Origin of the sequence: Janthinobacterium sp. FW305-128 (assembly GCF_020858135.1) — a bacterium.
In the GTDB taxonomy this organism is placed as follows: domain Bacteria; phylum Pseudomonadota; class Gammaproteobacteria; order Burkholderiales; family Burkholderiaceae_D; genus Janthinobacterium.
The window spans coordinates 114,155-171,825 of record NZ_JACYMK010000010.1; the positions used below are offsets into that span (position 1 = coordinate 114,155).

A 57,671-nucleotide genomic window follows, 5' to 3' on the forward strand; every position below is an offset into this window, starting at 1 on the left:
ACGGCGGCGGCGAACCAGATATCGAGGCGCGGCAGCAATTGCCACCAGTCGAACTTCACTTCGATGACGGACCAGATCAGGGTGGCGAACAGCAGCAGCGCGAGAAACAGCTGGGCGCTGCGCCGCCCCTTCCACACGAGCGCGCCCGCGACGAGCATGCCGATGCCGGCCACCACGTAATACCAGGAACCGCCGAGGCTGACGAGCCAGGCGCCGCCGCCGGCAAGCGCCAGGCCCAGCAAGATGAAGATGACTGCGGTGATGACAAGCAAGGGTCCAGGCCGGGCAGAGGCAGTCATGATGCTCCTTTACAAGAGTCAGTCGGCGGCACGCGCCTGCGCACCGTATTTGATTGCAATCAAGCAAATCCCATTTTTTCACCAATCGGCAAAGCGTGCCACACGCGAGAACGCGCGCCGCGTGCCGTGTGGCTTTTTATACACGAGCTGACCGTCGAGCCAGCCACAGCAGTACGATTTTGATGAAAATCATTGAATAAAATAAATTAACAACAAATTTCTCGAATAAAACGAATTTTTATCGTAAAATGAAAAAAACACTGAAACCAACCACTTTTTCTTGCATTTCACTTCACTGGAGCGGCGCCCATCATGACCATCGCTAAACGGCTGTACGCATTGATTCTTTCCGTCGTCCTCGGACTGGCCGCTCTGGCGGGTTTTGGCATTTACCAGATGGACCGCGTGTACACGGCGGCCAGCTATGCCACCGTCAACACAGTGCCCAGCCTGCTGACCTTGAACCAGGCTTTCGTGCCGTTCGCGCAGATGCGCACGGCCGTCTGGCAGCACATGGCCAGCAAGGATGCGGCCGGGCGCGACAAGCTCGAAGCGGGCATCAGGGAAGCGCGCGCGGCGGTGGGCAAGGCGCTCGACCAGTATGAAAAAGACGATGTCACCGACGAGCAGGACCGCGCGCTGCTGGCCGCCGACCGTGCCGTGCTGGCGCGCTACGACACGGTGCGCGACAAGGTGCTGGCGCTGTCGAAGGCGGGCGAAGTGGACGCGGCACGCGACTTGCTGATGGAAAACCAGCCCATCATCAAGGAACTGGTCGACGCCCTCGCCGCCCACCACCGCTACAACGAAAACGTGTCCGCCAAGGGCGCGGCCGATGGCGCCGCCGCCGCCGCCAACGCGCGCTGGATTTCCATCGGCCTGGCCCTGGCCGTGACGGCGCTGGTGGCCGGCATGGGTCTGCTGCTGGCGCGGCGCATCGCCGCTTCGCTGGCCGGCGCCATCGACGTGGCCCGCACCATCGCGGGCGGCGACCTCAGCGTGCAAGTGAACACCGCGTCAAACGACGAGGTGGGCCAGCTGATGAAGGCCATGGCGGACATGAGCGCGAGCCTGGTACGCATCGTGGCCGAAGTGCGTTCCGGCACGGACAGCATCAGCACGGCATCGGGCCAGATCGCGGCCGGCAACCTGGACCTGTCGGCGCGCACGGAGCAGCAGGCCGGCTCGCTGGAAGAAACAGCCTCGGCCATGGAAGAACTGACGGCCACCGTGCGGCAAAACGCGGACAACGCCCGCCAGGCCAAGCAAATGGCCGTCAGCGCCTCGGACAAGGCGCAGCGGGGCGGAGCAGTCATGGACGACGTGATACGCACCATGGAAGCGATCGACAGCTCGTCCAACAAGATCGCCGACATCATCAGCGTCATCGACGGCATCGCCTTCCAGACCAATATCCTGGCCCTGAATGCGGCCGTGGAAGCGGCACGCGCCGGGGAACAGGGGCGCGGCTTTGCCGTCGTGGCCACGGAAGTGCGCAACCTGGCGCACCGTTCGGCGGCCGCCGCCAAGGAAATCAAGGTACTGATCGGCGATTCCGTGGAACAGGTCGAACAAGGCGGCAAGCTGGTGCGGCAGGCCGGCGCGGCCATGACGGAAGTGGTCGACACGGCACGCGGCGTGACCGACATCGTCAGCGAAATCTCGGCCGCCAGCGCGGAACAAAGCACGGGCATCGAGGAAATCAACCGCGCCGTCACGCAGATGGATGAAGCCACGCAGCAGAATGCGGCCCTGGTCGAGGAAGCGGCGGCCGCATCGCAATCGCTGCAGGAGCAGGCGGCCAGGCTCGCCGGCGTGGTGGGCGCCTTCAAGCTGGCGCCAGGACAGGCCGGCCCGGCGCCGCAAGCGCCAGCCGCGCGGCGGCCCGCACAGCACAAGGCGGCGCTCAAGCTGGTCGCCACGCGGCCCGCAGGCCAGGCCAGAGCCGCGGCACCGGCCACCGCCGATGCGGGCGACTGGGACGTCTTTTAGGCCCGCCATCCCGCAGCATCACTTGCCTAGATAGCATTCATTGGAGCACGGTCATGAACACCCTCTTCACCATTCACCCCTTCCTTCGCTGCGAAGACCTGTCGCTGATGCGCACGGCGCTGGCCCTGGCCGGCCTGGTGTTGCTGCTGGCCGCCCTGCTCTGGCGCCGTACCCGCGGGCGTCAGGCCGGCCGCGCGGCACCGGCCGATCTGCATGCACTGTTGCAGATGCGCAAAATGGTCCCGCCGGCCAAGGTGGCGGACAGCACACCGCCACCACCAGCGTCCAGGGCGCCGGACACGCCGCCGTTCGACGCGGCCCGGCTGGACGCCATGTTCGGCTACGACCGGCGCCTGCAGGGCGAGATTCTGGCCCTGTTCGTGGCCGAGACGCGCGACCGCCTGGCCGGCATCGCCCATGCGCTGCGCTGCGAACGGACCGCGCCGGCGCGCGTGCTGGCGCAGGAAATCCTCGACGGCAGCCAGTCCATGGGCCTGCTCCCGCTGCAGGCGCTGGCGCGCCAGGCCGTGCACGCGGGCTTTTCCAACGATATCGGCGCGCTGCGCCGCCTGCATGCGGAACTGCTGATGGCGCTCGACGCGCTGTCGCAGGCCGTCACGGTCCTGCAGACGGCGGGCGCGGCACAAGCCGATGACCGCAGCGGCGTCGGGAGCCGGCCATGAGCGCGCATATCGACCTGGCGCACCTGCCCGGCGGCGCCATCCTGCCTTCGCCCGCCGGGCGTTGCCACTGGCTGGCAAACTTGTGCGAGCAGCAGGTATCGCTCGATGAGCTGGCGGAACAACTGGGCTGCGATCCTGCCCTGACGGGCAAGGTCATCGGCCTGGCGAATGCGGGCGTACCGCCGGGCGAGCGCACGCATGCGGCGGTCAGCGCGGCGATGCTGGCCGCGATCGGCCTGCCCTCCCTGCGCCAGGCATTCGCCGCGCCGGCCCTGCCGGCGGCCACGTGCGCGCACTTCGACGCGCAGCGCTACTGGTCGCACGCGCTGGCCATGGCGTGCGCCGCCCGCGTGGCCGGCGACGCGCTGCAGCTGGCGCCGGCCGATGAGCTGTACAGTTGCGGCTTGCTGGCCAACTGCGGCCAGCTGGCCCTGGCCACCTGGCATCCGCAGGAGTATGGAGAACTGCTGGGCCAGTACGGCAATGGCGCCAGGGCCCGGCTGCTGTGCGCGGAGTCGCAGCGCTTCGGCCGCCACCAGTTGGCGCTGTCGGCCATGCTCATGCAGGGCTGGGGCATGCCGGACATCCTGTGCGACGCCGTGCGCTGCCATGCCGCGCCGCCCGGCTTCGGGCGGGCCGGGCGCATGACGGACCTGGCCTGGCTGCTGAAGCTGGCCAGCGGCTTCGCCGACCTGATATTGCGCAACGGCGCGGGGCCGCGCGGACCGGTCCTGGCCGCCGCGCGGGTACTGGGCCTGGACAGAAACGACATGGAAACCCTGCTGCGCCACAGCAGCGCCGAGTGCAGCGAACGGCGCGATCTCCTGGAACCGCAGACGCATATTGCCCCCGGCCGCACGCGCACGCGAGTCCGGCCCGCCGCACGCGAGGTTTTTAGTGAATTCATATAATTCGTTGAAATTGATTTTTTGAGCCCGATTGCGTATCATTCCCTTCAACTATATCCGCGACCATAAAGCCCATCATGCACACTGCAGACGTTTGCACTACCCAAAAGGCCGCTGAAATCCTCGGCATCTCGGTCACCTCGGTGCAACAACTGGTCGAGGCCGGCGTGATCGAAGCCTGGAAGACCAAGGGCGGCCACCGGCGCATTCCCCTCGCGGCCGTCGAAGCCTACAAGGGCAATCCCGGCCAGCCGGGCCAGGACCAGCGCGCGGCACGGGCCAACCGTCCCGTGCCATCGGGCCGTCCACCGTCCATCCTCGTGATCGAGGACAATCCCATCGAACGCGCGCTGTATGAAAAACAGATCGGTTCATGGGGCTTGCAGGCGGACTTGCGCTTTTGCGAGAACGGCTACCAGGCGCTGATGGAAATCGCCCGCGATCAGCCCGACATCCTGCTGGCCGACATCGTCATGGAAGGCATCGACGGCTACGAAGTGATCCGTACCATCCTGGCCGACCCGCTGCTGGCGGACATGCACATCGCCATGCTGTCGAGCCTGACGCAGGAAGAGCTGGAAGAACGGGGCGGCGTGCCGCCCGGCGTGGTGTTCTTTGCCAAGCCCGTCAATTACGACGAACTGCGCGGCTATCTGCGCGCCTGCTGCGCCGGCCATGCGCGGCGCAACAGCCTGGCCGCCTAGCGCGTCACCTTCCCGCCACCGCTTTCCCCTCGCCACGGAGCCGCCATGCCAGCCTATCGCCACATCGATCCTGCCGTGCTGTTCCACGCCACCGGCCACGACCTGGAGATGTTCCGCGCCCTGTCGCAGACCTACCTCGACACGTCGCCGGCCATGTTTGCGCGCGTCGAGCAGGCCGTGCGCGGCGGTGCGGCGCAAGCCATCGTGCATAGCTGCCATACCTTGCGCGGCACCGTGGCCCTGCTGGGAGCCGGTGCCCTGGTGGCGCGCCTGGCGGCACTCGAGCAGCTGGTGCGCCATCAAGGTGCGGCGGCAGCGGACTGGCTGACCGAAACGGCGGCGCTGCTCGGCGCGGTGGAGCAGGAGGTTCGCCGCAGCATGCTTGAATACACGGGCGCGCAGGAATGAACGCGCGCCAGGCCGTCCTGCGCCTGGTGCACCGCTACCGGCCGCGCACCATGACGACCGTCGTGGGCCTGGTGCTGGTGGGCCTGCTGGCGCTGCGCATCGCCGTCTCCGGCGTGCTGCTGCACCGCGAAGCCGTCGATGACTGGAAACAGGACCTGTCGAACCTGTCGCTGCTGCTGGCGGAAAACACGGCGCAGAGCATGACGGCGGCCCGTTTGGTGCTCGACAGCGTCAGCAACGAGATCGAGGCCGCCGCCCCTGCGGACGTGCAGGCGCTGGCCGCCGCCGTCGGTACCCAGGCCATGCACCAGACGCTGCGGCACAAGATCGGCGGCGTGCCGCAAGTGGACGTCGTATCGATCGTCGGCAGCGACGCCAGCGTGCTGGCCTTCAGCCGCGCCTTTCCCGCGCCGTCCATCCGCCTCGGCGAGCGCGATTACTTCGAGTATCACCGGCGCCACCCGAACGGCGGCATGCACGTCAGCGCGCCCGTGCAAAACAAGGGCAATGGCGCCTGGACCTTCTATATCAGCCGGCGCATCAGCGGACCGGACGGCCGCTTCCTGGGCGTGGTGCTGGTCGGCCTGTCATGCGACTTCTTCAGCAAATTCTTCCAGAGCACCAGCATCGGCGAACACACGGCCTTTTCCCTGTACCGCAGCGACTACACGCTGCTGGCCCGCTGGCCGGCCGTGCCCGAGATGATGGGCAAGCGCAACCTGACGGGCAGCACCTACCGCCTGCTGGAACAGGGCAAGAGCGATGGCGTGCTGCAGGTGGACACGCCGCGCGCGGCCGAACAGGGACGCACGGTCGACCGTCTGGCCGGCATCCGGCTGGTGCGCGACTATCCGCTGGCCGTCAACGTGACCGTCACGGACGCGGTGTATCTGGCGGCCTGGCGGCGCATGCTGCGCACCATGGGCGGGGCGGCCGTGGTCAGCCTGCTCGTGCTGGCCGGGGCCATCGCGCTGATCCTGGCCCTGCTGCGGCGCCAGGAGCGCGACGCGGCCATGGCGCTGGCGCTGCAAACGCGCGCGGAAGCGGCGAATGCCGCCAAGTCGCGCTTCCTGGCCGTCATGAGCCACGAGATCCGCACGCCGATGGCCGGCATCGCCGGCATGGCCGAACTGCTGCAGGACACCGCGCTCGATGCGTCGCAGCGGCAGCATGCGCAGCGCATCGGCGATGGCGTGCAGCACCTGATGCGCATCCTGAACGATATCCTCGACCTGTCCAAGGTCGAGGCAGGCCAGATGGGCATCGAGCTGCGCGACTTCGACCCGCGCCTGCTGCTCGACGACGTGCTGGCGCTGCACCGCCCGCAGGCCGATAGCAAACAGCTGTTCCTGGTCAGCGAAATCGGCAACAGCGTGCCGCCGCTGATCTGCTCGGACCGCACGCGCCTCGCGCAAATCCTCGGCAACCTGCTCAGCAATGCCATCAAGTTCACGCCCTCCGGCACGGTGACCGTGCGCCTGCACCTGGAACCGGCCACGCCGGACGGCGCCAGCGCCTGCCTCGTCGCCATGGTCAGCGACCAGGGCATCGGCATGACGGGGCAGCAGCTGAGCCGCATCTTCGAGCCGTTTTGCCAGGCCGACGACAGCATCAGCGGCGCCTATGGCGGCACGGGGCTGGGCCTGACCATCTGCAAGCACCTGGTGGCACTGCTGGGCGGCGAGATTTTCTGCAGCAGCGCGCCCGGCGCCGGTTCCCGCTTCACCGTGCGCATCCCCTGCATGCCGGCGCAGGCGCCGGAGCCGGAGCCGGAACCAGCGCTAGTGCCGCCATCGGAACCGGCCGCCCCGCCCGCCACAGCCTCGGAAGGGGGCGCGCGCATCCTGCTGGTCGAGGACACGGCGCTGAACCGCCAGCTGGTGTGCCTGCAGCTGGGCGCGCGCGGCTACCGCATCGACACGGCGGAAAACGGCGAGCTGGGCTTGCAGGCGCTGGCCGAGCAGCAGTACGACCTGGTCCTGATGGACTGCATGATGCCCGTCATGGACGGCTATCAGGCGTGCCGGGCCCTGCGCGCCCGCGAAGCGGCCAGCGGCGCGCCGCGCCTGCCCGTCATCGCCCTCACGGCCGGCGTCACCGAGGACGACCGTCAGCGCTGCATGGCGGCCGGCATGGACGATTATCTGTCCAAGCCGTTTACGGCCGCCCAGCTGCGCGAAATGGTCGACCGCTGGCTGACGCGCCAGGCGGCGATACGCGAAGTAACCCCCAATAAATTATTGTAATTTCTGACTTCCATAACCGGCGCTGTGCTGTGTTGCCCGCAGCTAGCAGTGCTCGCACTGCGTCACTGCAGGCGCCTTGCACAGCATCCGGTTCTGTTCGTCATAAATTCACAATAATTTCCCGAGGATTACTTAGCCGCCCGGGCCGCGCACAAAACAACACTTTTCCTCGATAAATCATTTTAATCGTTAAAATCAATTATATTCGCTATAATTGATAAAACGACGCGCCAGCGACGCCGGGCATCCTCGCACAACGGCACAACTGGCAGACCTTGCGGAGGCGGCATGCGGCAGCACAGATACTGGAAGGCCATGGCCTGGGAGCGTTGGGAGCGTTGGGATACGCGTACCCTGCTGTCGCTCTTCATGGCCGTGCTGCTGGCGGGCTTGTGGGGCATCACCATGCTGCAACTGCGGCACGCCTACGACGCCGCCGTCGCCGGCGCCGGGCGCGATGCGCGCAGCATGGCGCGCGTCTTTGACGAACACGCAATCCGCACGATCGAGGCGGCGGATCAGGCGGTCACGTATTTGCGCAGCCGCTACCAGGCGCTGGGCAGCCGCCTCGACATCGTGACCGATCTGCGGCAAGGCCTCAATCCCGGCCCCCTGTACAACCTGTTTACCATCGTCGACGAACAGGGCGACATGGTGCTGTCGAGCCGCCCTTTCCAGCCCACCAACCTGGCCGACCGAGAGCACATCCGGGTACACATGCAGCGCGACAGCGGCGAACTGTATATCAGCAAGCCGGTGCTGGGCCGCGTGTCGAAAAAATGGTCGATCCAGATGACGCGCCGCATCAACCATGCCGATGGCCGCTTCAAGGGCGTGGTGGTGGTCTCGATGGACCCGTATTACTTTACCCGCCTGTACGACGAAGTCGACCTGGGCGACAACAGCTCCACCGAACTGGTCGGCAACGACGGCGTGGTGCGCGCGCGCCGGGTCGGCGCCGTCGACACCATCGGCCAGGATATCGGCGGCAGCAAGGTATTTTCTCTGATGCAAGGTAAAACGCGGGGCGGCTTCACCGAACGCAGTCCCGTCGACGGTGTCCTGCGCTTTTACGCGTTCGAAAAACTGGCCGGCTACCCGCTGTACATGCTGGTCGGGCTGGACCGCGACACGGTATTGGCCGACTACGTCTCGCGCCGCGACCAGGCCTTGCTGATGGCGGCCATCACGAGCGCGCTGATCGTGCTGTCGTGGGCCGCGCTGGTGCTGCTGATCGGCCGCCTGGTCGACAGCCGCGCCAGGGCTATCGCCGCCAGCGAGGCGAAGTCGCGCTTCCTGTCGAACATGTCGCATGAATTGCGCACGCCCCTGAACGGCATCCTCGGCTTTTCCGAGCTGCTGCTGGAGCAGCTGCGCCAGCCGGAACAGGCCGCCTACGCGCAAACGATACAGGACAGCGGCCGCCAGTTGCTGGCCATGGTCGAGGCGGCGATGGAATTGAGCGCGCTCGAACAAGACCAGGTAAGGCTGCAGTCCAGCGCCGCGCCATTGGACCAGCTGCTGGAACTGGCGCTGGCGCCGCACCGGCCGCGCGCGGCCCGCAAGGGCTTGCAGCTGGCCGCGTACGTGGCGCCCGCCACGCCGCCGAGCATCGATTGCGACCGCGTGCGCCTCGTGCGCGTGCTCGATATCCTGCTCGATAACGCCATCCGCTACACGGCTGCCGGGCGGGTCGACGTGCACGTCATGCACAGCGGCGCGGACCTGCAGATCGAAGTACGCGATACGGGTATCGGCATCGCGCAGGCGCAGCAGGGCGTCATCTTCGACAAATTCTCGCAGGCGGACGACTCGCCGAGCCGCGCCCATGACGGCGCAGGCATGGGCCTGGCCATCGCGCGCCAGCTCGCCGTGCTGATGGGCGGCAGCATCGGCGTGGCATCCGCGCCGGGCCAGGGCGCCGTCTTCCGCCTGCACCTGCCCCTGTCCCTTGGGGGCAAATTGGCCACACTATCACATGCATAGTTGTGCGCAAAAGTTGTTCTCAATCCATATCGGGTATAGCATCGCCACATGACCTATCACACAGATGCGGCGGCGGCGCGCAGACAATGGATCGAATGGCTGTTCTTGCTCCTCGGGCTGCTCATCGTCGCTGCCGCCCTCGCCTATGCGCATCTGGCCGAGGCGGCGCGCCACGACGCGGCCGAACGCGAGCGCCTGAGCGTGCTGACGGCGCTGCTGGCAAAAAATATCGAAGTCGACCTGGAGGCAACCAACCTGGTGCTGGGCGGCGTGATCCGCGACTATCTGGCCGCCGGCACGGCACCGGACGCCGGGCAAGCGCTGCCCCGGCGCCTGGCCGCGCTGGTCGACGCCATGCCTGGCGTGCGCACCATGCTGGTCATCGATGCGCAAGGCAAGCCGGTCGCCACCAACATCGCGGAACTGGCGGACCAGGATTTTTCGCGCCGCGGCTACTTCCAGACGGCGCGCGACGCCCCCGATGCGCGCATGCTGTACATCTCGGCGCCCTTCCATACCTTCAAGGGCGACCTGGTCATCACGGCGTCGCGCATGGTGCAGGACAAGCAAGGCCGCTTTGCCGGCGTGGTGGTGGCCACCTTCGCCCCCGAATACTTCACGGCCAAGTTCCGCACCGCCATGTACGCGCCCGACGTCTGGGCCGTGGTGCTGCATGGCGACGGCCGGCAGTTCCTGAATTACCCGGCCAGGACTGCCAATGGCGCCAACATGGACGTCCCCGGCAGCTTCCTGCGGCGCTTTCGCGACAGCGGCTATCAGGCGGGCGTCCTGAGCGGCGTCGACATTGCCGGCGCCCCCGCCGCCCCCCGCGTCATGGCCATGGCGACCATCGCCCCGCCGGCCCTGCACATGGACCGCGCCCTCATCATCGGCCTGAGCCGCGAAGAAGCGGCCATCGCCGCCCCGCTGCAACGCCAGGCGCTCGGCTACGTCCTTTCCTTTGCCGTGCTGGCGCTGGCCGCGGCCAGCCTGCTGTTCTGGAGCCAGCGGCGGCGCCGGCAGCAGGCCGCCTGGCATGCGGAGCAGGAAACGGAGCGCCAGGCCATGCAAGCCGTGTCCGACAGCGAAACGCGCTTTCGCACCCTGATCGAAGACGCGCCCGTGGCCATCGCCATCCTGCGCCACGGCCGCTTCATCTACTCGAATCCCCGCTACCGCAGGCTGCACGGCTACACGGCGGATGACAATCTGAACGGCCTGCCCTGGTCCGCCATGATTTCCGCGCCATCGCTGGCGGCGCTGGCCGCCAATGAAGCGCTGATCGAGGCGGATTCGCCCAGCGAACAGGTGTTCGAGGCCGTGGGCCTGGGCAAGCAGGGCCTGCCCGTGCCCATGTACAAGACCACCACGCGCGTGGTGCTCAAGGATGGACCGGCGACCCTGATCTTTGCCCAGGATATTTCCACGCAAAAGCAGGCCGAAGAGGCCATGCTGCTGGCGCGCGACGCGGCCGAATCGGCCAACCGCAGCAAGGCGGAATTCCTCGCCAACATGAGCCATGAAATCCGCTCGCCGCTCAACGCCATCCTCGGCATGGCCTGGCTGCTGGAACGCGACGGCCTCGATGGCGAAGCGCTGCTCATGGCGCGCAAGATCCGCGCCGCCGGCCAGTCCCTGCTGGGCATCATCAACGACGTGCTGGACGTATCGAAAATCGAGGCGGGCCACATGACCATCGAACGGGCGCCGTTCCGCCTGGCCGACGTGATCGAAAAGATCGCCGCCAGCATGGGCGTGGCCGCGCATGACAAGCCGATCGAAGTGCGCATCGGGCCACTGCCCGATGGCGTCGAGCAGGTGATGGGCGACGCGCTGCGGCTGGAACAGGTGCTGGTCAACCTGACCAGCAACGCCATCAAGTTCACCGCGCAAGGCGCGGTCGAGCTGACGAGCACGCTGGAGAGCCGCGACGGCGACGCCGCGGTGCTGTGTTTCAGCGTGCGCGACACGGGCATCGGCATCGCGCCCGAGGTGCAGGAGGCGATCTTTTCCGCCTTCGCCCAGGCCGACAGCTCCACCACGCGCCGCTTCGGCGGCACGGGCCTGGGCCTGACCATCTGCCGCCAGCTGGTGCGCCTGATGGGCGGCGCCATGCGCCTGACAAGCGTCATGGGCCAGGGCAGCACATTCAGTTTCACGGTGCCGCTAGAGCTGATGCCCGCCAGCGCCCCGTCCTCGCCCGACATGCAGGGCTTGCGCGTCTTGCTGGCCGACGGCAAGGCCGACTCGCGCGCCGCCGTGGCCGCCGTCGCGCAGGGCCTGGGCTGGCGCGTGCATGCCGTCTCCGGCGGCCAGGCGGCGCTCGAGCATGCGCTGGCCTGCGCCGAGGACGCGCGGCCCGGCGTCATCGTGCTGGCCGCGCGCATGCCGGACATGGACGGGGAAGCCACGGCGCGCGCCCTGCGCGAGCACCTGCCGCCGCAGGATTGCCCCATCGTGATCCTGGCGGCCAGCGGCGCACCGGCGACAGCGCCCGCGCGCCGCCATACGGACCCGGCCAATCCGGCCGATGCCATCCTCAACGAACCGGTGACGGCTTCCAGCCTGTACAACGCGACGATGGAAGCGCGCCAGCGGCGTGCTGAAGCGGCCGGCCTGGACACGGGCCACGCAGCGCTGGGGGCACGCGTGCTGGCCGGCGTGCGCGTGCTGGTGGTCGACGACAGCGACATCAACCGCGACGTGGTCAACCATATCCTGTGCGACCAGGGCGCCCTGCCCTCGTTCGCCTGCGATGGCCAGCAGGCGCTGGACTGGCTGCTGGCCCACCCGTCCGACGTCGACATCGTGCTGATGGATGTGCAGATGCCCGTCATGGATGGCTTGCAGGCGACGCGCGCGCTGCGCCAGCTGCCGCAGTTCCAGGACTTGCCCGTGGTGGCCCTGACGGCCGGGGCGTTCCGGACACAGCGCACGGCGGCGCTGGAAGCGGGCGTGAACCATTTCATCAGCAAACCGTTCGACGTGCCGCAGACCATCGCCCTGATCGCGAGCGCGCACCGGCGCCATGCGCAAGGGCTGCCGGCCCTGCCGCCGGCAGCGACCGAAGCGGCGACGCCCTCGCGGGCAGGCGGCGCGGCGCCCGTGATCGACCTGGCGCAAGGGATGGCGCAGTGGCTCGACGAAGCGCCCTACCGCCAGCATCTGTCGCACTTCGGCAACACTTACCGCAATACGGTGGGCGCCATGCGCGCGCTGCTGGCGGCCAATGCACGCGGCGACGCCGCCGCGCTGGCGCACAAGCTGGCCGGCGTGGCAGGCAGCCTGGCCCTGCCCGCCACCCTGCAAGCCGCCCAGCAAGCCGAACAGCTGCTGCACGCGGGCGGCGATGCGTCGGCCGCGCTCGATGCCCTGGAACAGGCGCTGGCGCACGCCATCGATGCCGTCGCCGCATTCACGGCACAGACGCCGGCGCCCGGCCAGCCGGTCATGCCAGAAACACAACATGGCAGCGCATGCCAATGATAGACTTGCCAATATAAAAATTTAGGAGACACCATGATCTGGTGCAGGGATTTGCTGTTGAGAGCCTTCATGCTGGGCATGCTGCTATTTGTCGTGGGCGAATCGCTGTCCTACTGGGCGCCGGAAATCAAGAAACTGCTGGCCTGGCGCCCGTTCTGACGCCAGGCTAGCCTTCGCGGCCATCCACCCTGGCACGCCACAAATAAGGCGCATACACGCACGCATACAGGCCAAAGGCCAGCGACCAGCACGCGCCGGCCGCCAGCAGCAGCGGCATGGACAGCGCGGCGGGACCGACGGCAGCCAGCAGGCGCGCCAGCGCGCCAAGCTGGATCAGCCAGTACATCGCCGCTTCCGCCCTGCCGCCCTTGAGCGCACGTCCCGTGTGGCCCAGGGTGGTGCGCGTCATCATGCCGATGATCAGGCCCGCCATCGATCCCACCGTCAGCGCGTGCAAGGCGGCGCTGGCCGGCAGCAGACCCAGGCTGGCGGCCGCCAGCAGCGCAAAGCCGATGCCGATCCACGCGTAAGACAGGTGCAAAATCCACAGCAGCGGCACGCGCACCGTACGCTGCGGCTGCCAGGCCAGCAGGTTGGCCAGCGATACGCCGGCGGCGCACAAGGCCAGCGGCGCCGTCAGCCAGGCCGGCGCGCCGGCCAGCCACGCGATCGCGGCGGCCGCCATGCAGGCTACGGCGACCAGCGCGCGTTTCGGACTGGCCACCGGCGTGCTGCCCGGTGCGCCATTGCGGGTAAACATGGGAATGACGCGCGCGCCGATCACCGATTCGATCAGCACGATGATGAAGATGGCCGCCTGCACGGGCACAAACAGCGACAGCGGCAGCCAGCCCAGCACGGCCGCGTGGAACAGGGCATTGGCCAGCGCCAGCAAGGCCAGCAGACCGACGAGGAACAGGTTGCGCGTATTGCCCGAGCGGCGCAGCACCTGGTACAGGGGCCAGGCGGCCAGCGGCAGGAACAGCCAGTCGACCAGCGCCGGCAGCAGGCCGGGACCGCACAGCATGGCCACGCGTCCCGCCAGCCACAGCCCCGCCAGCGCCATCAGCTGCGCACCGTGCGGCGTGGGCAAGCCCGTCCAGTTGCGCCCCGCCGTGTAGAGGAAACCGACGACGACAGCCAGCGCGAAGCCGAACACCATTTCATGCATGTGCCATCCCAGGCCCACCTGCAGACCGCCAGGCAGCAGGCTCCCATAGCTGGCCAGCCACAGGGGAATGGCGATGGCCGCAAACACGGCCGCCAGCAGGTAAAACGGGCGGAAGCCCAGTTGCCAGACGGCGTGGCCGGCATGCCAGGGAGCGGCGCCTGCTGTCGTGGAAGGTGGAGAAGGTTCGCTGATCGGGGTGATGGCCATGATGGAGTCGCCTTTAAAGATATATTCAATATACTACTTTAAAAGCACAGGAACTGCCATCGGCAAAAAGGACTAGAGAGAGATAATAGCCATGGGGTCTGACCCGGCGGGTCAGCCCCCGACTCGGGCTACTTGCCCTGGCGGTGCTCGACCGCGTACACGGCCGCCTGCACGCGGCTCGTGAGGTTGAGTTTTTTCAGCACGTTCTGCACGTGGATCTTGACCGTGCTTTCGGCCAGGTCGAGGGTGCGGGCGATGCCCTTGTTGCTCTCGCCGCGCGACAGGCAATCGATGATTTCCTTTTCGCGCGGCGTGAGCTTGTCGAGCTCCGACACGGGTTCCTCGCGCCGCGTGCCCGCCTGCAGCTGCGCCACCAGCTTGCCCGTCATGGCTTCGGCGATGACGACTTCGCCGGCCGCCGCGCGGCGAATGGCGCGCACCAGGTAGTCGGCGTCGATATTCTTGATCAAATAGCCGCAGGCGCCCGCGCGCAGGGCCGTGGCCAGGTCTTCGGCGTCTTCCGACACGGTCAGCATGACGATGGCCGTATCGGGGCAGTCGTGCTGCATCAGCTGCAGCGCTTCCACGCCGGACATGCCGGCCATGTTCAGGTCCAGCAGCACCACGTCGGGCTGCAGCTGGATGGCGCGCTTGATGCCTTCCACGCCATCGGCCGCCTCGCCGACGACGGAAAAGTCCGTATGGCGCTGCAGCAGCGAGCGTATGCCGCTGCGGAACAGCGCGTGGTCGTCCACCAGCATGACGGTGATCGGTTTATCGGGAGTCTCCATTTTTTTATACTTTCTGATAGTGGCTTAGGCGGCGCGGCGCTGCTCGCGCGACAAATGCAGTTCGACGGTCGTGCCGCCGCCGGGGCAGGCATGCACGTCGAACGTGGCGTCGATGCGCTGCGCGCGCTCGCGCATGATATGGATGCCGACATGGCTGTCGCCCTTTTCCAGCACGGCGGCAGCGTCGAAGCCGACGCCATTGTCGCTGATCGTCAGCGTAAAATCCTGGTGATCGGCGAGACGCACCTCGACGTGGCTGGCCTGCGCGTGCTTGCGGATGTTCGACAGCGCTTCCTGCACGATGAATAATAACTGCAATTGCTGCTCGCGGGGGAATGGCGCGCCGTCGACGTCGGCCAGCAGCTCGGCGTCGATGCCCGTCTGGCGGCGGAATTTGTCGAGCGCCGCGCGCAGGGAGCCAATCAGGTCATCCTCCATCAGGCGGCTGCGGAAATTGGCCAGCAGTTCGCGCACGTCCTCGTAGCTTTCCTTCACGCCCGCGTGCAGAGCCGGCACGATGCCCGCCACCTCGTCGAAACGCGCATTGCGCACGGAGTCGTCGAGCATCTGCACCTGCAGGTTGAGGAAGTTGAGGCTTTGCGCGATGCTGTCGTGCAGACCCTGCGCCACCAGGTTGCGCTCTTCGGAAATGGCCATCTCGCGTTCGCGCGCGGCCAGGCGCAGGTTTTCCAGCGCGATGCCCAGCAGCTGGCCCAGGGTTTCCAGCAAGGCCAGCTCGCGCGCGGAAAACACGCGCGCATGGCGGAAATGCAGGTTGAAAAAGCCCAGGTGCTGTTCGTGCGCGTGGATATGGAAAACCGAGACGGTGGCAAAGCCCTCGCGGTGGCAGCGCAGCTCGTGCGCCTTGTCGATGCGCCGCATGTCGTGCACTTTCGCCACCTTCATCTCGACGGCCGTGCCGCACAGGCAGTCGCCCACCTTCAGGCAATGCTCGGACGCCACCAGCTCTTCGGACAGGCCCGTATGCACCACCATGTGCAGGTTGCCCCGCTCGGCGTCGAGCACGCGCACGGTGGAGCCGTCGGCCTCGAAATAATCGACGATGCGCTGCATGAAACCGCCGCAGATGTCTTCCAGCGGCTGCGGGCGCTGCAAAAAGGCCGCGCTTTCGTACAGCAGCGCCAGCTCGCGGTTGCGGTATTCGAGCGTGGCCGTCTTGCTGCGCACGCCCTCTTCCAGGTTGCCGTACAGCGCCTGCAGGCGGTCGGCCATCTGGTTGAAGCCGCTGGCCAGCTGGCCGAATTCGTCATTGCTCTCGACGGCCAGGCGCACGCTGAAGTCGCGCTCCTTCATGCGCTGCATGCCCAGGCGCAGCCGCGTCACCGGTTCGATGATGAGCATGAACATCAGGTAAATCATGCTGACCGTGCCGATGACGGCCATGCCGACGAGGATCAGCTGCGAGGCGCGCAGCCAGAAGGTGCGCTGTTCGCTGTCGTGCTCGATCAGGCGCACCAGCTGGTCGACCTGGCCCACGAAGGTGTCGGCGTCATGCTCGAACTGGCGCGCGCGCACAATGGAATCGGCGGCCAGGGCGGCCGGACGCAAGGCACTGCGCCAGGCGACGCCGATGCGTTCGAATTCGGACTTGATGGCCGTGCTGGGGGGCAGGAACAGGGGACGCTGCGGGTCGCCGTGGCCGATCTTGGCCAGGGTCTCGTCGATCAGCAGCACTTGCTGGCGCGCCTGCTCGCGGGCGTCGCTGGCAAGCAGCAGGGTCAGGCGGTAGGTCTGCATGCGCAGCCGGCCCGTCTCGTTGATGGCGGCCGAACTGCCTTCGAGCTGCCACGACAAAAACAGGGTGCAGCCGATGGCGCTCAAGGCCAGCACCAGCATGAGCAGCAGCGCGCCGACGATCTTGGTCGACAGCTTCTGCCAGGAAGAAAACATCGCCTTGAATTTCATACTACCCCTAATGAATGCCTGTTTGTGGCCTCTATGCAGTCAAGTCAGCGACATCACTCCACCCACAGGCAAAGATCCGGGGTCAGTCCCTGCGGATCGAAATACGGCCCACTGGGACGTATTTCCCCGGCGGGTCTGACCCCAGCAGTGACACCTCCACTCAGCCGCCCGTCTGCGCCATGAACCGGATAATCTTGTCCGGCTGCGTATTGAAATCATGCTGCTGCGGCTTCAGTTCGATGGCGGCGCGGATCGCCGCCTCGATCTGCGCATCCGTGGCCCCGCCGCGCAGCATGGGGCCAAACGCGAATTTCTCTTCCTGTCCCAGGCACAGGTACAGGGTACCATCGACGGACAGGCGCACCCGGTTGCAGGTGGCGCAAAAATGCTGCGACATGGGCGTAATGAAGCCGATGCTCGAGCGTCCGTCGGGGGTCGCCATGTAGCGCGCTGGCCCTCCCCCCAGTTCCATCGCCTGCGGCACCAGGCCGAAGCGGGCCGCCAGGCGTTCGCGAACGGGACCCAGCGGCATGTAGCTGGCATTGCGGCCCGTACTGCCCATCGGCATGGCTTCGATCAGGCGCAGGATGAACTGCTGCTCGATGCAAAAGGCCGCCATGGCCTCGATCTGGCCGTCATTGACGCCGCGCATGGCCACCATATTGATCTTGATCGGGTCGAAACCGGCCGCCTTGCCCGCCATCAGGCCATCCAGAATGGGCTGAAGGCTGTCGCGTCCCGTGATCTGCTGCATGCAGGCGCGGTCGAGCGAATCGAGGCTGACGTTGATGCGGTCCACGCCGGCCGCGCGCAAGGCCACGGCATGCTTGCCCAGTTGGGTGGCGTTGGTCGACAGCGACAGGTCGTCCAGACCGGGCAGCGCGGACAGCCTTTGCGCCAGCTGCGGCAGATTGCGCCGCAACAGCGGTTCGCCGCCCGTCAGCCGCACGCGGCGCGTGCCGAGGCGCACGAAAATGCCCAGCAGGCGCTCGATCTCGTCGAACGTCAGCCAGTCCTTCGGCTCCTCGAAGCCGCGAAATCCCTTGGGCATGCAATAACCGCAGCGCAAATCGCAGCGGTCGGTGACGGACAGCCGTACATAATCGATCGAACGGCCAAAACGGTCCTGCAACTTGACGCTACCCATGACGCTACTCCTGATTCTTCCGTGATTGTAAAGGCTGGGGCACGATCTGGCTGTGCCCCAGAAGGCCTAGCGGCCTACGCCTTTTTAGCTACGCATTTCTACTTACTGAACCAGCGGGCTGGCTGTGCCTTCGAGCTCGATACCGGCAATGTCCGCCCGCCCCACGAGCAGGTGCAGGTACTGGTGCACGGCGCGCTGCCACGCCGCCCGCGCCAGGCGGTCGGCGATCTGCGCCTGCACCGCTTCGTACGGGATGGCCTGGCCTTCGACCCGGCGCAGCACCTGCACGATGTGGTAGCCGAAGCGCGTTTCCAGCAAATGGCCGGCCAGCGCGCCTGCCTCCAGGCGGAACACAAGGGCGTCGAATTGCGGCACGCTCTGGCCCGGCGACAGCTGGCCCAGGCTACCGCCCAGGGCGCCCGACGGACAGTTCGAATACTGCGCCGCCAGTTCGGCGAAGCGCTCGGGCGCCAGTTTCAGGGCATCGAGCACGGCTTGCGCCGTCGTGCGCAGCAGCTCCAAAGGCGCCTCCGGCGTCACCTGAAACAGGATGTGGCGCGCCTCGACCAGCGCCCCGCTGCGAAACAGCTGCGGGCGCTGTGCATAAAAGGTGCGGCAAGCCGCATCGTCGGCGGGCGGCACGCGTACTTCCTGCGCAAACAGCGCCTCGATGCGGTCATCAATACTGCCGCCCTGCACGCCGAGGCGCTGCGCCTCGGCCAGCAGCAGCCGGCGCAGCACCAGTTCATGCACGGCCTGTTTCAGCGGATTGCCGGCACCGTCGTGATGCGGCAGTTCCTGCGCGATGTCGGCATCGTCGATATCGATGCCATTGACGGAGATTCCCATGATGTGATTCCTTTCTTAACGGCGGCGCACCAGTTGATAGGCGCGTCCCAGGTAACCGATGGCGCCAAAGCCGCTCCACACGTGCACCAGACGGGTGAACGGGAAGATGACGAACAGCGACATGCCCATGAACAAATGCAGCTTGAACACCAGCGGCGCATCGACGATGAAGCTGGCGGCGTCGCCGCGGAAGGTGACGATGTGCTGCGCCCAGTTCATCAGCAAGACCATCATGTGGCCATCCATGTGCGACGCCGAGACGAAGATAGACGACAGGCCCAGGAGCAAGGTCAGCAGTATCCACACCATCACCAGCTTGTCGCCGGCCGTGGTGACGGCGCGCAGCCGGTCGTTACTGAAGCGGCGCACCAGCAGGATCAGGATGCCGGCCAGGCACAGGCCGCCCATCACGCCGCCGGCCGCCATGGCCACGCCCTGCTTCAGGCTATGCGACACGCCCATGGTATCCCACACCCAGACCGGGGTGAGCAAGCCGGCCGCATGGCCGAACAGCAGGCCGATGATGCCGATGTGGAACAGGATATTGCCCAAACGCAGGCTGCCGCGGTGCAGCAGCTGGCTGGAATCGGACTTCCACGTGTATTGCTCGCGGTCGAAACGGATCAGGCTGCCGAGAAAAAAGATGGCCAGCGCGATGTATGGATAAATGCCATACACAAATTGATGCAAATAATTACTCATGATGTACTCTCCTCATGCGGGCGCGCTTCAAGCGGCGCGGCGCGGCTGCGGGTGAAAATGCACGGGATGGACGCCGCCCGGTGCTTGACGCAGCAAGGGCTCGACGCCATCCGCACCGGGACCGAAGGTTTCCAGCGCTTCATCCATGTCGCGCACCGGCGGTTCGGCCAGCATTTCGGCCGCCACGGGACTCAGGCGTTCGAGCACGGTGAAGACGGGCGCATACGGGCTGCCGTTGGCCGTCAGCTTGCGGCCGATGTGGGCCAGCACGTGGACGGCGTCGCCCAGCAGCGGCGCCGAGACTGCCTCGTCGAGCTGCGCCAAAAACTCCAGGAACAGGGGCACGAAGTCGGGCAAGTCGTCGCCCACCATCTGCAGGCCGTGGCGCTTGTATTCCTCCATCAGGTCGACCATGGCCTGGCCCCGGTCACGCGATTCGCCGTGGATATGCTCGAACAGGTGCAGCGAGTGCGAGGGATTGCGGTCGAAGGTGGCCACGTACTGCTGCTGCAGGTCGATCAGGCTGCTGCTTTCCAGGTGCGCCAGCAAGGGCCGCAACAGCGCGTGCTGCTCCGGCACGGCCGCCAGCGCGGCCTCCAGTTGCGGCAGGTGCGCGATCAGCTCGGGCTCCGGGTACAGCAGCAGGCGCGAGAGGACTTGATAGTGATGCATAGCGTGTGTCATATCGTCTCCTTAAGCGCCAGGCGCCGTTTTGCGCGACTTCGGCATCTGCATGAAGATGGCCGAACCGTGTTTTTTCTTGCCGAACAAGGTCGGTTCGCTGCTGCCGTCCGAGCAGCCGTTGCCGAAGCTGAAGCCGCACGAACCCTTCTCGTTGAAGCTGTCCTCGGCCATTTCCTTATGGCTGCTGGGGATGACGAAGCGGTCTTCGTAATTGGCGATGGCCATGATGTGATACATGTCCTCCACCTGCGCCTGGGTCAATCCCACTTGCTTGAGCACCGTGAGGTTCTCCACCTTCTCGACCGTCTTGCTGCGCATGTAGGCACGCATGGCCAGCATGCGGTCCAGCGCCGTGACGATGGGCGGCTGGTCGCCGGCCGTCAGCAAATTGGCCAGGTACTGCACGGGAATGCGCAGGCTTTGGGTGTCGGGCAGCATGCCGTTCACGCCCAGCTTGCCCGATTCGGCGGCCGCCTGGATCGGCGACAGCGGCGGCACGTACCACACCATCGGCAAGGTGCGGTATTCGGGATGCAGCGGGAACGCCACTTTCCACTCGACGGCCATCTTGTAGACGGGCGACTTGACGGCAGCATCGAGCCAAAGGTCCGGGATGCCCTGGCGGCGCGCCTCGGCGATGATGGCCGGGTCGTGCGGATCGAGGAACAGGCCCAATTGCGCCTGGTACAGGTCCTGCTCCTGCGGCACGGAGGCGGCAGCCTCGATCTTGTCGGCGTCGTACAGCAGCACGCCCAGGTAGCGGATGCGGCCCACGCACGTTTCCGAGCACACGGTAGGCTGGCCGGCCTCGATGCGGGGGAAGCAGAACGTGCACTTCTCCGCCTTGCCGGACGACCAATTGTAGTAAATCTTCTTGTATGGGCAACCGGAGATGCACATGCGCCAGCCGCGGCACTTGTCCTGGTCGATCAGCACGATGCCGTCGTCTTCGCGCTTGTACACGGAGCCGGACGGGCAGGACGCCACGCACGTCGGGTTGAGGCAATGCTCGCACAGACGCGGCAAGTACATCATGAAGGTGTTTTCGAACGTGCCGTACATCTCCTTCTGCATATTGTCGAACAGCTTGTCCTTGCTGCGCTGGGCAAACTCGCCGCCCAGGTCATCTTCCCAGTTCGGGCCCCACTCGATTTTCTCCATCTTTTTCCCCGTCAGCACGGAGATCGGACGGGCCGTCGGCGGCGTCTGCGACAGCGGCGCGCTTTGCAGGTGCTCGTAGTCGTAGGTGAACGGCTCGTAGTACTCGTCGATGGCGGGCAGGTTCGGATTGGCGAAGATATTGGCCAGGATCTTCAGACGGCTGCCCTGGCGCGGCTCGATCTTGCCAGAGTCCGTGCGGCGCCAGCCGCCATTCCACTTGTCCTGGTTTTCCCACTGCTTCGGATAGCCGATGCCGGGTTTGGTTTCCACGTTGTTGAACCATGCGTACTCGACGCCGTCGCGGCTGGTCCACACGTTCTTGCAGGTGACGGAACAGGTGTGGCAGCCGATGCACTTGTCCAGGTTCAGCACCATGCCGATTTGCGCTCTGATTTTCATACTATGCTCCTTCTTCCTGCAACGGGCCTTCGAGCCAGTCGACCTTGTTCATCTTGCGCACCAATACGAATTCATCGCGGTTGGAGCCCACCGTGCCGTAGTAATTGAAGCCGTACGCCAGCTGGGCGTAGCCGCCGATCATGTGCGTCGGCTTGGGCACGGCGCGCGTGACCGAGTTATGGATGCCGCCCCGCTTGCCCGTCATCTCCGCGCCGGGCACGTTGATGATCTTTTCCTGGGCGTGGTACATCATCGTCATGCCGGCCGGGATGCGCTGGCTGACGATGGCGCGCGCCGTCAGGCTGCCGTTCACGTTGAAGACCTCGATCCAGTCGTTGTCGACGATGCCGGCAGCTTGCGCGTCGGTCTCCGACAGCCACACGTGCGGTCCGCCGCGCGACAGGGTCAGCATGCGCAGGTTGTCCGAATACGTGGAGTGGATGCCCCATTTCTGGTGCGGCGTCAAAAAGTTCAGCGCCAGTTCCTTGTTGCCGTTCGGCTTGGTGCCCAGCAGCGCTTCCGTCGTCTTCGTGTTGATGGCCGGCTTGTACACGCACAGCCCCTCGCCGAAGTCGCGCATCCACAGGTGATCCTGGTAGAACTGCTGGCGGCCCGTCAGGGTGCGCCATGGAATCAGTTCATGCACGTTGGTATAGCCGGCCGTGTAGCTGACTTCCTCGCTTTCCAGGCCCGACCAGGTGGGCGAGGAAATGATCTTGCGCGGCTGCGCCTGCACGTCGCGGAAGCGGATGCTGTCATGCTCGCGCGGCAGCGCCAGATGCGTGTGCTCGCGTCCCGTGATGGCGGACAGCGCGGCCCAGGCCTTGACGGCCACGTGGCCATTCGTTTCCGGCGCCAGCGACAGGATCATCTCGGCCGCATCGATGGCCGTATCGAGGCGCGGCTGGCCCTTCGACACGCCTTCATCGAGCACCGTGCGGTTGATGCCGCGCAATACCTCGACTTCATGGCCCGTTTTCCAGGAAATGCCCTTGCCGCCATTGCCGATGGTTTCCAGCAGCGGTCCGATCGAGGTGAACTTCTTGTAGACGTCGCGGTAATTGCGCTCGACCACCGTCATGTTCGGCATGGTCTTGCCGGGAATCGCATCGCATTCGCCGGCGCGCCAATCCTTGGGATCGAAGGGCTGGCCCAGTTCGCCCGGGGTATCGTGCATCAGCGGGGTGAGGATGATGTCTTGCTGGGTGCCCAGCAGCTCGCCGCCGATTTCCGAGAATTTCTCTGCCAGCCCCTTGTAGATTTCCCAGTCCGACTTCGATTGCCACAGCGGCTGCACGGCTTCGGACAGCGGATGGATGAACGGATGCATGTCCGACGTATTCAGATCGTCCTTTTCATACCAGGTGGCCGTCGGCAGCACTACATCGCCATACAGGCAGGTGGTCGACATGCGGAAGTCCAGCACCACCAGCAGATCGAGCTTGCCTTCGGCGGCCGGGCGCACTTTCACCTGTTTCGGCGTGATGCAGTCGTCTTCGTCGCTGAGCAAACCGTTCTGCGTGCCCAGCAGGTATTTCAGGAAGTACTCGTGGCCCTTGCCCGAGCTGCCCAGGATGTTCGAGCGCCAGACAAACATATTGCGCGGGAAGTTGGCCGGATTGTCCGGATCGTCGCACGAGAACTGCAGCTGGCCCGCCTTGATCTGGTCGAGCGCATACGCGGCCGGCGCCTGCCCTGCCGCCTTGGCGGCCTTGGCCACCTCCAGCGGATTGGTCTGCAGCTGCGGCGCCGATGGCAGCCAGCCCATGCGCTCGGCCTTGGCGTTGTAATCGAGCAGGGTCAGGTCGCCCGTGCCGCCGGCCGCCGATGGCGAGGCGATGTCGCCCGTTTCCAGCTTTTCGTGGCGCCACTGGCTCGTGTGGGCATAGAAGAACGATGTGCCGTTCATCTGGCGCATCGGGCGCACCCAGTCCTGGGCAAAGGCCAAAGGCGTCCAGCCCGTTTGCGGACGCAGTTTTTCCTGGCCCACGTAATGGGCCCAGCCGCCGCCGGACTGGCCGATACAGCCGCACATCATCAGCATGTTGATGATGCCGCGGTACGTCATGTCCATGTGGTACCAGTGATTCAGGCCGGCGCCCACGATGACCATGCTCTTGCCGCGCGTCTGGTCCGCGTTTTCCGCGAACTGGCGCGCCACGGTGATGACGTCGGCCCGTTTCACGCCCGTGTGCTTCTCTTGCCACGCGGGGGTGTACGGCACGTCGTCGTCATAGCTCTCGGCCACGTTCTCGCCGCCCAGGCCACGGTCAATGCCGTAGTTGGCCAGGGTCAGGTCGAATACGGTGGTGACGAGGCCCGTCGTGCCGTCGGCCAGGCGGATGGTTTTCACCGGCACCTTGCGCAGCAGCATGTCGGACGCGTCCTTGCCGCCGAAGTAGGCAAAACCCACTTCCGTGACGGCGTCGCTGTCGTTGATCATGGAGAGCATCGGCACGATGGGCGCGCCGCTGCCGCCGGCCTTCTGTTCCAGGTTCCACTTGCCCGACTCGCCCCAGCGGAAGCCGATGGAGCCGGCCGGCGCGGTGATGGCGCCCGTGGTTTCGTCGATGACGAGGGTTTTCCATTCCGGATTGTTGGTTTCGTCGAGGTTGTTGTCCAGGTGCGAGGCGCGCAGGAAGTAATCGGGCACCAGGGTGCCGTTATGCTCCTTGAGCAGCACCAGCATGGGGAAGTCCGTGTACTGGCGCGCATAGTCGCGGAAGTAGGCGCTCTGGCCTTCCGAGTGGAACTCCTTGAGGATGACGTGGCCCATGGCCAGCGCCAGCGCCGCATCGGTGCCCTGTTTCGGCGCCAGCCAGATGTCGCCGAACTTCACCATTTCACCATAGTCGGGCGAGATGGCCACGGTTTTCGTGCCCTTGTAGCGCACTTCCGTGTAGAAGTGGGCGTCGGGCGTGCGCGTCATCGGCACGTTCGAACCCCACACCATCAGATAAGTCGAGTTGTACCAGTCGGCCGATTCCGGCACGTCCGTCTGCTCGCCCCACACTTGCGGGCTGGCCGGCGGCAAGTCGCAGTACCAGTCGTAAAAGCTCAGGGCCACGCCGCCGATCAGCGACAGGTAGCGCGTGCCGGAGGCATAGCTGACCATGGACATGGCGGGAATCGGCGAGAAGCCGACGATGCGGTCCGGGCCGTATTTCTTGATCGTCAGCGCGTTCGCGGCGGCGATGATTTCATTCGATTCTTCCCACGTGGCGCGCACGAAGCCGCCCAGGCCGCGGATGGATTTGTACTGCTGCGAGCGTACGGGGTCCTGGCTGATCCAGTCCCAGGCCGTGACGGGGTCCATGGTCTTGCGCGCTTCGCGCCACATTTCCATCAGGCGGCCCCGCACCATCGGGTATTTTACGCGCTGGGCCGAATACACGTACCAGGAATAGCTGGCGCCGCGCGGGCAGCCGCGCGGTTCGTGGTTGGGCAGGTCGGGCCGCGTGCGCGGGTAATCGGTTTGCTGGGTTTCCCAGGTGATCAGGCCATTCTTGACGTACACCTTCCAGCTGCACGAGCCGGTACAGTTCACGCCATGCGTGGAGCGCACGATCTTGTCGTGCTGCCAGCGCTGGCGGTAGGCGTTTTCCCAGGTGCGGTCTTCGTCGACCACGGTGCCATGGCCGTTGGAGAACGGCTCGGCGGGCTTGCTAAAAAATTTAAGACGGTCCAGAAAGTGACTCATGCTACCTCCACATTGCGCCGCAGGAGCGGCGCCAGGTCATAAAAACGCTGCAAGCCGGATGGCCCACGCGTCGATACAAACAGTCTATCGACGCGCCCTGCGCGGCGGTATTGGCAAGAAGTCGGTTTCCGGCACCAGGAATGCATAGGCGCGTAGTCACCCGGATAGTCACTATTGCCTATGGGCGCCGCGACCGTGCTGCGGTATACCTGTCGTCATCGTTCAACACAGAGAAAGAGCACCATGTCGATTACCGATTACGCCAGCCTGCTGCACAGCGCCCGCAACCAGGAGCAGCCGCAACGCCTGCTGTTCACGTTTACCCAGGCGCAGGCCCAGCCTGGCGGCCAGGGCAAGTCCCTCACGCCCGTGATGTGCGCCGACAAGCTGCCCGATGAACTGGGCAGCTTCGAGACATTGAAGGAGGAGTCGAAACAGATGCAGACGCACTGGGACGTGGTCTTCGTGGCGGGACTGGCGGGTCGCGAGGGCCAGCCGCCCGCCGCGCAGGAATGCGAAGCGCCCCTGCGCGCCATGGTGACGGCCATCGAGCAAGGCCGCATCGACAGCCTGCTGGCGTTTGACCGCAGCGGGGATTTATTGCGTTTTAGCTGAGGGAAGTTGTCGGATTGCGGCCTGCGGCCTCGGCGGCCCCGCCTAATCCGACCTACCTAGCGTAATTGGCGGAAGAATGCCGCGACGTAGGTCGGATTAGCGTAGCGTAATCCGACACATTCTTGACGCCACGTTTCGGATTACCTGGCCGCATCCGGCCAAGGGCGCTCATGCAGATGGCGCGCCCGCTCTATCGGACAGACGAGCGGCAAAAACTGCTGCTGGCGCGCCGAATACGCCATCAAGGCCCCGCTGTCGATATCAAAATACCAGCCATGCAGTTTCAATACGCCCTGCTCCACCCGGCGCTTGAGCCACGGGTAGGTGAGCAGGTTGTCCAGCGACTGCAGGATGCTGGCCAGTTCGCACGCATGGTGCTGTTCCTCCGACGAGCGGTGCGCCAGGTCGCGCCGCACGCGCTGCGCCACCGGTTCGGCGATGCGCATCCACTGTCCCACGAAGTCCGTTTCCTGCCCTTCCGCGCGCGGCTGCGGTTCCAGCAGCGCGCGGATGCCGCCGCAGCGCGCATGGCCCAGCACGATGACCCTGGCCACTTCCAGCTTGCAGACGGCGAACTCGATGGCCGAACTGACGCCGGGCGGCGCGTCGGGCGTGCACGGCGGCACCAGGTTGGCGATATTGCGCACGACGAACATGTCGCCCGGGTCGCTGCCCGTCAGCAGCATGGGATCGACCCGCGAATCGCAACAGCCGATCAGCAAGGTCGAGGGCCGCTGCCCGTCACGCAGGCTGTCGTACAAGGTTTGCGGCTCGCTGAAATACTGCTGCTGAAACAGGCTGAAGCCGTTGACGAATTTTTCCAGTTCTTCCATGACATACTCTCATTTCCTCAACGTCTGGCAAGAACGACTTGCCAGACATTCCAACTTTAGCAAGGCATCGGCGCATTCTTGCGCGCATAGCACCACCAGGTGATGGCGATGCAGCTGACATAAAAGCCGATGAAGCACCACAGGGCCGCGTCGGGGCTGCCCGTCAGCGCAATCGAGGTGCCATAGCTTTTCGGGATGAAGAAGGCGCCGTAGGCCGCCACGGCCGACGTGAAGCCCAGCACGGCAGCGCCTTCCTTGTTGGCGTCGACGATCGCCTGCTCCTGCGCCGCCTTGCCCTTGCCGGCCGCCGCGCGCTGGTGCTCCGTCAGGAAGATCACGGGAATCATGCGGAAGGTCGACGCATTGCCGATGCCCGTGCCGGCGAACAGCAGCATGAACATCCAGAAGAAGCCGCTGAAGCTTCCACCCACGCCGGCTTGCGGCATGAAGTACAGCACGCCCAGCACGGCGCCTATCATCAAGAGGAAGGACCACAGGGTGACGCGGGCGCCGCCCAGTTTGTCGGAAATCACGCCGCCGGCGACACGTGCCAGGGCACCGACCAACGGTCCCAGGAAGGCGTAATCGAGCGGGTTCACATCGGGGAACTGGATCTTGATCAGCAGCGGGAACGCGGCCGAGTAACCGATGAAGGAGCCGAAGGTGCCCGTGTACAGCCAGCACATGAGCCAGTTGTGCTTGCGCTTGAAGATCACGGCCTGTTCGGAAAACGAGGCCTTGGCCGACGCCAGGTCATTCATGCCGAACCAGGCCAGCAAAGTGGACAGCGCGATGAACGGCACCCAGATGAAGCCCGCGTTTTGCAGCCACATCTCCTTGCTCACGCCATTCTTGACCCAGGTGAGCGAATCGCCACCCCAGGCGCCGAAGACGGCGAACGTGATCACCAGCGGCACGACGAACTGCACCACCGACACGCCCAGGTTGCCCAGGCCCGCATTCATGCCCAGCGCGAAGCCCTTGCTGGCCTTTGGATAGAAAAAGCTGATGTTGGCCATCGACGAGGCGAAATTGCCGCCGCCGAAGCCGCACAGCAGCGCCAGGATCAGCATGGTCGGATAACCGGTGTTCACGTCCTGCACGGCCAGGCCGATGCCGATGGCGGGAATCAGCAGGGAACCCGTGGAAATGGCCGTCCAGCGCCGGCCGCCGAAGATTGGCACCATGAACGAGTAAAAGATGCGCAAGGTGGCGCCGGACAGGCCCGGCAAGGCCGTCAGCCAGAACAGCTGGTTGTTACTGTAGGTGAAACCGATGTTGGGCAGGTTGACCACCACCACGCTCCACACCATCCACACGGCAAACGCCAGCAGCAGCGCGGGAATCGAGATCCACAGATTGCGCGCGGCCGTGGCCTTGCCCGTGCTTTGCCAGAAGCTCGGGGTTTCCGGCTCCCAGGTATTGATCATATAGCGGCTCATGCTTGTACTCCTGCAGGTTGAGTAGTTGGTGCCGCACGCAGCGGCTTGAACGAGAAATGCATCCAGACGAGGGAAACGCAGACGGTGCCGTACAGGAGCATGAAGGAGCTCGAACGCACGCCCGTGAAGTCCACCAGGGCGCCGAACATCACGGGCAGGATGAAGCCGCCCAAGCCGCCGGCCAGACCCACCACGCCCGAGACGGCGCCGATGTTGTCGGAAAAATCATCGCCGATGAACTTGAAGACGGACGCCTTGCCGACGGCCATGGCGATGCCGACGATGAATAGCAGCACGGTGAACCACAGCGGCGACAGGCCGATATGGAAGGCCAGCGGCCCCGTGACGGTCTCGATCACCATCTGCGTTTGCGGATACGACAGCAGGAAGAAGCACACCCAGCACACCCACATCACGGCCCAGGTGACTTTCGCCGCACCGTATTTGTCGGAGATCCAGCCGCCCAGCGCGCGCAGCACGCCGCCCGGCAGCGAGAAGCAGGCGGCCAGCAGCGCCGCGTGCTTCAGATCAAAACCGTATTCGGCCACGTAATACTTCGTCATCCACAGGGCCAGCGCCACGTAGCCGCCGAACACCACCGAGTAGTACTGGCAGTAGCGCCACACGCGCGGGTCCTTCAGCACCTTCATCTGGGCCGAAAAACTTTCGCCCGATGGCGCCAGGTGCGATTTGTCCGTGTACGAAAACAGCCAGAAGATGATGGCCGTGGCCAGCATGGCCACCGCATACACCTTGGGCAGCATCTGCCAGCCGAAGGCGGCGACGATGCCCGGCGCGACGAACTTGGTCAGCGCGGAACCGGAGTTACCGGCGCCGAAAATGCCCATCGCCAGGCCGCGGCGCTCCTTTTCGTACCAGCGCGCCACGTACGGCGTGCCGACGGAAAACGAACCGCCCGCCAGGCCCACGAACATGCCCAGCACAAGGAAATGCCAGTAGGCGGTGGCGTAGGAAATCAGGTAGATCGGCACCACGCTGGCCAGCATCAGCAGGAAGAAGACGCGGCGTCCGCCGTATTTGTCCGTCCAGATGCCCAGCGGCACGCGCACGAGGGAGCCCGTCAGCACGGGCATGGCGGCCAGCAGGCCGAATTGCGTTTCAGTCAAGCCCAGGCTGGTCTTGATGGGGATGCCCAGTACGGCAAACATCATCCAGACTGCAAAGCAGATGGTAAATGCGAAGGTACTGCTGATTAATACGGACGCCTGCTTGCGCCGCATGCCCGGTTCGACTGCCTTGTTACTGCTGTTACTGTTCTTGTTAGTGCCATCTAGGGTAGCCACGATGTTTCTCCATGAATGCACTGGCCGTCTGGCCAGCCGTCCCGACCAGCTTACGTGGCAGCGGCGAAAGGCACTATCGGCCACAGGGTGATTCCGGGAAGGCAATCTGGATAGCCGCATCGGCAAAAGTGACTAGATGACGGGGGTGCGCGCCTAGCCTGGATGGCGGGTGTTTTACAAACCGGTGCATTTTTGGCACACTCGGCGCCTGGAGAAAAGGAGCGGCATGCAGAACAGGCACGAAACAGACGACATCATCACGCGCGTGGCCCAAGCTGGCGATGTGAAAGCCATGCTGGCCTGCGACGCCTATGCCCAGACCCACCCGGAGCGTGGCCAGGCCGTGCGCGCCGCCGTCGGCAAGGGCCACTGTCAGGTGGCCATCCGGGCCGGCCAGGTGGCCGGCTATGTCCTCACGCACGGCGACTTCTTCGGCTACGGTTTTGTCTCGCTGGTGGTGGTCTCGCCCGTGCACCAGCGCTGCGGCGTGGGATTGCGCCTGCTGGCGGCCGCCGCGAACGCGTGCCAGACAGGGAAGCTATTCACCTCGACGAACCGGTCGAACGGCGCCGCGCAACGGCTGTTCGCCGGCGCGGGCTTCGTGCGCAGCGGCCAGATCGACCATCTCGATGAGGGCGATCCGGAGTTCGTGTACGTGAAATTCCTGCCTTAGGCTCGTCTCATCCCGACGGCGTATGGTGCGGAAGGCCAAAGGCGGCTATGCTGGCGCCACCATCAATCAACGCCCACCACCTCTCGCATGGATTATCTGAGCCTCAAACATTTCCACATGGGCTGCGCCGCCGCCAGCGGCTGTCTTTTCCTGTTGCGCGGCGCCTGGATGCTGCGCGCCTCGCCCGCCTTGCAGCAGCGCTGGGTGAAAATCCTGCCGCACCTGGTCGACACGGCACTGCTGGCCAGCGCCGTCGCCCTGGCCGTGTGGAGCGGCCAGTCGCCGGGCAGCCAGCCCTGGCTGGCCGCCAAGCTGTGCGCGCTGGTGGCCTACATCGTGCTGGGCACCATCGCGCTGAAACGGGGCAAGACGCCGGCCGTGCGCGGCGCCGCCTTCGCCCTCGCCGTGCTGGTCTTCGCCTACATCGTCGCCGTGGCCGTCACCAAGCAGGCCTGGCCGCTGTAGCACCAGGCAAGCGCATCAGAAGATGTAGCGCAGGGTAACGCTGGCGTTGCGCGGCGCACCCCAGTACCCCTGGTTGTACATGCCGAGCTGGCTGTAGTAATGCTTGTCGAACACGTTGTTGATGTTCGCCTGCAGGGACAGCTGGCGCGACAGCGCGTATTTCGCCATCAGGCTGGCCACGGCATAGCCGCCCTGCTCCACGCGCTCCGTGCCCTTCGGCCCCGTGGCATCGCGGTAGGCGCCGCTCTGCCAGTTCACGCCGCCGCCCACGGACAAGGCGCGCCAGCCGCCAGGCAGCTGGTACGTGGAAAACACGCGTGCCAAGGTCTGCGGCACATAGCTGTTCAGGCGCGCGCCCGTGTTGTCCTCGGCTGCGGCATGCGACACGCTGGCCGAAACGTTCCAGCCCTTGGCCAGCTCGCCCGACACGTCCAGTTCCACCCCCTTGCTGGTGGTGCCCGAGGCCGCGTAGTACGCCTGCGTCAGCGAATTGCCGACAAAATGGCCCGTGTCTTCCTGCGCCAGGCCATCCTGCGCGATGCGGAACACGGCCAGCGCCGCATTAAGTTTACCGCCGAAATACTCGCCCTTCACGCCCGCTTCCACATTCTTGCCTTGCACGGGGTCGAGATAGCGGCCAAACCGGTCCTGGTAGCCCTGCGGCTTGAAGATCTTGCTGTAGCTGGTGTACAGCGCATGCTGCGCATCGATATCCCATACCAGGCCAGCATATGGCGTGACGGCGTGCTTGGCATACGCATAGCCGCCGCCCCAGTCGTCGACGTGGTCCGCCTTGTAGCGGCTGTAGCGCGCGCCGACGATCAGCTTCAGGGGATCGGCCAGCGAAAAACGCGCCGTGCCATAGATGCCGCGCTGCTGCACCGTGTCGAGCAGCTTCCAGCGCGAGAAATTCGGGTCGTTCCAGTCCGGCTCCGGCGTCACGCCCTGCCACTGATGAAAATTGCCGTAGTCGACGCTGCCGCCGGCAATGCCGGGGTTGCTGGCGAACTGGTTGCTGCCCGAGACGCCGAACGCCAGGTCGTGCGTGCGGCCCAGCAGCTGCAGCGGCCCCTGCACATAGGCGTCGACGCTGTCCTGGCGCCGCGTGCCGGAGTAAAAGCCGGCGTAGCCCGCCACGCCCTGGCCCGTGGCCTTGTCCGGCCAGGTATTGGCGAAAAGTTCGGCCGCCGAGTAATTGCCCCAGCCATGATTCAGCATGGCCGTCAGGTTCCAGCCCTTGCCCAGTTCCTGCTCCAGGCGCAGGAAGGCAGTCTGGCTGGTGCTGAACCAGCGGCTCCAGGTGGTGGCCGTGGTGGTGGAGCGGGAAAACGTGGCCCGTTCGCCATCCGCGTACCACAGCGGCAGGCCGCCGTACATGCCGCCACGCGGGCGGTTGTCCTGGTATTCATAGCCGGCGATCAGCACGCTGCCGGGCGCCAGATCCGCCTCCACGGTGGCGTAAGCCATGGCCTTCTTGCCATGATAGAGATTCACATACGATTCGCTGTCCTGGTAGCTGGCCACGACTCTTCCGCGCACCTTGCCATCGGCACTCAGGGGTGTGGACAGGTCCGCGCTGGCGCGCGCATTCTGCCAGGAACCCAGGCTCAGGGCCGCATTCCCGGCCAGCTGCGCCGACGATGCGCGCTTACGCACCAGGTTGATGGTGGCCGACGGTTCGCCCGCGCCCGTCAGCAGGCCCGTGGCGCCGCGCACGATCTCGACCCGGTCGTAGGCCGTCATGTCCAGCGTGCTGTCGCCCACATTGAACGCATTGTCGACCGTGGTGGGAATGCCGTCGTACTGGTAGCTGGCGATGGAAAAGCCGCGCGCGAAGAACGAGGTGCGGTCGCTGTCGTAGCGGTTGATGGCGATGCCGGCCGCGTTTTGCAGCACCTCTTCCACCGTTTGCAGGTTCTGGTCATCCATCTGCTGGCGCGTGACCACGCTGACGGCTTGCGGCGTCTCGCGCACGGACAGGCCCAGGCGCGTGGCCGAGCGCATGGTCCGCGTCGTATAGGAACCGCTGCCTTCCGTCGCGCCGTTCACATCGGCGCGGGCGCTTACCTTCATCTCGGGCATGGTCTGGCCGCCATCGGCCGCTGCCACGTCGAGCACATAACCGCCATTGGCCTGCGGCACGGCGCGCAAGCCCGAGCCGGCGACGATGGCGCCCAGCGCTTCAGGCACGCTGTAGCTACCGGTCAGGCCGGCGCTGCGCTTGCCCGCCAAGGCGGTGGCCTGGTAGGAAATCATGGTACCCGTCTCCTGGCCGAAACGCACCAGCACCTGTTCCAGGGAGCCGGCCGGTATCGCCAGCGCGATGCGCGCCGCATTCGCGGCCTGGGCCGCAGGAGCGAAGATGGTGGCGCCGCTGGCGGCGAGCAGCCACAGAGCTTGGCTGACGGCCAGCGCCGCCACGCTGCGGCGGCAGGTACGGGAGGCGGAAGAAACGTGAATAAGTGTTGTGCTGGGCATGCGGACTGTTTTCCTGAAAGTGAATGAAGGGTTCACTTGCTATGTCACGCGAAAATCGCAAACCCCTCACTTTTCAGAAAATATTCATGCAGGCTGCCGATGCGGTACCACGCTCACCCAGAAGCGCGTGGTCTGGCGCACGTCGACGGGCAAGGTGCGCGTCAGCATGTCGAGCACCTGCCCCGTATCGGCCAGCGGGTAGATGCCGGACACGCGCAAGTGGGCGATGGCCGGATCGCAGGCCAGGCGCCCCGGGCGGTAGCGGGCCAGTTCGCCGATAAATTCCGCCAGCGGCATGTCGTGCGCCACCAGCATGCCGGCCGTCCACGCATCCGCGCCGGCAGCCAAGGTCCGAACGGCGCCGATCTGCGCCGCCGTAAAGCTGGTTTGCTGGCCCGCCTGCAGCCTGCGCGCCGCATCGGACGCCTGTTCCAGTTGAATGTCGACGGCACCGGCGAACACGCCCAGCTGCGTGCGCTCTCCTTCCACGCGCACGGCAAAGCGCGTGCCCACCGGTTGCAAGCGGCCTTGTGCCGTTTGCACGACAAATGGCCGGCCGGCCTGATCGCGCGCCGTGCTGACCATGATCTCGCCTTTGACTACCGTCACCAGGCGCTGGCCCGCGTCATAGCGCACGTCGATGCTGGATGCCGTATTGAGCGCGATGCGCGTGCCGTCGTCCAGCACGACGTGGCGTAATTCTCCCGTGCCCGTTCGGTAGTCGGCAAGCCAGAAGCGCGCCTGCTCATCGCCGCCCGCCAGCCAGGCGCCGCCGCCCACGGCCAGCAACGCCAGCAGCTTGAGCGACTGCCGGCGCGCCGCATTCGCCTGCGCATGGACCGGCTTGCGCGCCAGCGTGCCGTGCGCCAGCGGCGCTGGCAAGGCACGCATGCGCGCCATGCAGCCCTCCACATGCTGCCAGGCTTGCTCATGTTCGGGGTCGCTGTCGCGCCAGGCGCGCCAGGCCTGCTCCACTTCCGGCGTGGCGTCGCCGGCCTGCAGGCGCACCAGCCATTCCACCGCTTGCAGGCTGGCCGCTTCCGGCGTGAAGGCGCCCATCACGATGCCGGATGGGCAAAGAAACACTGATGCATGGCTTTGACCAGGTAGCGCTGCACGGTCGCCAGCGAGACATTCAATTCCAGCGCGATGGCCGCCTGCGGCATGCCATCGAGCTGCGACAGCAGGAACGCGCGGCGCACAGCAGGCGCCAGGCCATCGAGGCGGCGGTCGATGTCGAACAGGGCTTCGAGCAGGATCGCCTGCGCCTCGGGATCGGGCGCGTGCTGCGCCGGCAGGCTGGCCAGCGTTTCCAGGTAAGCCGCCTCCAGGTCGCGCCGGCGGTACAGATTGCCCAGCACGCCCTTGGCCACCGTCGTCAAAAAGGCGCGAGGCTCGCGCGCGGCGATGGCTTCGTCGCGATTGAGCAGGCGCATGAAGGTGTCGTGCGCCACGTCGGCCGCGTCAAAGGCGTTGCCCAGCTTGTGCCGCAGCCAGCCTTGCAGCCACCGGTGGTGTTCGTGATACAGGCTGCCCACCTCCTGGTGAGCGCCGGGTTGGGCAGCCGACACGTCGCATACTCCCTGATTCACAAATAATAATGATTCGCATTCTATATCCATGCGCTGCTGCGGCGCAAGCGCCCTGCCAGCGCTTGTTTGACGCGCTTCTTTCCAAAATTTCCTTGCTGATCGTATCCGGTGGCGTAGCCTGCATTGCAAATTCAGCAGAACGCTCCCGGCTACGCGGCAATGATAGTATCGGCAACATCATCGACAAGCCGGCCACCCTGGCCATGCATCCCCCATTGAAAGGCGAACATGCTGCTATCCGAATTGCTGACCAAACTGACCTGCGGTGACCTCGAAGGCGAGGAGCTCGACGAGGCCGTCGCCGCCATCACCGCTGCGCCCTCCGCGCCACGCGACGAGTGGATCGACAGCGATGCCCAGGCCTATGCGCTGGAGATCCTCTCGCAGCTGGGCGGCTATATGGCGTCTAGCGACAAGCTCGATGAGCTGCACGAACAGATACAGGACATGTTCGACGAATTCCCCGACTTCCCGTACGAACTGCTCAAGGCAGGCCGCGGCAGCGCGCTGCCGTACTTCGAGTGGCTCGATACGGAACTGGCGCAGCGCGCCGTGGACGAAGGCGGCTATGAGCTGATCCAGATCGACGGCAACGGCTCCGACGAAATGGATGCGCTGCTCGTGTACCGGCGCGATACAAACGACATCATCCAGGCGGCGGCCTTGATGGGCGTGACGATAGGCCGGCCGCTTACCTACTATCGCGGCATCGAAGCGATGGCGGGCAAGCGGCCGGGCTAAGCACCCACGCCTATTGCATCGGCAAGGCGCTCACATCGACGGCGGGCGCCTGGCCTGTCGCGGGGCGCGTGAAGTTCTGGCTGCTTTTCACGACATCGGCAAAGAAGCCGCCGTTATGCAGATAGAACCTGCCGTTCTCCACGCCGCCCGCGTAATCCATGCGCTGTGCATTGGTGGCCGTGGCGTCGCCCGTGAAGCGCCCCGCCGTCACTTCCGACCAGGTGCCGGCAACGTTCCTCGCCCACTGGTTGCCGAACTGGACGCGGCGCTCCGTGTAGCCCAGGGTATCGATGAAATTTTCGAGGAAGGAATGCACGCCCGTCAAATACGTGGAAATCGCCGGCCGCTTCCAGGTGGCGATGTAGCGCCACTTGCCCGTTTCCGGCGCGAAGAACCAGGCCGAGTAATCGCTGCCGCCATTGCCATCGGGCCGCGCGCGCGTGATGAAACGGTACGTCGTGCCGGCCGCCCAGTTATACGACAGATAGGTCTGGCCGCCCGTGCCCTCGCCGCCGAACGCATTGTCGACCACGCCGGCGCCCTTGCTGACCAGGGTGGTTTTCGCGCCATTGTCGGCATCCCACACGGAGAACAAGATCCAGCGCTCGCTCGGCGATTTCACCTGGATGCCCATGTAGCCCTGACTGAAGCCGTTGGCCATGAAGTAGGAGCCGATGGCGTCCTGGCCCTGGGGAATCGTCATCTCGTTATAGAAATACTCGGTATTGGCGGGCACCGTGTAGCCCATGTGCACGGACGGGCCGCGCCGCGACCAGTAGTAATTGGCGGGGTCGTTGGCGTAGGTCAGCGCCGCGTTCGACGTCACCTTCAACGCCGCAACGTCGCCGAACGTTTCCTTGACCCGGGACAGTCCCTGCAAGTCGACCTTCACATAGCCGGCCTCCGCCACGTTCACCGTGCCCACGGCATAGGTCTTGCGTTCCTTGCCGGCCAGCTTGACGTCGAACGGCGTGCCGTTGACCTTCACGCGGATGGTGCTGTTGCCGCCATCGGCCAGGCTGGCGTCGAGCGCCACCTGCACGGGTCCCGCCTCGGCCACGCGGAAGTAGGTGCTGGCGACGGCAGCGGGATTGCTCCAGCCGGCCAGGCCGCGCTCGCTGATGACGGCGCCCTCATTCCCGCTGGTGATGAAGGCGTTGCCGGCCAGTTCCACGGTGGCGGACGTGGCGGGCGCGGCCACGGTGGCGGCCAGCAAGGCCGTATTGCCGTTGCCCGTGGCGGTGGCGCCGCCGCAGGCCGCCAGCAGCAAGGGCATGACGGGAAGGATGGCATGGAATAATGCACTTCTGTGTTTCATCGACGTCTCCTGGTGGTGAAGCTTTGCGACGGGCGAACACGGGCCTGCGCACCTGCGCCGCGGTTGAAAAACGCATGGGGATAGAAAAAACCCGCTACGGCAACTGGTGCGGTAGCGGGTCGTTCAGGCTTAGTATTTGCCGTCGAGGGCGAAGATCGGCTTGCGCGATTTCCACTGCCCGCCCGTGAAGTCCGGGAAGTCCAGGGTCTGGAAGTTGGCGGCGATCGATTGCTCGGACAGCGGCGTGATGGCGCTCCAGGTGACGGCATCGTAGATATCGATCGGCATCGGCGCGTTGGCCTTCAATGCTTCGACAAAGGCGTGGATGACGAAGAAGTCCATGCCGCCGTGGCCCGCGCCCTCGGCTTGCGCCGCGTACTTGCGCCAGACGGGGTGCTCATACTTGTCCTGGTAAGCCTTGAAGTCATCCCACTGGTGCGGCTTGCTGACGCCCTCGATATGGATGGAATTGTTCAGGTCCATCCACAGGCCGTCCGTGCCTTGCACGCGGAAACCCAGCGAATACGGGCGCGGCAGACTCGTATCGTGCTGCAGGATGATGGTTTCGCCGTTTTCGCACGCCAGGGTGGTGGTGACCACGTCGCCCAACTTGAATTTCACCTTGGCGTTCGCATGCTGCGCGCCGCCCGGCTGCTTGACGATGTAGTCATGCAAGCCGCGCGCCTTGGTGGCGAAGGCGTTGATGCGCGTAAAACGGTTGCCGCGGTTGATGTTGGTGTACATGGCGCACGGGCCGATGCCGTGGCTCGGATACAGTTCGCCGTTGCGCTCGACCGAGTGCTGCGTGCGCCAATGGGCTTCGGACCAGCCCTTTTCGCCGAATTCGACGCCGCCGCCGTACGGCTTGGCCGGATTGCCGCTGTTGAATTTCACGGCGCGCAAATCATGCTGGTAGCCGCCCTGCAGGTGCAGCAGTTCGCCGAACAGGCCCGCGCGTACCATTTGCAGCGCCGCCATCACGTCGCGGCGGTAGCACACGTTTTCCAGCAACATGTAGGGCGTGCCCGTTTTCAGCTGGGTGTGCAGGACATCCCAGTGGTCTTGCAGGGTGATGCCGGCCACCACTTCACAGCCGACGGCGATCTTCGCCTGCATGGCGGCGATGGCCATCGGCGCGTGGAATTCCCACGGCGTGGCGATGATCACGCCATCGAGGCCGCCCGCGTCCAGCATGCGCTTGTAGGCTTTCTGGTCGCGGTCTTCGCCATATGTGCGCGGACGGGGCTTGCCGGCTTTTTCCACCTGGCCCAGCGCATGTTTCAGCATGATCGGTTCGATATCGCACAGGGCAACGACTTCCACGTCGTCGCGGCGCACCAGTTCGGCCAGCAGCACCTGGCCGCGCATGCCCGTGCCGATCAGGCCCAGGCGGACCTTGTCGCGGCCGGCGGCGGGTGCGGCGTTGGCCTCGCCAGGCAGCAAGGCGCTGCCGGCCATGGCACCACCGGCCAGCGCGGCGCTGGCGGACAGGAAATTGCGTCGATTGAATTGTGTCGTCATTGGTCTCTTCTCGCTTCCATTGGTAATGATCGTCGCCGGCCCGCCGCACGGCGGGCCGGTTGCAGTTTAATAAGTGTATTCCGCCGTGAAGCGCACGGAACGCGGCGCCGTGCGGCCGGCCACCTGCAGATAGCTGCGGGCGATGGCGCCATGGTCTTCGCGCGTTTCGTTGTAGCGGGTCACGGTCTGGCTGTTGAACACATTGAACACGTCCACTTTCAGGCTCAGGCCCTTGACGGCGCTGGGAGTATAGGCCAGATTCATGTCCAGCTGGGCTTGCCATGGCAGGCGGCCCTGGCTGCCGCGCGGCGCCGGCTTGCCATTGCAATAGAAGTAGGAATCGCCGTAGTCGTTCTCGAACTTCAGGTTATCGGGCAGCGCGCCGATGCAGTTGCGCGGCGCCCCCGAAGTCAGCGACAGGTTGGCGCCGACCGTCACGTCCGGGATCACCTGCATGAAGCCGTAGGCCTTGAACGCATGGCGGTGGTCGCCCGGCAGGTAGCCGTAGGCGTTGTACATCAGTTCCTTGTGGTCGTCGCTGACCGTCAGGCCCACGTCGCCGCCGCCGATGCTGTCCGTCTGGCCTTCCATATTGCCCTTCAGCGCAGACAGGGTGTAGGTCAGCTTGCCGTACCAGCCGTTCGTGTACGGGTGCTCGACGAACAAGTTCAGGGCGCGGTAGGTGCGCGATGGCAGCGGGTTGCCCCACTCGGCCGCCGAGATGTCCACGCGGCGCAAGCCCTTGCCGTCGTCGAAGTCCACCATCAGGCTGTTGTCGCGGCCCGGGTTGATGATGGCGCACTGGAAGCCGCCCCAGTTGCTCGTGTCGACGCTGTTGCGCGTGGCCCAGGCTTGCAGCGGACGCGCGTCGCAGGTGTCGTCGTTGGTGTCGTTCAGCTTGCGGTACAGGACGCTGGCGCCCACCACCAGCTTCTTGCTCAGGGCGCGTTCGAAACCGAGCGAGAATTCATCCTGCGACAGCGGCTTGAGGCCGATGGCCGTCACTTCGCGCGCATCGCGGCTCTGGCCATACGCGTTGTTGGCCGAATACGGCTTGCTGATCGCGTGCAGGCCCGTCGGCGCGCCCGTGACGGGATCGACACCCGTGTAGGTGTACATCTCGCTGGTGGCCAGGAAGGGGCTGGCCATGTTGCTCGACAAATTCGATGGCACCGGCAGGTGGTAGCGGCCGCCGTTGGCGAAGAATTTCAGGGTGCCGTCGCCCAGGTAATCCCAGGTGGCGCCCACGCGCGGGGCGATCATATTGCGCTGCGAAATGAAGGCCACGCCATCGGTGCTGTAGTTGGTGAACTGTTCGCGGCGCAGGCCCAAGTCCAGCAGCACCCGTTCCGTGACCTGGTAGTGATCCTGGATGTATTGCGCGGATTGCACGCTGGTCGGACGCGCCAGGTTGGCGTTCAAGTCCTTGCTGACGTAGTAGCCCTGCGCGCCGTAGCCGCCGCCCTGAGCCGGCGTTTCAAACGCGCCGTTGATCGGGCGGTTCGGATCGGTCGCGCGCTGGTAGCTCCAGCGGTAGCCGCCGGCCAGGCTCAGGCCCACCTTCGACTCCACGTCGATGCGGTCGATGCCGCCGCGCAGCGAATGCTTGCCCAGCTTGTATTCGAGATCGAGTCGCTTGGCTTTCTGGCGGTCTTCCGACGACGGGTCGACCAGGGTGCCGGTCACCGTCTGCGGATTGGCGTACGTCAAACCCGGCACCTGGGTCGATGCGTTCGACGACGTTTGCGCCAGCAGCGGATTGTAGCCATTCGGCGTGCGCGTGTGCGAGGTGCGCGATTCGCCCATCATGGCCGTCACGGTCAGCTTGTCCGTCAGGTAGCCCGTGTACTTGAAGATGTCGATGTTGGCGCCCGGCGCGGCCGAGGAGCCGCAGCAGTTGACCGTCGTCTCGCCCTTGCCTGCCTGTACGCCGTTGCTCGCATGCGTGGCGTAGCTGTAGCCGTACGCCTGGCTGTCCGTCTTCGTGCGGTCATACAGCTTGGTATATTCGAAGTGATGGTCGTCCGTCAGGTTGAAATCGAGCTTGGCCGTCATGCGGTCCACCTTGCTCTGGCTCGTGCTCCAGCCGCGCGCCAGGGCCGTGCCCGAGTCGGCGGCGGCGGCGACGGCCTGGCTGTCGGTGCGCGTCTGTTCCAGCGCCACGAAGGCGAACAGCTTGTTCTTGATCAGGGGACCGCTGCCGTACAGGCCCACCACCTTGCTGGTGCTGCCGTTGTCGCGGTTCCAGTACAGCAGGTTGCCGTCCGTCTTGGGATTGGCGCCCGTGTTCGGGTAATACGTGTTTTCCGGCTCGCCTTTCAGCGAACGGGGAATGATGGAGACCTTGCCGCCGAATTCGACCTTGTTGCCGCCGCTCTTGGTGGTGATGTTGATCACGCCGCCCGTGGAGCGGCCAAACTCGGAACCGTAGCCGCCCGACAGCACCTGCAGGTTCGAGATGGCGCCAAACGGCAGCTCCGACGCGCCCACCTGGGTCAGGATGTTGGTGATGGGGAAGCCGTTGACGTAGAACGCGTTTTCCGACTGGCCCGAGCCGCCGATCGATGGCGCATTGCCGTACACGCTGTTGGTGCCGCGCGACACGCCCGGCGTCAGCTGCACGATGGAGGCCACGTCATTGCCGACTGGCAGCGCCTTCAGTTCCTTGGCCGTGAAGATCACGCCATTGTTCGTGTTCGACACGTCGATCGGATTGCGCGACGCCTTCACCACGACGGTCTGCTCCTGGCCCACGGTGCCGGCCGCGCTGGCCGGACCGAAGTTCGCTTCGGCGCCCGCGCCGATCAGGGCTTCGACTTCCTGCGACGCTTCGACCGAACCGGCGCGCAGCACGCGCACCGCATAGCGGCCCGGCGGCATGGAATTGGCCACATAGCGGCCCGACGTATCCGGCGTCAGCGTACGCTGCACGCCCGTCGCCAGGTTTTCCAGCACCACGGTGGCGCCGGCGGGCGCGCTCACTTCGCCGAAGATGGTGCTGGTGGCGTTCGACTGTGCCCAGGCCTGGCCTGGCACGCCGGCCGCCAGGGCGATCACGATCGCGGCGGCGCGGCTGATGTCGCGCAATTTGAGTCGGGTGGTATGCATGTGTCTCTCCGTCTATATCGAGGGTTATACGCGCCCTCCCCGCTCCAGGGCGAAGTCGGGGGGATGCAATTTTTATGGTGAGCGTCGGAAGGGAGAGCCAGGCAGCCATTCCTTCCGGGAAATCAGTCCGTCTTGGCTGATTTTCGTTTTCTTGGGATTACTTTAAAAAGAAAAATAAGTATCGTCAACAAAAAGAAAGTTACAGCGCAAATTTATCGCTAAATTCAGTAAATAAAGACGTTTTATCTTTCGATTCAATCCGCGATGCGGCAGATAACTTTCGTTATCGTGGCGTGGCGGATACACGCGCAGGCAAGAAGGCGGCCTGCAGGAGACATTCCACATGGCAATCCTGATGGAAAAACGCGAAAGTAGCCATGGCAATCCCCTTTCACTTACGTTTATCTTTCGTATTATGCATTTCGGAATATTGTCTTTTTCTTTTCCTGGCAATACCCCGGCCCGCTGGCAGGCTGGGGCATTGTCACGCCTTAAAAGAACTTGTAGCTGGCAGACAGGGCAAACTGGCGGCCGAACAGGTCCTGGCTATGGTTGTAGCCTTCCCAGCCGTTCGGGTCGTAGTACGGCTGCTTGTTGAACGCGTTCTTCACGTTCAAGCCCACGTCCAGGTTCTTGAGCGGCTTCCAGCTGAAGGCCAGGTTCACCGTGGTGTACGACGGCGCGCCCTTGCACTGGCCGGCCGGCAGCGATACCGAGGCGGCGGTGCAGTTTTCCGGCGTGTTGTCCTTGTCCCACGGACCGTAGGCCCAGCGCGTCTTGCCCGAATAGTTGATGAAGACGCTGCTGACGAAGTTGCGGTAACTCCAGTCGGCGTTGACGGTGGCGCGGTAGCGCGGCGAATCGTAGTAGCCGACGGTATTGCCCTTGATGTCGCTGCCGTCTTCGCTGTCGTGGGTGTCGCGCTTGCGGATGGTGGCGGCGATGCCCGTACTCAGCTTGCCCCAGTCGCCGAGCCCAAAGCGCGTGCGCGCATCGATGTCCACGCCGTCCATCAGGGTGCGGCCGCGGTTCGAATACGAGTTGATCAAGCCGCCCAGGTTGCCCACCGAGTAGCCCGGCACGCCGCCCGCGCACACGCCCGCATTGGCGGGATTGGCGCACATGGCCGCCACCGCCGCCATATTGCCCCGGTCCGTGTCCGTCAGGTCGTTGCGGATGGCGCTCGATGTACCTGCCAGGGTCGGGCCGTACTTGTCCACCAGTTCCGTAAACAGTTCGTTGAAGTCCTGGCGCACGATCTCGTCGCGGCGGTTGATGAACCAGTAATCGATGGAGATGCTCACGTCCTTGGCCGGCTGCAGGACCAGGCCCACGGTGGAAATTTTGGCCTTTTCCGGACGCAGGTTCTGGTTCGGCGGCGTCAGGCCGCCTACCGTCGTCGAGCAGTTCGAATTGAGCAGGCTCTTGCCCAGGTCCGCATCCGTCGCCACCCTGGACTTCATCAGGGCGCGCGCCATGGCATTCGTTTCATCGCAGCGCACCGTGTCGCGGATGCCGCCCACCTGGGCAAAGACGCCGCCCGAGCCCGATTCAGCCAGGTTGGGCGCGCGGAAGCCTTCCGAATACGTCCCGCGCAGCATCAGGTCGGGACGCGCGCGCCAGATCACGCCCAGCTTGGGCGCCAGGTTGGCCGAGAAATGCGGGTATTTGTCCAGGCGCGCGGCCGCATTGACTTCCAGGGTATCGCTGAGCGGTACCACCACTTCGCCAAACACGGCGGCGATGGTGCGCTTGCCATCGAACCAGGAACCGCCCTGCTGCGTGATCAGGCCATTGGCCGCATCCGCATTGCCGGGCGTGAGGAAGCTTTCGCGCATCACGTTGGTGCCCACGGCGGCGCGCACTTCGCGCTCGCCCAGCTTGAACAGCGTGCCTTCCAGCTTGGCGTCCCACGTCATCAGCTTGGTCCACGATTCGATGGCGAAGGTCGGATAGGCGGCACGCAGCAGCGCCGCATTGGCCTCGCTGATTTCGCCGAACTTGTAGGCGGGATTGTCGGAGATATACGTGCGGCCGCTGACGGGATCTTTCGTGAACGGGCCGAACGCCTGCTTGAAGCCATTGATATTCAGGTTCGCCGTCTGGAACAGCGTGGAATGGCTGCCCGCCACGCTGAGCGCCGTTTCAAAATCCCAGCCGCCGCCGATGCTGCCGCGCAGGCCGACGAGCGCGCGGTAGTTTTCATCGACATTCTTCTGGCCGAAGTGGCCCGTGGCATCCTGCAACAGATAGTTCAGGCCCGCCGCGCCGCCCATCTTGGCCACCATGTCGGCATCGAGCTTGCCCTTCAGGTAGACGTTGTTCGGACTCAGGAAAGGCGTGGCGAAGGTGTTCAGGGTAGTGCCCGTATTGCGCGCGAACCAGTTGTTCGTGCTGCCGCTGTTGAAGCTGGAGGGGCCATTCTCGCCGCGCATCTTGATGTGGGTGAACGCACCTTCCGCGAACGCTTCCATGTCGCCGCCCAGCTTCAGCCGGCCGCTCAGGTAGGCCGTGGCGCGCTCCGAAGTGGGGCCCGTATCGAGCTGGTTGGGCAGCGCATTCCACACGCAGCGCGTGCCCGACGCCTCGGTGATGCTGTTGTTGCAGCCGGGCGCGGCGCGCTGCGTGCGCGCATTGTTGTTGGCCTTGTCGAAGACAAAGAAGGTCCCTGGATTCATCACGCCCGGTTCGCTGCCCACGCCCACGCGCATGTTCGGGATGAAATTGGGATTGTTCACATAAAAATACGAGGGACGCTTCTGCCAGGTGTCGGCCAGCGCGATGCGGTCGCGCTGGTAGACGTTGACGGAACCGTAGATGTTGTAGCCGTCGCTGGCCAGGTCGCCCACGCCATACAGCACGCTGGCCTGGCGTTCGCCGTACGCTTTCACGCTGGGCGAAAACTCGCCGTTGGCGCGCGCCTCCAGGCCTTGATACGACTTCTTGGTGATCACGTTGATGACGCCGGCCACGGCATCGGAGCCATACACGGCCGACGCGCCGTCCGTCAAAATCTCCATGCGCTCGATGGCGGCGGCGGGAATGGCGTCGATATTGACGAACATGGTCTGGAAGCCGGCCGGCGCGCCGTAGAACGACAGGCGACGGCCATTGAGCAGCACCAGCGTGCCCTGCGCACCGAGGCCGCGCAAGTTCGCCTGCGAGCCGCCATCGGAACCCGTGAACATCGAGCGGAAGTCCTGCTGCGCCGGACGGGCCGCGGGCAGGTTGTCGAGCACCTGCAGCAAGGTGAGCGCGCCCATGTTTTCGATCTGCTTGGCGTTGATCACCTGCACGGGCGACGCCGTTTCCGCGTTGATGCGCTTCAGGCTGGAACCCGTCACTTCGACGCGCGCCAGTTTTTCTTCCTCCGCCGCCAGCGCCGTCGACGCCAACGCGGTTGAGCCAAGTCCGACCGCCACCATGGCGGACATCAGTTTTTTCAAGTGCATTCCCATCTCCCTTTTATAAGTGATTTGTTTTCGTCAGGCTGCGAGAGCCCCTCCCCGGTCCGAAGAGGGGCTCGTCGTTAGTGAAATGATTGAAGTAGTTAGCGCGGCTTGACCGTCGCGCCCTCCGTGCCGGTCAGCACGGCGTTGGCCCAGTTGCCGCAGACCTGGGCCGGGTGGGCGCCGCGCGCGCCCAGGGTGCGCAAACTGAGCTGGCTCAGGCCGCGCACGTCGATTTCGGGTTTGACCACCCCGGGAGCCGTGACCAGGCCGCTGTCATACAGCAGCCGCTCGCCGCTCCAGACCTGGAATTGCAAGCCGCCCGCGCTGCGGCAGCTATCGTCCACGCCCAGGTCGGCGCGCAGCAGATTCCAGTTGCCCGCCAGCTGCAAGTCGATGCGGCTGGCTGGTCCCACGCCGAGGCCCTTGCGGAACCACAGCCCGTTCATGCGCATCTCGGCGGCCTTGCCGGCCGGCCGGTCTTTCGCGACAGTCTTCGGCAGCGCCAGGTCCGACAGATAGCGCTGCACCTCTTCTGCTTCGGCCACGCGGTGTTCGAGCACGCGGAATGCGGACAAGGTCACGGGCGCCACGTCGCTCGCCAGCGCCGCGTCGAACGCGCGCGCCACCGGCCCGGCTTGCGCCGCCGTCACCATCGGGTCGGTGGATGCGGCGCCATCGCCTTCCGGATTTTGCGTGCTCATGACGCGGAAGCGCAGCAAGCGCCCGGCCGTGGCGGGGAAATTGATCGTCTGCGTACCCTCTTGCAATTTGAGCGTGCCGCGCGCAAGCGCCGCGCCCCACTCGCCGTTGTTGTCGCCGATGTAGATTTCGTAATCCCGCACCTGGCCATGCTTCCAGTGCTGATCGTTGCGCGGCGCCAGTTCGATGCCATCGACGAGGCGGCGTTCCGAAAAGCCGATCACCCATTCATGGGGACCGCTTTTCACGGACGGGCTGCGCACGGTGCGGAACCAGGTCTCGGGCTTGCCGTCGAAGGCGTTTTCCAGCGGATAGCCGCTTTCTTCCGCAGGACGCGACACCACCTGCATGGCGTCAGCCGGCAAGGCGCGGCCCGGCACGGGGGCGACGGGGAAGTCGGCATCGATACGCGCCACGCCCAGCGCGCCGGCCACCTGCAAGGCCAGGGGCTGGCGGATATCCTGCGCCGCCACTTTCACGTGCAGGGTGCCCTGGCGGTCGGCAGGATCGAAGAACCAGGCATCAAGCGCCTTGTCGTAGGCGGCGCGGTCGGCCGATGGCGCGAGCAGCCGTTCGCCCGCCTTGACGGCGGCCGGTGCCTGGCCCGCCAGCATGCGCAGCGCATAGCCGCGGCGCGCTTCCTGGCCCTGGTACTTGCCTTCAACGGCGCCGATGTCGACCTGCACGTCGCCGCCCGTCTGGCGCATGCGGATGACTTGCTGGCTGAAGGCGCCGCCCTGGTACTGGCGCGTGTTGCCATCGTCTTCATACAGGGTGTATTCGGACTCGCCGTGCGGGTAGATATCGAGCGTCAGCTGGTCCTTCGGCTTCTGGCCGTCGTACAGCATTTCCGGATACATGGGCAGGATGGCGCCGGCACGCACGAACACGGGCAGCTTGTCCAGCGTGACCTGGAGATCGAGGTCGCGCCCTTTCGCGTCCGCCGTGGCCTGGCGGCCATCCCAGTAGTCGTACCACGTGCCTTGCGGCAGGTGGATGCCCTTGCGCCAGCCGCCGCTGACGGCCTGGCTGCGGTAAACGGGCGCCACCAGCACGTCGCGGCCCAGCAGGAATTGATACTTATACGCTTCCGTGTAGGCGGCCGGGTCTTGCGGATAATCCCACATCAGGCCACGCACCAGCGGCGCGCCCGATTGCTCCGCTTCGCGCACCAGGGTGTACATATACGGCGTCAAACGCATCTTGAGCTTCAGATAGCGGCGGTTGATGTCGCGGTACGGTTGCTCAAACCACCACGGGTGCTTGCGCTCGGCCGCGGCCCAGCCGGACATGCCCATCAGCACGGGCGTAAAGCTTTTCCACTGCAAGTCGCGCAGATAGGTTTCCGGGCTGCCGCCGAAGATGGCGTCCACGTCGCCCGAGGCATACGCCTGGCCGGACAGGCCCGAGCCGATCAGGGTCGGAATGTGCCAGCGGATGTAGTCCCAGCTGGCGCTCTGGTCGCCCGTCCACGCCACGGCGTAGCGCTGGATGCCGGCCCAGCCCATCACCGTCCACAGGAAGGGGCGGCTGTCGGAGTTGTTCAGGATGCCGTCGTAGGCGGACTTGTTCGCATCCATGGCAAACTGGTAGCCCTTGCCCGTCCACGCCACGTCCAGCTTTTGCACGCGGCTGCCCGCCTGGCCCACTTCCCAGGCGATCTTGTCGACGCCGTTTTCCGTCCACAGGCCCGTGCGGAAGCCATAGCCGGCCAGGCCCTTCACCGTTTCCGGCAAGTTCGTGTAGCCGCAGCCATAGCCGTCGTTGGGCAAGATCCAGCCGCCCGGCATGTCGTGTTCGCGGTACTGGCGCGCCACGGTTTCCACCACGTCCGGCGTCTTGCCGGTGGGGCCGTCGCTCCAGCCTTTGGGCACGGAACCGGGCTTTTTCACGTTGTCGCCATCGTTGTAGCAATCGGCGTCGCCGTATTCGAGCGCCCAGCGGGGCAGCATGCGCGCGCGGCCCGTCAAGTCCGTGTAGCGGGCGACGACGTCGCGCAAGTCCTTGCCGACGAAGAAATACGCATCGAAGCGCCCTTCCGCGTGCTGCAGCGAGATCTGTTCCTTGTCGCGCAAATCGTAGTGCCCGTCGGACCAGGTATTGCGCAGCATGCCCCAGCCCCGTGAACTCATGAGGAATGGCGCGGGATTCGGCCGGTCGCCCTCTTCCCAGCCGCCCGAATACGACACGGGCACCTGCTTGCCCTTGAATTCGAAGCGACCATTTTGCTGCCCGCCGCCGAAGTAACGCTCGCCCGGCAAGCTCGATAGCACCTGCACGCCCTGCTTGTCGTCGAGCGACAGCGGCTGCACTTCGCGCCACAGCGGCACCGCATCGCCCTTGCGGTACAAGGTAAGGCGCAAGGGTTTGCGGTCGATGCGCAGGTTCAGGGCTTCGGTGCTGATCACGATATGGTCGGGATGCTCGCTGATCTCGTATGCCACTTGCGCGGCGGGCTGGCCCACGACGATGGGCGCGGCCTTGTCGCCGGGACCCGTCAAGCCCCCCTTGCCGCCCGCCTGGATGCGCAACACGTCCGCCTGCGGCAGGCTGATACGCAGCTGCATGCCCGTGTCGCTGCGCAGATCCCAGCCCAGCGCCTCGCCCTTGGCCACGTCGGCCGCATGCACGGCGGAGAGCGACTGCAGATTGCCGATAGGCGCGGCTTGCAGGCCAGGGGCAGCCAGGGTGGCAAGGGCGGCGAGGACACAGGCGGCAAGGGCGCGGCGGGGAAGCGGGAGAGGTTTCATCTGCGGGCTTTCAGAAAATCGAAGTGATGGAAATACTTTAAGAAGAAAAATAAATATCGTCAATCAAAAGAAAGTTCTTAGACCGATTTATTAATAAAATGCCCAGAATTGGCGCATTTTTCTTACGTTTCACCAAAATGTCACAAAACATACTTTCGTTATCGTCGTATTTCAGCGACAGGCGGCGGCACGACTGGGTTTCATGCGGCAGCGCAACATGATTGGCGTCCAGAAAAGCACCAGTTCGACGCCATTATTTCGCAAGCCACACAACTATTTACTTTCGTTTTACTTTCGTATTTGACTTTTCGAAATTTAGTATTTATGCTTTCTCCAACAAACACTTTACTGACCTCTCATGACTACCCTTCTTCAGCGTGACATTCAAACCTGGCGCGACATCGGCGGCCTGCACACGGCCGAGGAAATCGCCCATCAGCCCGCCATCTGGCGCGCGCTGGCCGGCATTTTGCGCAGCGAGCAAGCCAGCCTGGCCGCCTTTCTGGGCGATGCGCTGTCCCATCCACAGCAGCGCGTGATCCTGACGGGTGCCGGCAGCTCGGCGTATGTGGGCGAAATCGTCGTCGACACCCTGAATGCCGCCTGGCCCGCGCAGATCCGCGCCATCGCCACCACGACTTTGCTGACGCACCATGAGCTGTACCTGGAAGCGGATGCGCCCACCCTGCTCGTCTCGTTTGCCCGCAGCGGCGACAGCCCGGAAAGCCTGGCGGCCGTGGAACTGCTGCGCCAGGTCGTGCCCGGTGCGCGCTTCCTGAACATCACTTGCAACGCCGATGGCAAGCTGGCGCGCCAGGGCGCCAACGACAGCAATACATATAACTTGCTGATGCCGGAAGGCAGCTGCGACCGCGGCTTCGCCATGACCAGCAGCTTTAGCAGCATGCTGCTGGCGGCCCTGTCGGTACTGGGCAAGGACGTCGACGTGGCGCGCCTCGAGACCCTGGCGCAGCTGGGCGAAGACGCCCTGCGCGACTGGTCGGCTCCCGTGGCGGACCTGGGCTCGCAGCCGGTGCAGCGCGTCGTTTACCTGGGCAGCGGCCCGCTGGAAGCGCTGGCCAAGGAAGCGGCCCTGAAAATTCTGGAATTGACGGGCGGGCGCGTGATGGCGATGGCGAATACGCCGCTGGGCTTCCGCCATGGCCCGAAATCGGCAGTCACCACGGAGTCCTTGGTGATCCTGCTGCGCAGCAGCAAGCCATTGGCGCGCCAGTACGAAGACGACTTACTGCAGGAACTGCAGCGCGACAGCGTGGCGCAACGCTGCCTGACGGTCGGCATCGGCGGCGACCTGTCGGCCGACGCGCCGGCCTGGCCCGACGCCTGGCTTGCCCCGCTGTGGCTGCTGATGGCGCAGCAATATGCGCTGCACCAGTCCGCGCTGCTGCAACTGCGCCCCGACAATCCATTCGCCGGCGGCATCGTCAACCGTGTCGTGCAGGGCGTCACCATCTATGGCCATGACCAATTCTAATTCCATCCAGGGCTTTCACGGCATCGACATCGGCGGCAGCAAGATGGAGCTGGTCGCCTTTGCCGACCGCGACGGCGCGCTGACCGAAACGTTCCGCGAGCGCGTGGCCACGCCGGGCGACGATTTTAGCGCCTTCGTGCAGGCGATCGTCGACCTGGTGGCGCGCGGCGACGCCGCCCTGGGCACGACGGCGCCCGTCGGCATCGGCTTGCCCGGCGTGATCGACAGCGCCAGCGGCCGGCAACTGAGCTCCAACGTGCCGGCCCTGAACGGCCGCCTGGTGGCGCAAACCCTGCAGCAAGCCTTGCAGCGCCCTGTCGCCATCGGCAACGATTGCCAGTGCTTCGCCCTGTCGGAAGCGCAAGGCGGCGCGGCCGACCATGCCGCCAGCATGTTCGGCGCCATCCTCGGCACGGGCGCCGGCGGCGGCTATTGCGTGGGCGGCCAGCTGCTGCGCGGCTTGAACGGCGTGGCCGGCGAATGGGGCCACTGGAGCCTGCCCGCCACCCTGCTGGCGCAGCATGGCCTGATCGATTACGCCTGCCCGTGCGGCAAGGCGGGCTGCCTGGAACGCTACGTCTCCGGCCCCGCCATGAGTAAACTCCACGCGCATTTCGGCGGCGACGGCGCCGAGCCGCTGGCCATCGTGGCACGCGCCAACATGGGCGACGCCGTGGCCGAACGCACGGTGGCCGTGCACCTCGACGTGCTGGGCCACGCGCTGGCCGGCCTGGTGCTGGCCTACGACCCGCACGTCATCGTGCTCGGCGGCGGCCTGTCGAAATTGCCGCACCTGTACGACAAGCTGCCGGCCGCCGTGAAGCGCCACCTGTTCCCCGGCGTGCACGTGCCGCCCATCCTGCCGCCCCGCTTTGGCGACGCCGGCGGCGCGCGCGGCGCGGCCCTTTTGATACGACAACATATAAAGGCGTCAACATGATGAAGCAAGCGGAAAACCCGGGTTTTACCCTGTCGCCCATCCAGCAAGTGATCAAGGCGCACCGCCGCGGCGAGCGCGTGGGCCTGTACGCCGTCTGCTGCAGCCACCCGAGCGTGCTGCGCGCCGCCATGCGCGTGGCCAGCGAGTACGACACCGTGCTGCTGGTCGAAGCGACCTCGAACCAGGTCGACCAGTTCGGCGGCTACACGGGCATGACACCAAACGTTTTCCGCGACACCATGCTGGCAATGGCCCGGGAACAGGGTTTCCCGACCGAGCGCCTGGTGCTGGGCGGCGACCATCTGGGTCCGAACGCCTGGCAGCACCTCGACGCGGCCTCCGCCATGGCCCACGCCGAGACCCTGATCGCCGCGTATGCGTCGGCCGGCTTCCATAAAATCCACCTCGATTGCAGCATGCGCTGTGCCGATGATCCCCTGCAGCTCGACGATGAAACCGTGGCCGCCCGTTCGGCGCGCCTGTGCATCGTCGCCGAAGCGGCGGCCGCCGCCGCCGGCTTCGCGTCGCCCGTCTACGTGATCGGCACGGAAGTGCCGGTTCCCGGCGGCGAAGCGTCCTTGGCGCAGGCCGGCGCCGTCACCAGCCCGCAGGCCGCGCGCCGTACCCTCGACGTGCATTGCCGCGCCTTCCTCGACAACGGCCTGCACGACGCCTGGCGCCGCGTCATCGCCATGGTGGTGCAGCCGGGCGTCGATTTCGACCAGAGCAGCATCCAGCACTACGATGCGCAGGCCGCCGCCGAGCTGTCGGCCTTCGTGGCCGAGCAGCCTGGCCTCGTGTTCGAAGCCCACTCGACCGACTACCAGCGCGAATCGGCCCTGCACGCCATGGTGCGCGACCATTTCGCCATCCTGAAAGTGGGTCCGGCCGCCACCTTCGCCCTGCGCGAGGCGCTGTTCGCCCTGTGCCAGATCGAGGAGGAACTGCTGCCGGCGCACGCCACCTCGCAGCTGATGCAGGTGCTCGACGACGTGATGGTGGCCAAGCCGAAGAACTGGATCAAGCATTACCTGGGCACGCCGGACGAGCAGCGGCTGATGCGCCGCTACGGCTTGAGCGACCGTTGCCGCTATTACTGGGGCGAGCCGGAAGTGGCGGCCGCCGTCGGCAAGCTGCTGGCCAACCTCGATGCCGTGGCGATTCCACTGCCGCTGCTGAGCCAGCATTTGCCGGAGCAATATCTGGCCGTGGTGCAGGGCAGCTTGCAGGCACAGGCGCCGGCCCTGATCGAGCACAAGATCGGCAGCTTGCTGGCGCAATATGCGCGCGCCTGCAACCGCAATGTGGCAGTGGCCGTCATTGCCGAAGCGGCAATCTGTTAAGCTCGGTATTTTCATTTTTTACCGAGCCCGCCACCATGCGAAATACCAGCCAACGCCGTGAATCCATCCTCCAAATGCTTGCCCAGCAGGGCTCGGTGCAGGTGACCGATCTGGTGGAAAAGCTCGGCGTGTCCGCGGTCACCATCCGCAGCGACTTGAATGCGCTGGAAGCGCAAGGCATGGCCACGCGCAGCCACGGCGGCGCGACCCTGACGCGCACGCCGCCGCCCGAGCATACGATACGCCAGAAGGATGCCATCAACCACGAGCAGAAGGAGCGCATCGGCGCCTACGCGGCGCGGCTGGTGGAACCGGGCGACAACATCATCATCGACTCGGGCACCACCACCATCTCGCTGGCGCGCCATCTGCGCGACGCGACGGGCGTGACGGTGGCCACGAATGGCCTGAACATCGCGTGGGAGCTGGCCGACGCGCCCGGCGTGGACCTGATCCTCACGGGCGGCCTGCTGCGCAAGCAGTCGCTGTCGATCCAGGGCAGCCAGGCCGAAACCTGTCTGCAGGCCTACAGCTTCGACAAGCTGTTCCTGGGCGTGGACGGCTTCGACCTGCAGTTCGGCGTCACCACCCACCACGAAGCGGAAGCGAGCCTGAACCACAAGATGGTGGAACGGGCCAAGAAAATCATCGTCCTCACGGACGCCTCGAAGTTCGGCCGCGTCAGCCTGCACCGCATCGTGCAGCTGGACCGCGTCGATACCGTCATCACCGATGCCAGCATCAGCCAGGAATACCGCGAAGGGCTGCACAAGCTGGGCATCGAACTTTTTATAGCGGAATAACACATGCTGAGCGGCAGAATCCTTACCCCATCTGGCTGGATCACGGGCACCATCACTTTTGACCAGCGCATCGTCCAGATACAAGAAGACCCTGCCGCCGACAGCGCGCTCACCATCCTGCCCGGCTTCATCGACCTGCACGTGCATGGCGCGGCCGGCGTCGACATCATGGAAGGCGGCAACGCGGGCGCCACCGTGACGCAGGTGCATGCGCGCCACGGCACCACGGCCCTGCTGGGCACCACACTGACGGCCAAGGAGCCGTCGATCGTGCGCGCGCTGCAAGGCCTGGCCGGCGTTATCGCCGAACGTCCCGCCAACGGCGCACGCATGCTGGGCGTGCATCTGGAAGGACCGTTTTTGAACCTGCACCGCCTGGGCGCGCAGCCGCCCGACGTGGTGCAAGCGAGCCTGGCGCTGGTGCAGCGCTTTCACGCCATCGCCCCGATCAAGGTCTTGACCATGGCGCCGGAAATCCCCGGTCACCTGGAACTGATCCCGCAACTGGCGGCGATGGGCATCCGCGTGCAGATCGGCCACAGCGCCGGCACGTATGACGATGGCGTGGCCGCGCTCAAGGCCGGCGTGTCCGGCTTTACCCACCTGTACAACGGCATGACGGGCATGACGCACTACGACCCGGGCATGGTGGGCGCGGCGCTCGCGCATGCCGAATACGCGGAAATCATCCCCGACCTGCAGCACGTTGCCAAGGGCGCCCTGCGCGCGGCCCTGCGCGCCATCCCGCGCCTGTACGGCGTGACCGACGCCACCTCGGCCACCGGCATGCCCGATGGCGAATACGGCCTGGGCACACAGCGCGTCTATAAATGCATGGGCTGCGTGCGCCTGGCCACGGGCTCGCTGGCCGGGAGCGTGCTGACCATGGACCAGGCCCTGCGCAATTTCGTCGACCTGGGCCTGGACCTGGCCGACGCCTCGAACCGCCTCTCGCTGTACCCGGCCGATTATCTGGGCGAATCCGAACGGGGCCGTTTGGCACCGGGCGCCTGGGCCGATATCGTCGTCCTCGATTCCACACTACAGCCCGTGTCCGTCTTCGTCGAAGGCGCGGCCATCGATCTTTCCACCCGCTAGATTCAGTCTCTAGAACCAGCCCCCAACCTCAACCCCGTCCCGGAGTTACCATGCACGACACGTCACACAAGGCCCCCGTGTGGGCCATGCGCTACCTGCTATTTATTGCCGGCATGGGGGGATTGCTGTACGGCATAGACATCGGCATCATCGCCGGTGCCCTGCCCTACCTGGAATCGACGGCCTCGGTGGCCTGGAAACTGACGGCCCAGCAGCTGAGCTTTATCGTCGCCGCCGTGCTATTGGGTTCAGTCCTTTCTTCGCTGTTCGCCGGCGCCCTGGCCGATATCCTGGGCCGGCGCTGGGTGATGTTCCTGGCCGGCGCCCTGTTCAGCGCCAGCATCCCGCTGATCGCCCTGGCCGACGGCTACACGCCGCTGCTGCTGGGCCGTCTGCTGCAAGGCATCAGCGGCGGCTTGATCGGCGTCGTCGTGCCCCTGTACCTGGCCGAATGCCTGCCCGCGCAGCAGCGTGGGCGCGGCGCCGCCCTGTTCCAGCTGCTGCTGACCATCGGCCTGGTGGCCGCCGCCCTGATTGGCCTGCTGCAGGCGCAGACGGTGGAAACGGCCACGCAGGCGGCGCAGGCGTTGCCGGAAGCGGGCCGCATCGCCGCCATCTTCACGGCCAAGGACCACGCCTGGCGCAGCATCTTCTGGGTCTGCCTGGCGCCTGGCCTCGTATTTACCATCGGCGCCCTGCTGCTGGCCGAGTCGCCGCGCTGGCTGGCGCGCCGCGGCCGCGTCGAACAGGCACGCCAGTCGCTGCTGAGCACGCGCCTGCCCGCCGCCGCCGACCTGGAACTGCGCGAAATGCTCGATACGCCCGAGAACGCGGCCAAGGCCAGCGGCCATGCCAGGGCAAAAGACCCGCTCTTGAGCCGCCGCTACGTGCTGCCCTTCCTGCTGGCCTGCCTGATCCTCGCCTGCACGCAGGCGACGGGCATCAATTCCATCCTCGCCTATGTCGTCAATATCCTGAACCAGGCAGGCCTGTCGGGCGCCTCGGCCAACATGGCGGACGTCCTGTTGAAAGTGCTGAACGCCGTGATGACGGTGGTAGCCGTGCTGCTGGTGGACCGCAAGGGCCGCAAGTTCCTGCTGATGCTGGGCACGGGCGGCATCGTCGTCTCGCTGCTGGCGGCCGGCTTGCTGTTCCGCGGCGCCGAAGCGCACCTGGCCGACGTGCGCCCCGCCATCGCCGCCCAGGTGCAAAACGACGGCCTGGCCGTGCACCTCGATGCGGCCACCTTGACGGCCTTGGGCGCGGCCGCCGACGGCACGCCGCAGCAGCTGACCATCGCCTACGCCTACGGCCCCTTCACCAACGTGAAAAGCCTGCGCAGCGACGACCCCGTACTGCGCCAGGTGACGATCGCCCGCGAAGACGCCGTACAGGCCGACAGCGTGATCGGCGTGTTCTTCCGCAAGCTGCACCTGAACCCGTTCGCCGACCCGGCCGCCGGACGCGAGGCGCCGCTGCGCATCGAGAAGGCCAGCCTGGGCCCCGTGCCCCCGTCCACGCACGGCTGGCTGGTGGCGATCGCCATCTGCGTGTTCGTCTCCAGCTTTGCCGTGGGACCGGGCGTGTGCGTGTGGCTGGCCCTGTCCGAGCTGATGCCGACCCGCATCCGCTCGAACGGGATGAGCATCGCGCTGCTGGTCAACCAGTTCGTCTCGACGGTGATCGCCGCCATCTTCCTGCCGACCGTGGGCTTGCACGGTTATTCGACCCTGTTCTTCTTCGGCGCCGGCTGCACCGTGCTGTACTTCCTGGCGGCCGCGTTTTTGTTGCCTGAGACCAAGGGCAAGACCTTGGAAGAGATCGAAGCGCACTTTTCCAAGTAAGCCCGAGTAACCAACTGTAGCAGTCTCCTTTCCAGCCCCGGCCCACCGTCCGGGGCTGTTTTTTTGCCTGCCGGTCAAGTTGACGGGGCCGGCGCGCACGGCACCGTACGGTTTTCCTTCTGGAATCACGGGCGCGTGGGCTAGAATCTGGCTGCGTCGTGCTACTCACGAGGCGGCAATGGCGCCATGACAAAAACCACCAGGAGACACAGTGAGCTTATTTAGAACCAAGAATTTGGATGACATGATTGCCCACAGCAAGAAGCCGGGAGGTCTGGCCAAGGTGCTGGGACCGTTCGACCTTGTCCTCATGGGCATCGGCGCCATCGTCGGCACCGGTATTTTCGTGCTTACCGGCACGGGTGCGCTGACGGCCGGCCCCGCCCTGTCGCTGTCGTTCGTCGTGGCGGCCGTCGCCTGCTGCTTCGCCGCCCTGTGCTATGCGGAATTCGCCTCCACCGTGCCCGTGGCCGGCTCCATCTACACCTACAGCTATGCGACTTTGGGCGAGCTGGCCGCCTGGATGATAGGCTGGGACTTGCTGCTCGAATACGGCCTGGCCGCGGCCGCCGTCTCCGTCGGCTGGTCCGGCTATTTCCAGTCGTTGCTGTCGGGCTTTGGCATCGCCCTGCCCGTGGCCCTGACGGCCGCGCCGGGCGCGCTGCCCGGCGTGACCACCTTCATCAACCTGCCGGCCCTCGTCATCATGCTGCTGCTGACGGCCATGCTGGGCTGGGGCGTGCGCGAATCGGCGCGCCTGAACAACATCATGGTGGCCATCAAGGTGGGCGTGGTGCTGCTGTTCATCATCTTCGGCGCGCGCCACGTGCAGCCGGCCAACTGGCAGCCCTACATGCCGTTCGGCTACCACGGCATGCTGAGCGCCGCCGCCCTCGTCTTCTTCGCCTTCATCGGCTTTGACGCCGTCACCTCGGCCGCCGAGGAAGTCAAGAAGCCGTCGCGCGACCTGCCCATCGGCATCATCGGTTCGCTGGCCGTGTGCGCCGTGCTGTACGTGGTGGTGTCGGCCATCATGACGGGCATCGTGCCGTATCAGAAATTCCTCGGCGTCGACCATCCCGTCTCGCTGGCCCTGCAGTATGCGGGCGAAAACTGGATCGCCGGCTTCGTCGACCTGGGCGCCATCCTCGGCATGACCACCGTGATCCTCGTGATGGCCTTCGGTCAGACGCGCATCATCTTCGCCATGTCGCGCGACGGCTTGCTGCCCAAGCGCCTGTCGACCGTGCACCCGCGCTTCCACACGCCGTTCTTCGCCACCTGGCTGGTCGGCATCGTCTTCGGCCTGATCGCCGCCACGATCCCGCTCAACATCCTCGCTGAACTGATCAACATCGGCACCCTGGCCGCCTTCACCATGGTCTCCGTCGCCGTGGTGGTGCTGCGCAAGAAGCGTCCCGACCTGCCGCGCGCGTTCCGCTGCCCCGGCGTGCCGTTCGTGCCGGCGCTGGCCGTGATCCTGTGCGTGGGTCTGATGACCTTCCTCAGCTGGGTCACCTGGATGGCCTTTTCCATCTGGCTGGTGATCGGCCTGGCCATCTATTTCGGCTACGCGCGCCGCCGTTCGCTGCTGCATCCGCAACAGTAAGCCCGTCACTGCGCCATCGCAGTAAGATGGCGGTCTCGCAACCGTGCAGACCGCCATCCATGCAACCTTCCCCCGACCTTATCGCCCAACTGGACCAGA

General features: G+C 65.4%; 42 protein-coding genes (2 of these 42 running past the window's edge). 21 read left to right on the top strand and 21 right to left on the bottom strand.

Annotation, left to right across the window (positions count from 1 at the left end):
- Window positions 1–299, bottom strand: partial view of a membrane-bound PQQ-dependent dehydrogenase, glucose/quinate/shikimate family gene (locus tag IGS60_RS20685; protein ID WP_230506034.1) — the start only. 2,152 nt of this gene lie to the left of the window's left edge; 299 of the gene's 2,451 nt are visible here — the first part of the coding sequence; the start codon lies at window positions 297–299; the stop codon falls past the left edge of the window.
- A 312-nt stretch (window positions 300–611) separates the two neighbouring features.
- Here IGS60_RS20685 and IGS60_RS28485 point away from each other — a divergent pair, with 312 nt between their 5' ends.
- From IGS60_RS28485 to IGS60_RS28390, 9 genes are all read left to right on the top strand, one after another.
- Complete coding sequence (locus tag IGS60_RS28485) at window positions 612–2,291, top strand: methyl-accepting chemotaxis protein (RefSeq protein WP_306798508.1); 1,680 nt, start codon at window positions 612–614, stop codon at window positions 2,289–2,291.
- Window positions 2,292–2,344: 53 nt separating this feature from the next.
- A complete protein-coding gene (locus IGS60_RS20700) occupies window positions 2,345–2,974 on the top strand; it encodes an Hpt domain-containing protein (RefSeq protein ID WP_070313641.1) in 630 nt (209 codons plus the stop codon).
- Window positions 2,971–3,885 carry an HDOD domain-containing protein gene (locus IGS60_RS20705; protein ID WP_230506035.1) on the top strand — a complete coding sequence of 305 codons (915 nt, stop codon included), beginning with the start codon at window positions 2,971–2,973 and terminating at the stop codon, window positions 3,883–3,885. Before IGS60_RS20700 ends, IGS60_RS20705 begins: the two co-directional genes overlap by 4 nt.
- Window positions 3,886–3,959: 74 nt before the next feature.
- Window positions 3,960–4,586, top strand: coding sequence for a response regulator (locus IGS60_RS20710; RefSeq protein WP_070288176.1), 627 nt, complete (start codon window positions 3,960–3,962; stop codon window positions 4,584–4,586).
- 45 nt (window positions 4,587–4,631) lie between these two features.
- Window positions 4,632–4,994 (top strand): Hpt domain-containing protein, encoded by a 363-nt coding sequence (locus IGS60_RS20715; protein ID WP_230506036.1) that lies wholly within the window; start codon window positions 4,632–4,634, stop codon window positions 4,992–4,994.
- Complete coding sequence (locus IGS60_RS20720; protein WP_230506037.1) at window positions 4,991–7,240, top strand: hybrid sensor histidine kinase/response regulator; 2,250 nt, start codon at window positions 4,991–4,993, stop codon at window positions 7,238–7,240. Before IGS60_RS20715 ends, IGS60_RS20720 begins: the two co-directional genes overlap by 4 nt.
- Window positions 7,241–7,528: 288 nt before the next feature.
- Window positions 7,529–9,226 carry an ATP-binding protein gene (locus IGS60_RS20725; protein WP_230506038.1) on the top strand — a complete coding sequence of 566 codons (1,698 nt, stop codon included), beginning with the start codon at window positions 7,529–7,531 and terminating at the stop codon, window positions 9,224–9,226.
- 48 nt (window positions 9,227–9,274) lie between these two features.
- On the top strand, window positions 9,275–12,712 hold the full coding sequence (locus IGS60_RS20730; RefSeq protein ID WP_230506039.1) for a response regulator: 3,438 nt from the start codon (window positions 9,275–9,277) through the stop codon (window positions 12,710–12,712).
- A 33-nt stretch (window positions 12,713–12,745) separates the two neighbouring features.
- The gene (locus tag IGS60_RS28390; RefSeq protein WP_268994148.1) at window positions 12,746–12,871 is read left to right on the top strand and encodes a hypothetical protein; all 126 of its coding nucleotides are present in this window, start codon (window positions 12,746–12,748) and stop codon (window positions 12,869–12,871) included.
- Between the two features lie 7 nt (window positions 12,872–12,878).
- On the opposite strand, the gene IGS60_RS20735 is transcribed toward IGS60_RS28390, so the two are convergent.
- The 9 genes from IGS60_RS20735 to IGS60_RS20775 all read right to left on the bottom strand — a co-directional run bounded on the left by IGS60_RS20735 (window position 12,879) and on the right by IGS60_RS20775 (window position 25,449).
- The gene (locus tag IGS60_RS20735; RefSeq protein WP_230506040.1) at window positions 12,879–14,090 is read right to left on the bottom strand and encodes an NnrS family protein; all 1,212 of its coding nucleotides are present in this window, start codon (window positions 14,088–14,090) and stop codon (window positions 12,879–12,881) included.
- Window positions 14,091–14,218: 128 nt separating this feature from the next.
- Window positions 14,219–14,881 carry a response regulator gene (locus IGS60_RS20740; protein WP_034781594.1) on the bottom strand — a complete coding sequence of 221 codons (663 nt, stop codon included), beginning with the start codon at window positions 14,879–14,881 and terminating at the stop codon, window positions 14,219–14,221.
- A 24-nt stretch (window positions 14,882–14,905) separates the two neighbouring features.
- Entirely contained in the window at window positions 14,906–16,792 is a 1,887-nt protein-coding gene (locus IGS60_RS20745; RefSeq protein WP_306798509.1) for a type IV pili methyl-accepting chemotaxis transducer N-terminal domain-containing protein, read from the bottom strand.
- Window positions 16,793–16,967: 175 nt separating this feature from the next.
- The gene (gene moaA, locus IGS60_RS20750; protein ID WP_070313637.1) at window positions 16,968–17,954 is read right to left on the bottom strand and encodes a GTP 3',8-cyclase MoaA; all 987 of its coding nucleotides are present in this window, start codon (window positions 17,952–17,954) and stop codon (window positions 16,968–16,970) included.
- A gap of 102 nt (window positions 17,955–18,056) precedes the next feature.
- The gene (locus IGS60_RS20755; RefSeq protein ID WP_230506042.1) at window positions 18,057–18,803 is read right to left on the bottom strand and encodes a peptidylprolyl isomerase; all 747 of its coding nucleotides are present in this window, start codon (window positions 18,801–18,803) and stop codon (window positions 18,057–18,059) included.
- A gap of 15 nt (window positions 18,804–18,818) precedes the next feature.
- Complete coding sequence (gene narI / locus IGS60_RS20760) at window positions 18,819–19,505, bottom strand: respiratory nitrate reductase subunit gamma (RefSeq protein WP_230506043.1); 687 nt, start codon at window positions 19,503–19,505, stop codon at window positions 18,819–18,821.
- A gap of 27 nt (window positions 19,506–19,532) precedes the next feature.
- On the bottom strand, window positions 19,533–20,189 hold the full coding sequence (gene narJ, locus IGS60_RS20765) for a nitrate reductase molybdenum cofactor assembly chaperone (RefSeq protein ID WP_230506044.1): 657 nt from the start codon (window positions 20,187–20,189) through the stop codon (window positions 19,533–19,535).
- Between the two features lie 9 nt (window positions 20,190–20,198).
- Window positions 20,199–21,749 (bottom strand): nitrate reductase subunit beta, encoded by a 1,551-nt coding sequence (gene narH / locus IGS60_RS20770; RefSeq protein WP_121669280.1) that lies wholly within the window; start codon window positions 21,747–21,749, stop codon window positions 20,199–20,201.
- 1 nt (window position 21,750) lies between these two features.
- A complete protein-coding gene (locus IGS60_RS20775; protein ID WP_070313633.1) occupies window positions 21,751–25,449 on the bottom strand; it encodes a nitrate reductase subunit alpha in 3,699 nt (1,232 codons plus the stop codon).
- Window positions 25,450–25,692: 243 nt separating this feature from the next.
- On the opposite strand from IGS60_RS20775, the gene IGS60_RS20780 reads away from it, so the two are divergent.
- A complete protein-coding gene (locus IGS60_RS20780) occupies window positions 25,693–26,064 on the top strand; it encodes a ribonucleotide reductase subunit alpha (RefSeq protein WP_070223625.1) in 372 nt (123 codons plus the stop codon).
- Window positions 26,065–26,204: 140 nt separating this feature from the next.
- On the opposite strand, the gene IGS60_RS20785 is transcribed toward IGS60_RS20780, so the two are convergent.
- From IGS60_RS20785 to IGS60_RS20795, 3 genes are read right to left on the bottom strand one after another with little or no spacing between them, the layout of a single operon-like run.
- Window positions 26,205–26,897: a carbonic anhydrase gene (locus tag IGS60_RS20785; RefSeq protein ID WP_230506045.1), complete on the bottom strand. Its 693-nt coding sequence runs from the start codon at window positions 26,895–26,897 to the stop codon at window positions 26,205–26,207.
- Window positions 26,898–26,953: 56 nt separating this feature from the next.
- Window positions 26,954–28,339 carry a NarK family nitrate/nitrite MFS transporter gene (locus IGS60_RS20790; protein ID WP_230506046.1) on the bottom strand — a complete coding sequence of 462 codons (1,386 nt, stop codon included), beginning with the start codon at window positions 28,337–28,339 and terminating at the stop codon, window positions 26,954–26,956.
- Window positions 28,336–29,580: a nitrate/nitrite transporter gene (locus tag IGS60_RS20795; protein WP_099410818.1), complete on the bottom strand. Its 1,245-nt coding sequence runs from the start codon at window positions 29,578–29,580 to the stop codon at window positions 28,336–28,338. The genes IGS60_RS20790 and IGS60_RS20795 overlap by 4 nt, the downstream gene beginning before the upstream one ends.
- Before the next feature lie 289 nt (window positions 29,581–29,869).
- Between IGS60_RS20795 and IGS60_RS20800 the strand changes: the two genes are divergently transcribed.
- Both IGS60_RS20800 and IGS60_RS20805 read left to right on the top strand, forming a co-directional pair.
- Window positions 29,870–30,316 carry a GNAT family N-acetyltransferase gene (locus IGS60_RS20800; RefSeq protein ID WP_230506047.1) on the top strand — a complete coding sequence of 149 codons (447 nt, stop codon included), beginning with the start codon at window positions 29,870–29,872 and terminating at the stop codon, window positions 30,314–30,316.
- A gap of 87 nt (window positions 30,317–30,403) precedes the next feature.
- Window positions 30,404–30,781 (top strand): SirB2 family protein, encoded by a 378-nt coding sequence (locus IGS60_RS20805; RefSeq protein ID WP_230506048.1) that lies wholly within the window; start codon window positions 30,404–30,406, stop codon window positions 30,779–30,781.
- A gap of 15 nt (window positions 30,782–30,796) precedes the next feature.
- On the opposite strand, the gene IGS60_RS20810 is transcribed toward IGS60_RS20805, so the two are convergent.
- From IGS60_RS20810 to IGS60_RS20820, 3 genes are all read right to left on the bottom strand, one after another.
- A complete protein-coding gene (locus IGS60_RS20810; protein ID WP_230506049.1) occupies window positions 30,797–33,259 on the bottom strand; it encodes a TonB-dependent receptor in 2,463 nt (820 codons plus the stop codon).
- Between the two features lie 84 nt (window positions 33,260–33,343).
- A complete protein-coding gene (locus tag IGS60_RS20815) occupies window positions 33,344–34,345 on the bottom strand; it encodes a FecR domain-containing protein (RefSeq protein WP_230506050.1) in 1,002 nt (333 codons plus the stop codon).
- Window positions 34,318–34,830, bottom strand: a complete 513-nt coding sequence (locus IGS60_RS20820) for a sigma-70 family RNA polymerase sigma factor (protein WP_070223639.1) — start codon at window positions 34,828–34,830, stop codon at window positions 34,318–34,320. Before IGS60_RS20820 ends, IGS60_RS20815 begins: the two co-directional genes overlap by 28 nt.
- Window positions 34,831–35,079: 249 nt before the next feature.
- Here IGS60_RS20820 and IGS60_RS20825 point away from each other — a divergent pair, with 249 nt between their 5' ends.
- Window positions 35,080–35,592 carry a hypothetical protein gene (locus IGS60_RS20825; protein WP_070223641.1) on the top strand — a complete coding sequence of 171 codons (513 nt, stop codon included), beginning with the start codon at window positions 35,080–35,082 and terminating at the stop codon, window positions 35,590–35,592.
- A 10-nt stretch (window positions 35,593–35,602) separates the two neighbouring features.
- Here IGS60_RS20825 and IGS60_RS20830 read toward each other — a convergent pair whose 3' ends face one another.
- From IGS60_RS20830 to IGS60_RS20850, 5 genes are all read right to left on the bottom strand, one after another.
- A complete protein-coding gene (locus IGS60_RS20830) occupies window positions 35,603–36,910 on the bottom strand; it encodes a DUF5077 domain-containing protein (RefSeq protein ID WP_230506051.1) in 1,308 nt (435 codons plus the stop codon).
- A gap of 129 nt (window positions 36,911–37,039) precedes the next feature.
- Entirely contained in the window at window positions 37,040–38,431 is a 1,392-nt protein-coding gene (locus IGS60_RS20835; protein ID WP_230506052.1) for a Gfo/Idh/MocA family protein, read from the bottom strand.
- A gap of 66 nt (window positions 38,432–38,497) precedes the next feature.
- Complete coding sequence (locus tag IGS60_RS20840) at window positions 38,498–41,539, bottom strand: TonB-dependent receptor (protein ID WP_230506053.1); 3,042 nt, start codon at window positions 41,537–41,539, stop codon at window positions 38,498–38,500.
- A gap of 491 nt (window positions 41,540–42,030) precedes the next feature.
- On the bottom strand, window positions 42,031–44,991 hold the full coding sequence (locus IGS60_RS20845) for a TonB-dependent siderophore receptor (RefSeq protein ID WP_230506054.1): 2,961 nt from the start codon (window positions 44,989–44,991) through the stop codon (window positions 42,031–42,033).
- A 98-nt stretch (window positions 44,992–45,089) separates the two neighbouring features.
- Window positions 45,090–48,440 carry a TIM-barrel domain-containing protein gene (locus tag IGS60_RS20850; RefSeq protein WP_230506055.1) on the bottom strand — a complete coding sequence of 1,117 codons (3,351 nt, stop codon included), beginning with the start codon at window positions 48,438–48,440 and terminating at the stop codon, window positions 45,090–45,092.
- Window positions 48,441–48,798: 358 nt separating this feature from the next.
- Here IGS60_RS20850 and IGS60_RS20855 point away from each other — a divergent pair, with 358 nt between their 5' ends.
- The 8 genes from IGS60_RS20855 to IGS60_RS20890 all read left to right on the top strand — a co-directional run.
- Complete coding sequence (locus IGS60_RS20855) at window positions 48,799–49,935, top strand: SIS domain-containing protein (RefSeq protein WP_230506056.1); 1,137 nt, start codon at window positions 48,799–48,801, stop codon at window positions 49,933–49,935.
- Window positions 49,922–50,875 carry an ROK family protein gene (locus IGS60_RS20860; RefSeq protein WP_230506057.1) on the top strand — a complete coding sequence of 318 codons (954 nt, stop codon included), beginning with the start codon at window positions 49,922–49,924 and terminating at the stop codon, window positions 50,873–50,875. Before IGS60_RS20855 ends, IGS60_RS20860 begins: the two co-directional genes overlap by 14 nt.
- The gene (locus tag IGS60_RS20865; RefSeq protein WP_230506143.1) at window positions 50,875–52,218 is read left to right on the top strand and encodes a D-tagatose-bisphosphate aldolase, class II, non-catalytic subunit; all 1,344 of its coding nucleotides are present in this window, start codon (window positions 50,875–50,877) and stop codon (window positions 52,216–52,218) included. The genes IGS60_RS20860 and IGS60_RS20865 overlap by 1 nt, the downstream gene beginning before the upstream one ends.
- Window positions 52,219–52,253: 35 nt before the next feature.
- Entirely contained in the window at window positions 52,254–53,021 is a 768-nt protein-coding gene (locus tag IGS60_RS20870; protein WP_070223655.1) for a DeoR family transcriptional regulator, read from the top strand.
- A gap of 3 nt (window positions 53,022–53,024) precedes the next feature.
- The gene (locus tag IGS60_RS20875) at window positions 53,025–54,119 is read left to right on the top strand and encodes an N-acetylglucosamine-6-phosphate deacetylase (RefSeq protein WP_230506059.1); all 1,095 of its coding nucleotides are present in this window, start codon (window positions 53,025–53,027) and stop codon (window positions 54,117–54,119) included.
- Window positions 54,120–54,169: 50 nt separating this feature from the next.
- Window positions 54,170–55,963, top strand: coding sequence for an MFS transporter (locus tag IGS60_RS20880; RefSeq protein WP_230506060.1), 1,794 nt, complete (start codon window positions 54,170–54,172; stop codon window positions 55,961–55,963).
- A 211-nt stretch (window positions 55,964–56,174) separates the two neighbouring features.
- Entirely contained in the window at window positions 56,175–57,572 is a 1,398-nt protein-coding gene (locus IGS60_RS20885) for an amino acid permease (RefSeq protein ID WP_070313618.1), read from the top strand.
- 59 nt (window positions 57,573–57,631) lie between these two features.
- Window positions 57,632–57,671, top strand: partial view of a DUF445 domain-containing protein gene (locus tag IGS60_RS20890; RefSeq protein WP_230506061.1) — the start only. The gene runs 1,247 nt beyond the window's last position; only the first 40 of its 1,287 coding nucleotides appear in the window; its start codon is at window positions 57,632–57,634; its stop codon lies beyond the right edge, outside the window.

Coding starts and splice junctions, on each gene's coding strand:
- IGS60_RS28485 (WP_306798508.1), top strand. CDS start 612: ATGACCATCGCTAAACGGCTGTACGCATTGATTCTTTCCGTCGTCCTC.
- IGS60_RS20700 (WP_070313641.1), top strand. CDS start 2,345: ATGAACACCCTCTTCACCATTCACCCCTTCCTTCGCTGCGAAGACCTG.
- IGS60_RS20705 (WP_230506035.1), top strand. CDS start 2,971: ATGAGCGCGCATATCGACCTGGCGCACCTGCCCGGCGGCGCCATCCTG.
- IGS60_RS20710 (WP_070288176.1), top strand. CDS start 3,960: ATGCACACTGCAGACGTTTGCACTACCCAAAAGGCCGCTGAAATCCTC.
- IGS60_RS20715 (WP_230506036.1), top strand. CDS start 4,632: ATGCCAGCCTATCGCCACATCGATCCTGCCGTGCTGTTCCACGCCACC.
- IGS60_RS20720 (WP_230506037.1), top strand. CDS start 4,991: ATGAACGCGCGCCAGGCCGTCCTGCGCCTGGTGCACCGCTACCGGCCG.
- IGS60_RS20725 (WP_230506038.1), top strand. CDS start 7,529: ATGCGGCAGCACAGATACTGGAAGGCCATGGCCTGGGAGCGTTGGGAG.
- IGS60_RS20730 (WP_230506039.1), top strand. CDS start 9,275: ATGACCTATCACACAGATGCGGCGGCGGCGCGCAGACAATGGATCGAA.
- IGS60_RS28390 (WP_268994148.1), top strand. CDS start 12,746: ATGATCTGGTGCAGGGATTTGCTGTTGAGAGCCTTCATGCTGGGCATG.
- IGS60_RS20735 (WP_230506040.1), bottom strand. CDS start 14,090: ATGGCCATCACCCCGATCAGCGAACCTTCTCCACCTTCCACGACAGCA.
- IGS60_RS20740 (WP_034781594.1), bottom strand. CDS start 14,881: ATGGAGACTCCCGATAAACCGATCACCGTCATGCTGGTGGACGACCAC.
- IGS60_RS20745 (WP_306798509.1), bottom strand. CDS start 16,792: ATGTTTTCTTCCTGGCAGAAGCTGTCGACCAAGATCGTCGGCGCGCTG.
- moaA (WP_070313637.1), bottom strand. CDS start 17,954: ATGGGTAGCGTCAAGTTGCAGGACCGTTTTGGCCGTTCGATCGATTAT.
- IGS60_RS20755 (WP_230506042.1), bottom strand. CDS start 18,803: ATGGGAATCTCCGTCAATGGCATCGATATCGACGATGCCGACATCGCG.
- narI (WP_230506043.1), bottom strand. CDS start 19,505: ATGAGTAATTATTTGCATCAATTTGTGTATGGCATTTATCCATACATC.
- narJ (WP_230506044.1), bottom strand. CDS start 20,189: ATGACACACGCTATGCATCACTATCAAGTCCTCTCGCGCCTGCTGCTG.
- narH (WP_121669280.1), bottom strand. CDS start 21,749: ATGAAAATCAGAGCGCAAATCGGCATGGTGCTGAACCTGGACAAGTGC.
- IGS60_RS20775 (WP_070313633.1), bottom strand. CDS start 25,449: ATGAGTCACTTTCTGGACCGTCTTAAATTTTTTAGCAAGCCCGCCGAG.
- IGS60_RS20780 (WP_070223625.1), top strand. CDS start 25,693: ATGTCGATTACCGATTACGCCAGCCTGCTGCACAGCGCCCGCAACCAG.
- IGS60_RS20785 (WP_230506045.1), bottom strand. CDS start 26,897: ATGGAAGAACTGGAAAAATTCGTCAACGGCTTCAGCCTGTTTCAGCAG.
- IGS60_RS20790 (WP_230506046.1), bottom strand. CDS start 28,339: ATGAGCCGCTATATGATCAATACCTGGGAGCCGGAAACCCCGAGCTTC.
- IGS60_RS20795 (WP_099410818.1), bottom strand. CDS start 29,580: ATGCGGCGCAAGCAGGCGTCCGTATTAATCAGCAGTACCTTCGCATTT.
- IGS60_RS20800 (WP_230506047.1), top strand. CDS start 29,870: ATGCAGAACAGGCACGAAACAGACGACATCATCACGCGCGTGGCCCAA.
- IGS60_RS20805 (WP_230506048.1), top strand. CDS start 30,404: ATGGATTATCTGAGCCTCAAACATTTCCACATGGGCTGCGCCGCCGCC.
- IGS60_RS20810 (WP_230506049.1), bottom strand. CDS start 33,259: ATGCCCAGCACAACACTTATTCACGTTTCTTCCGCCTCCCGTACCTGC.
- IGS60_RS20825 (WP_070223641.1), top strand. CDS start 35,080: ATGCTGCTATCCGAATTGCTGACCAAACTGACCTGCGGTGACCTCGAA.
- IGS60_RS20830 (WP_230506051.1), bottom strand. CDS start 36,910: ATGAAACACAGAAGTGCATTATTCCATGCCATCCTTCCCGTCATGCCC.
- IGS60_RS20835 (WP_230506052.1), bottom strand. CDS start 38,431: ATGACGACACAATTCAATCGACGCAATTTCCTGTCCGCCAGCGCCGCG.
- IGS60_RS20840 (WP_230506053.1), bottom strand. CDS start 41,539: ATGCATACCACCCGACTCAAATTGCGCGACATCAGCCGCGCCGCCGCG.
- IGS60_RS20845 (WP_230506054.1), bottom strand. CDS start 44,991: ATGCACTTGAAAAAACTGATGTCCGCCATGGTGGCGGTCGGACTTGGC.
- IGS60_RS20850 (WP_230506055.1), bottom strand. CDS start 48,440: ATGAAACCTCTCCCGCTTCCCCGCCGCGCCCTTGCCGCCTGTGTCCTC.
- IGS60_RS20855 (WP_230506056.1), top strand. CDS start 48,799: ATGACTACCCTTCTTCAGCGTGACATTCAAACCTGGCGCGACATCGGC.
- IGS60_RS20860 (WP_230506057.1), top strand. CDS start 49,922: ATGACCAATTCTAATTCCATCCAGGGCTTTCACGGCATCGACATCGGC.
- IGS60_RS20865 (WP_230506143.1), top strand. CDS start 50,875: ATGAAGCAAGCGGAAAACCCGGGTTTTACCCTGTCGCCCATCCAGCAA.
- IGS60_RS20870 (WP_070223655.1), top strand. CDS start 52,254: ATGCGAAATACCAGCCAACGCCGTGAATCCATCCTCCAAATGCTTGCC.
- IGS60_RS20875 (WP_230506059.1), top strand. CDS start 53,025: ATGCTGAGCGGCAGAATCCTTACCCCATCTGGCTGGATCACGGGCACC.
- IGS60_RS20880 (WP_230506060.1), top strand. CDS start 54,170: ATGCACGACACGTCACACAAGGCCCCCGTGTGGGCCATGCGCTACCTG.